The organism is Escherichia sp. E13S3, assembly GCF_004212325.1.
Classification (GTDB): domain Bacteria; phylum Pseudomonadota; class Gammaproteobacteria; order Enterobacterales; family Enterobacteriaceae; genus Escherichia.
In genome coordinates this window covers 230687-288357 of the sequence record NZ_RHJR01000007.1, presented here as the reverse complement: position 1 = coordinate 288357, position 57671 = coordinate 230687, and the positions used below count along the sequence as shown (strand labels likewise).

The 57671-nt window shown below is 50.0% G+C and carries 60 protein-coding genes (1 of these 60 cut by a window edge); 44 read left to right on the top strand and 16 right to left on the bottom strand.

What is annotated here, in order from left to right; translation table 11 throughout:
* Positions 1-30, bottom strand: partial view of a tyrosine-type recombinase/integrase gene (locus D9597_RS09335; protein ID WP_130222195.1) — the 5' end (the start) only. 1011 nt of this gene lie to the left of the window's left edge; only the first 30 of its 1041 coding nucleotides appear in the window; its start codon is at positions 28-30; its stop codon lies beyond the left edge, outside the window.
* Between the two features lies 1 nt (position 31).
* Positions 32-613, bottom strand: coding sequence for a phage repressor protein (locus D9597_RS09330; RefSeq protein WP_000102873.1), 582 nt, complete (start codon positions 611-613; stop codon positions 32-34).
* Between the two features lie 135 nt (positions 614-748).
* On the opposite strand from D9597_RS09330, the gene D9597_RS09325 reads away from it, so the two are divergent.
* From D9597_RS09325 to D9597_RS09290, 9 genes are all read left to right on the top strand, one after another.
* On the top strand, positions 749-970 hold the full coding sequence (locus D9597_RS09325) for a hypothetical protein (protein WP_001247709.1): 222 nt from the start codon (positions 749-751) through the stop codon (positions 968-970).
* A 30-nt stretch (positions 971-1000) separates the two neighbouring features.
* Positions 1001-1504, top strand: a complete 504-nt coding sequence (locus tag D9597_RS09320; RefSeq protein ID WP_130222194.1) for a phage regulatory CII family protein — start codon at positions 1001-1003, stop codon at positions 1502-1504.
* 9 nt (positions 1505-1513) lie between these two features.
* A complete protein-coding gene (locus D9597_RS23105; protein WP_000643373.1) occupies positions 1514-1687 on the top strand; it encodes a phage filamentation protein Fil family protein in 174 nt (57 codons plus the stop codon).
* An 8-nt stretch (positions 1688-1695) separates the two neighbouring features.
* Complete coding sequence (locus D9597_RS09315; RefSeq protein ID WP_040080386.1) at positions 1696-2124, top strand: hypothetical protein; 429 nt, start codon at positions 1696-1698, stop codon at positions 2122-2124.
* A complete protein-coding gene (locus tag D9597_RS09310; RefSeq protein ID WP_040080385.1) occupies positions 2124-2525 on the top strand; it encodes a hypothetical protein in 402 nt (133 codons plus the stop codon). Before D9597_RS09315 ends, D9597_RS09310 begins: the two co-directional genes overlap by 1 nt.
* 67 nt (positions 2526-2592) lie before the next feature.
* Positions 2593-2826 carry a DUF2732 family protein gene (locus D9597_RS09305; protein ID WP_040080384.1) on the top strand — a complete coding sequence of 78 codons (234 nt, stop codon included), beginning with the start codon at positions 2593-2595 and terminating at the stop codon, positions 2824-2826.
* Positions 2817-3677 carry a Dam family site-specific DNA-(adenine-N6)-methyltransferase gene (locus D9597_RS09300; RefSeq protein WP_130222193.1) on the top strand — a complete coding sequence of 287 codons (861 nt, stop codon included), beginning with the start codon at positions 2817-2819 and terminating at the stop codon, positions 3675-3677. The genes D9597_RS09305 and D9597_RS09300 overlap by 10 nt, the downstream gene beginning before the upstream one ends.
* Entirely contained in the window at positions 3674-5695 is a 2022-nt protein-coding gene (locus D9597_RS09295) for a replication endonuclease (RefSeq protein WP_130222192.1), read from the top strand. The genes D9597_RS09300 and D9597_RS09295 overlap by 4 nt, the downstream gene beginning before the upstream one ends.
* Before the next feature lie 125 nt (positions 5696-5820).
* Complete coding sequence (locus tag D9597_RS09290) at positions 5821-6027, top strand: hypothetical protein (protein WP_130214841.1); 207 nt, start codon at positions 5821-5823, stop codon at positions 6025-6027.
* Here the strand turns inward: D9597_RS09290 and D9597_RS09285 are convergent.
* Genes D9597_RS09285 through D9597_RS09275 form a run of 3 tightly spaced genes read right to left on the bottom strand, consistent with a single transcriptional unit; the run spans position 6001 to position 9154 of the window.
* Positions 6001-6324 carry an ogr/Delta-like zinc finger family protein gene (locus D9597_RS09285; RefSeq protein ID WP_130222191.1) on the bottom strand — a complete coding sequence of 108 codons (324 nt, stop codon included), beginning with the start codon at positions 6322-6324 and terminating at the stop codon, positions 6001-6003. The two genes, D9597_RS09290 and D9597_RS09285, sit on opposite strands and share 27 nt — an antisense overlap.
* Entirely contained in the window at positions 6321-7382 is a 1062-nt protein-coding gene (locus D9597_RS09280; protein WP_130222190.1) for a phage portal protein, read from the bottom strand. The genes D9597_RS09285 and D9597_RS09280 overlap by 4 nt, the downstream gene beginning before the upstream one ends.
* Entirely contained in the window at positions 7379-9154 is a 1776-nt protein-coding gene (locus D9597_RS09275; RefSeq protein ID WP_130222189.1) for a terminase family protein, read from the bottom strand. The genes D9597_RS09280 and D9597_RS09275 overlap by 4 nt, the downstream gene beginning before the upstream one ends.
* 161 nt (positions 9155-9315) lie before the next feature.
* Here D9597_RS09275 and D9597_RS09270 point away from each other — a divergent pair, with 161 nt between their 5' ends.
* From D9597_RS09270 to D9597_RS09165, 22 genes are all read left to right on the top strand, one after another.
* The gene (locus D9597_RS09270) at positions 9316-10119 is read left to right on the top strand and encodes a GPO family capsid scaffolding protein (protein ID WP_040080378.1); all 804 of its coding nucleotides are present in this window, start codon (positions 9316-9318) and stop codon (positions 10117-10119) included.
* Positions 10120-10181: 62 nt separating this feature from the next.
* Complete coding sequence (locus tag D9597_RS09265) at positions 10182-11204, top strand: phage major capsid protein, P2 family (protein ID WP_130222188.1); 1023 nt, start codon at positions 10182-10184, stop codon at positions 11202-11204.
* A 3-nt stretch (positions 11205-11207) separates the two neighbouring features.
* Positions 11208-11909 carry a phage terminase small subunit gene (gene gpM, locus D9597_RS09260; protein WP_040080376.1) on the top strand — a complete coding sequence of 234 codons (702 nt, stop codon included), beginning with the start codon at positions 11208-11210 and terminating at the stop codon, positions 11907-11909.
* Positions 11910-12005: 96 nt separating this feature from the next.
* A complete protein-coding gene (locus D9597_RS09255) occupies positions 12006-12458 on the top strand; it encodes a head completion/stabilization protein (RefSeq protein WP_205712908.1) in 453 nt (150 codons plus the stop codon).
* A complete protein-coding gene (locus tag D9597_RS09250; protein WP_130222187.1) occupies positions 12455-12961 on the top strand; it encodes a phage tail protein in 507 nt (168 codons plus the stop codon). The genes D9597_RS09255 and D9597_RS09250 overlap by 4 nt, the downstream gene beginning before the upstream one ends.
* A complete protein-coding gene (locus D9597_RS09245; protein WP_130222186.1) occupies positions 12958-13665 on the top strand; it encodes a hypothetical protein in 708 nt (235 codons plus the stop codon). The genes D9597_RS09250 and D9597_RS09245 overlap by 4 nt, the downstream gene beginning before the upstream one ends.
* Positions 13662-14789 (top strand): DUF2586 domain-containing protein, encoded by a 1128-nt coding sequence (locus tag D9597_RS09240; protein ID WP_130222185.1) that lies wholly within the window; start codon positions 13662-13664, stop codon positions 14787-14789. Before D9597_RS09245 ends, D9597_RS09240 begins: the two co-directional genes overlap by 4 nt.
* The gene (locus D9597_RS09235; protein ID WP_000166744.1) at positions 14786-15241 is read left to right on the top strand and encodes a phage protein; all 456 of its coding nucleotides are present in this window, start codon (positions 14786-14788) and stop codon (positions 15239-15241) included. Before D9597_RS09240 ends, D9597_RS09235 begins: the two co-directional genes overlap by 4 nt.
* A 9-nt stretch (positions 15242-15250) precedes the next feature.
* Positions 15251-15553, top strand: a complete 303-nt coding sequence (locus tag D9597_RS09230) for a phage holin family protein (RefSeq protein ID WP_130222184.1) — start codon at positions 15251-15253, stop codon at positions 15551-15553.
* Entirely contained in the window at positions 15540-15881 is a 342-nt protein-coding gene (locus D9597_RS09225; RefSeq protein WP_052912098.1) for a M15 family metallopeptidase, read from the top strand. The genes D9597_RS09230 and D9597_RS09225 overlap by 14 nt, the downstream gene beginning before the upstream one ends.
* Positions 15881-16219: a hypothetical protein gene (locus D9597_RS09220; protein ID WP_130222183.1), complete on the top strand. Its 339-nt coding sequence runs from the start codon at positions 15881-15883 to the stop codon at positions 16217-16219. The genes D9597_RS09225 and D9597_RS09220 overlap by 1 nt, the downstream gene beginning before the upstream one ends.
* Complete coding sequence (locus tag D9597_RS23310) at positions 16191-16379, top strand: hypothetical protein (RefSeq protein ID WP_040080371.1); 189 nt, start codon at positions 16191-16193, stop codon at positions 16377-16379. The genes D9597_RS09220 and D9597_RS23310 overlap by 29 nt, the downstream gene beginning before the upstream one ends.
* Complete coding sequence (locus tag D9597_RS09210; protein ID WP_040080370.1) at positions 16366-16623, top strand: putative phage tail assembly chaperone; 258 nt, start codon at positions 16366-16368, stop codon at positions 16621-16623. The genes D9597_RS23310 and D9597_RS09210 overlap by 14 nt, the downstream gene beginning before the upstream one ends.
* 187 nt (positions 16624-16810) lie before the next feature.
* The gene (locus D9597_RS09205) at positions 16811-18778 is read left to right on the top strand and encodes a phage tail tape measure protein (protein WP_130222182.1); all 1968 of its coding nucleotides are present in this window, start codon (positions 16811-16813) and stop codon (positions 18776-18778) included.
* Positions 18775-19104 (top strand): DUF2590 family protein, encoded by a 330-nt coding sequence (locus D9597_RS09200; RefSeq protein ID WP_130214817.1) that lies wholly within the window; start codon positions 18775-18777, stop codon positions 19102-19104. Before D9597_RS09205 ends, D9597_RS09200 begins: the two co-directional genes overlap by 4 nt.
* Positions 19101-20285, top strand: coding sequence for a baseplate J/gp47 family protein (locus tag D9597_RS09195; protein WP_130222181.1), 1185 nt, complete (start codon positions 19101-19103; stop codon positions 20283-20285). Before D9597_RS09200 ends, D9597_RS09195 begins: the two co-directional genes overlap by 4 nt.
* Positions 20278-20865 (top strand): phage tail protein, encoded by a 588-nt coding sequence (locus D9597_RS09190; protein ID WP_130222180.1) that lies wholly within the window; start codon positions 20278-20280, stop codon positions 20863-20865. The genes D9597_RS09195 and D9597_RS09190 overlap by 8 nt, the downstream gene beginning before the upstream one ends.
* A gap of 10 nt (positions 20866-20875) precedes the next feature.
* Positions 20876-22450, top strand: a complete 1575-nt coding sequence (locus D9597_RS09185) for a phage tail protein (RefSeq protein ID WP_130222179.1) — start codon at positions 20876-20878, stop codon at positions 22448-22450.
* On the top strand, positions 22450-23037 hold the full coding sequence (locus tag D9597_RS09180; protein ID WP_130222178.1) for a tail fiber assembly protein: 588 nt from the start codon (positions 22450-22452) through the stop codon (positions 23035-23037). Before D9597_RS09185 ends, D9597_RS09180 begins: the two co-directional genes overlap by 1 nt.
* Entirely contained in the window at positions 23027-23752 is a 726-nt protein-coding gene (locus D9597_RS09175; RefSeq protein ID WP_130222177.1) for a hypothetical protein, read from the top strand. The genes D9597_RS09180 and D9597_RS09175 overlap by 11 nt, the downstream gene beginning before the upstream one ends.
* Positions 23724-24269 (top strand): hypothetical protein, encoded by a 546-nt coding sequence (locus D9597_RS09170; protein ID WP_130222176.1) that lies wholly within the window; start codon positions 23724-23726, stop codon positions 24267-24269. Before D9597_RS09175 ends, D9597_RS09170 begins: the two co-directional genes overlap by 29 nt.
* A complete protein-coding gene (locus D9597_RS09165; RefSeq protein ID WP_205712907.1) occupies positions 24269-25972 on the top strand; it encodes a hypothetical protein in 1704 nt (567 codons plus the stop codon). Before D9597_RS09170 ends, D9597_RS09165 begins: the two co-directional genes overlap by 1 nt.
* Before the next feature lie 54 nt (positions 25973-26026).
* On the opposite strand, the gene D9597_RS09160 is transcribed toward D9597_RS09165, so the two are convergent.
* Positions 26027-26491 carry a serine acetyltransferase gene (locus D9597_RS09160; protein WP_240780426.1) on the bottom strand — a complete coding sequence of 155 codons (465 nt, stop codon included), beginning with the start codon at positions 26489-26491 and terminating at the stop codon, positions 26027-26029.
* Between the two features lie 937 nt (positions 26492-27428).
* Here D9597_RS09160 and D9597_RS09150 point away from each other — a divergent pair.
* The 4 genes from D9597_RS09150 (at position 27429) to D9597_RS09135 (ending at position 31290) form a co-directional block, all read left to right on the top strand.
* The gene (locus D9597_RS09150) at positions 27429-28694 is read left to right on the top strand and encodes an ATP-binding protein (protein WP_130222174.1); all 1266 of its coding nucleotides are present in this window, start codon (positions 27429-27431) and stop codon (positions 28692-28694) included.
* Positions 28694-29383: an RloB family protein gene (locus tag D9597_RS09145; RefSeq protein ID WP_130222173.1), complete on the top strand. Its 690-nt coding sequence runs from the start codon at positions 28694-28696 to the stop codon at positions 29381-29383. Before D9597_RS09150 ends, D9597_RS09145 begins: the two co-directional genes overlap by 1 nt.
* Before the next feature lie 324 nt (positions 29384-29707).
* Positions 29708-30175, top strand: coding sequence for a manganese-binding transcriptional regulator MntR (mntR, locus tag D9597_RS09140; RefSeq protein ID WP_130214798.1), 468 nt, complete (start codon positions 29708-29710; stop codon positions 30173-30175).
* A complete protein-coding gene (locus tag D9597_RS09135) occupies positions 30172-31290 on the top strand; it encodes an anion transporter (RefSeq protein WP_130222172.1) in 1119 nt (372 codons plus the stop codon). The genes mntR and D9597_RS09135 overlap by 4 nt, the downstream gene beginning before the upstream one ends.
* Positions 31291-31507: 217 nt before the next feature.
* Here the strand turns inward: D9597_RS09135 and ldtB are convergent, their stop codons facing one another.
* On the bottom strand, positions 31508-32428 hold the full coding sequence (gene ldtB, locus D9597_RS09130; protein ID WP_001056379.1) for a L,D-transpeptidase: 921 nt from the start codon (positions 32426-32428) through the stop codon (positions 31508-31510).
* Positions 32429-32646: 218 nt separating this feature from the next.
* Here ldtB and D9597_RS09125 point away from each other — a divergent pair, with 218 nt between their 5' ends.
* Positions 32647-34239 carry an ABC-F family ATPase gene (locus D9597_RS09125; RefSeq protein ID WP_130205149.1) on the top strand — a complete coding sequence of 531 codons (1593 nt, stop codon included), beginning with the start codon at positions 32647-32649 and terminating at the stop codon, positions 34237-34239.
* A 239-nt stretch (positions 34240-34478) separates the two neighbouring features.
* Here the strand turns inward: D9597_RS09125 and D9597_RS09120 are convergent, their stop codons facing one another.
* The 4 genes from D9597_RS09120 to D9597_RS09105 form a co-directional block, all read right to left on the bottom strand.
* Positions 34479-35738, bottom strand: a complete 1260-nt coding sequence (locus D9597_RS09120; protein WP_130222171.1) for a DUF1479 domain-containing protein — start codon at positions 35736-35738, stop codon at positions 34479-34481.
* A gap of 151 nt (positions 35739-35889) precedes the next feature.
* Entirely contained in the window at positions 35890-36705 is an 816-nt protein-coding gene (gene ybiV, locus D9597_RS09115; protein ID WP_130222170.1) for a sugar-phosphatase YbiV, read from the bottom strand.
* 144 nt (positions 36706-36849) lie between these two features.
* Positions 36850-39282, bottom strand: a complete 2433-nt coding sequence (locus tag D9597_RS09110; RefSeq protein ID WP_130222169.1) for a glycyl radical protein — start codon at positions 39280-39282, stop codon at positions 36850-36852.
* 5 nt (positions 39283-39287) lie between these two features.
* A complete protein-coding gene (locus tag D9597_RS09105; protein WP_130222168.1) occupies positions 39288-40187 on the bottom strand; it encodes a glycyl-radical enzyme activating protein in 900 nt (299 codons plus the stop codon).
* A 129-nt stretch (positions 40188-40316) separates the two neighbouring features.
* Here D9597_RS09105 and fsa point away from each other — a divergent pair, with 129 nt between their 5' ends.
* Entirely contained in the window at positions 40317-40979 is a 663-nt protein-coding gene (gene fsa / locus D9597_RS09100) for a fructose-6-phosphate aldolase (RefSeq protein ID WP_130222167.1), read from the top strand.
* A gap of 188 nt (positions 40980-41167) precedes the next feature.
* On the opposite strand, the gene moeB is transcribed toward fsa, so the two are convergent.
* Complete coding sequence (gene moeB, locus D9597_RS09095; RefSeq protein ID WP_130222166.1) at positions 41168-41917, bottom strand: molybdopterin-synthase adenylyltransferase MoeB; 750 nt, start codon at positions 41915-41917, stop codon at positions 41168-41170.
* Positions 41917-43152, bottom strand: coding sequence for a molybdopterin molybdotransferase MoeA (moeA, locus tag D9597_RS09090; protein ID WP_130222165.1), 1236 nt, complete (start codon positions 43150-43152; stop codon positions 41917-41919). Before moeA ends, moeB begins: the two co-directional genes overlap by 1 nt.
* A gap of 203 nt (positions 43153-43355) precedes the next feature.
* On the opposite strand from moeA, the gene iaaA reads away from it, so the two are divergent.
* The 7 genes from iaaA (at position 43356) to D9597_RS09055 (ending at position 53451) form a co-directional block, all read left to right on the top strand.
* Positions 43356-44321 (top strand): beta-aspartyl-peptidase, encoded by a 966-nt coding sequence (iaaA, locus tag D9597_RS09085; RefSeq protein ID WP_130222164.1) that lies wholly within the window; start codon positions 43356-43358, stop codon positions 44319-44321.
* Entirely contained in the window at positions 44308-46179 is a 1872-nt protein-coding gene (gsiA, locus tag D9597_RS09080; protein WP_130222163.1) for a glutathione ABC transporter ATP-binding protein GsiA, read from the top strand. Before iaaA ends, gsiA begins: the two co-directional genes overlap by 14 nt.
* A gap of 19 nt (positions 46180-46198) precedes the next feature.
* Complete coding sequence (gsiB, locus tag D9597_RS09075) at positions 46199-47737, top strand: glutathione ABC transporter substrate-binding protein GsiB (protein WP_130222162.1); 1539 nt, start codon at positions 46199-46201, stop codon at positions 47735-47737.
* 17 nt (positions 47738-47754) lie between these two features.
* On the top strand, positions 47755-48675 hold the full coding sequence (gene gsiC / locus D9597_RS09070) for a glutathione ABC transporter permease GsiC (protein WP_130222161.1): 921 nt from the start codon (positions 47755-47757) through the stop codon (positions 48673-48675).
* Between the two features lie 2 nt (positions 48676-48677).
* Positions 48678-49589 carry a glutathione ABC transporter permease GsiD gene (gsiD, locus tag D9597_RS09065; RefSeq protein WP_130205171.1) on the top strand — a complete coding sequence of 304 codons (912 nt, stop codon included), beginning with the start codon at positions 48678-48680 and terminating at the stop codon, positions 49587-49589.
* 177 nt (positions 49590-49766) lie between these two features.
* Positions 49767-52115: an EAL domain-containing protein gene (locus tag D9597_RS09060; protein WP_130222160.1), complete on the top strand. Its 2349-nt coding sequence runs from the start codon at positions 49767-49769 to the stop codon at positions 52113-52115.
* A gap of 7 nt (positions 52116-52122) precedes the next feature.
* Complete coding sequence (locus tag D9597_RS09055) at positions 52123-53451, top strand: GGDEF domain-containing protein (protein ID WP_130222159.1); 1329 nt, start codon at positions 52123-52125, stop codon at positions 53449-53451.
* A gap of 47 nt (positions 53452-53498) precedes the next feature.
* Here the strand turns inward: D9597_RS09055 and rimO are convergent, their stop codons facing one another.
* The 3 genes from rimO to D9597_RS09040 form a co-directional block, all read right to left on the bottom strand.
* Positions 53499-54824: a 30S ribosomal protein S12 methylthiotransferase RimO gene (gene rimO, locus D9597_RS09050; RefSeq protein WP_130205175.1), complete on the bottom strand. Its 1326-nt coding sequence runs from the start codon at positions 54822-54824 to the stop codon at positions 53499-53501.
* A 127-nt stretch (positions 54825-54951) separates the two neighbouring features.
* On the bottom strand, positions 54952-56187 hold the full coding sequence (locus D9597_RS09045) for an oligosaccharide MFS transporter (RefSeq protein ID WP_130215051.1): 1236 nt from the start codon (positions 56185-56187) through the stop codon (positions 54952-54954).
* Between the two features lie 253 nt (positions 56188-56440).
* Positions 56441-57523, bottom strand: a complete 1083-nt coding sequence (locus D9597_RS09040; protein ID WP_130222158.1) for a LacI family DNA-binding transcriptional regulator — start codon at positions 57521-57523, stop codon at positions 56441-56443.
* Between the last annotated feature and the right edge of the window lie 148 nt (positions 57524-57671).

Here is a 57671-nt window from a genome sequence, read left to right as displayed (position 1 = left end):
TTCGCCTGTAGGAAGTTTACGAACGCTCATTTTATTTTATCGTCAGAACAACGCGGCCTATGATTTTTATGTCGTCAATTCCGCAATCAAATGCCATACCAACACCGCTAACTCTGACTTTTCGTACCGGAATCCGTGTAAGAGTGCGGACGCTTGTTTTTCCTTCAACTTCAACCAACCAATCATCGTCATAAACTTCAGAATAAGACTGGTCAACAATGTACTGAACAAGGCCATCCAGAACACAAATCGGTTGTTGCGGTAAGGGCTTACCAGGCAGGAAGATGACTTTATCAAGCATAAGTGTGCCAGCGTCATAGAGTTGGCCATCAACAATCTTGCTGCGCGGTATTTTGAGTATGTCTAATTCATCATCATTAAATTTACGTCCCTGTCCTGTCGCCAGCCACTCCAGATTAGCGCCTGTTTCGGCTACACATTTCACGACAATGTCTGCCGGGAAAACTCCACGCTTGTAGCGTGAAGAAAGAGAACTGGCTGCCATGTCCAGATGTTCCGCGAGCTGTAACTTCTGCGTAAATCCGTAAGCCTCGATCACCCTGTCAAGAATCGGTGTGCTATCTACGTTTAGGTCGATTTTAAATGTGCTCATAGCGAATCCATAAATCTCGATTCGAGAAATTAAAATTGACACTTCTCGAAACGCGAATTAATCTGACTCCATATTTCGAATGTTGCCTTATATAACCCTGTATTGCCGTACAGGTTAACTTGTGGAGTTTGCCTCATGCGTCCGAACATTACAATCATCATCCCAGAGCCATACCTGCCTTTAGACGAGTATTGCCGCCGTACTGGTACCAACAAAGAAACCGCCAGGAACCTGATCGAATACGGGAAATTACCTATTAAGCCGAAGGGTAAGCAGAAGAAAGGCTTGGTCGAAGTCAACATGGCCGCGCTCACTATTCAGGCTTTAAGCGAATGTGACATTTCGCTTAACGCGTAATCCATCCTACGGATTCGGGAGAGGCAAACAATGTTTGATTACCAGACCTCTAAACATGCGCACTTTGATGCGGCTTGCCGAGCATTTGCAATTGAGCACAATCTTGAAGATGTGGCCGCTGCCGTTGGTATGAGGCCGCAGATCCTGCGCAACAAACTGAACCCAGCACAACCGCACCGCCTGACCTGTGATGAGCTTTTGGCTATCACGGATTACACCGAAGATGCGCGTTTGCTTGATGGGATGTTAGGTCAGATTAACTGCCTTCCATCCGTGCCGGTGAACAATGCCACAGAAGGCAACATGCAGTTGTGCGCACTGAGTGCCACAGCCAGTGTGGGCGCGATTGCTGGGGAAACCGTATCAACTGGCTATATGACTGCCGCCCGCCGTACTCAAATTCTGGATCGTGCCCGCGATGCAATCCGTAGCTTATCCGTGCTGGCTTATACCGTTGAAAGCCGTATTCACTCTGCGCCTGTTCTGGCTGCGGCGGTGGAGCTGGTCACAACCAACGCCACCGGCCTGATGTGAGGGAACACCATGAAAGCGTTTGTCACTTACCTGAAAAAAGAATCACCAGCCATGCAGTTGCCGAGTGGTTCAACGGGCTGGATAGAACTGCCAAACGGTCAGCGCTGGAACCCTGGCCACATGTACAAATTCAATGGCCAGCAGCCGCGCCGCCCGTGGTGGCGTCGTCTGATGGGACTATAGGGGGCGTTATGGCGATTAGCCAGGAGCAGCAAAAGCGCGGGCTGGAGCATTTAAAACAGATCCGCCGCAAATACTTCAACGAAAGCAGCGAGGCCGCTGAATGGTGGGACAACTTAACACCGGAGTGGCGCGGCGTGGTGCTTCATGCTGCTGCGGTTACTTCTGGTTCCGGGGCATTTAAAGCCCACTTAAGCAAATGTTGCTGGCGTGAGATTTATGAACGCCTGGGCTATCGGGACATGATTCAACTGCGCCAGGGCATTTCACGGGCGCGGTTAACGTTTGAAGGTTTCGGCAGTTTACGTGACAGCGATTTTTCAAAGCGCACCGCGAACCGCCCGATCAAAAAGGCACATCCAATTTATAGCAGTAGTGGGGTACAGATGGTGATTGCACCTCATATCGTCCATAAGTTCCAGCAACAGGGGAATCACTAATGACCATTATTTCCGTTGAGGGTAAATCGTTGGGGGCTGAACTGGCTGTGTGGGGTGTCCCGCATAACTACGCTGTAGTGTTTACAGAGAAAAGCACCAGTAAAAATGGCCGCATCGCTTTGCATCCGTTCTTCTTCAATGACACCGAGCACATGACGAATCCGCGTCACTGGCTGGCGATCAATGCCGCTTTCTGGTGCTGCGTGTATCGCGAAGCGGAAAGCAAAGAAGCCCAGATAGAAGCGCTGGCGGGGATTCGTGCGATTTTCTATACAGCCGGGGCGCTGGGAGTTGGCGAGATAAATGCACTGATCCAGGAGTGGTGGCGGACAACCTATGAACTGCACCTGATTCCGGTACCGAACTACTCAGCTGCCACAGTACACCCCACTTTTCACTAATTAACCGCCTGAATTTTTTGGCCATGTTTCAAGTGGCCGGGGATTCTTTTGCCTTAAGGAAACCAAAATGCATATGACACGTCAGGATTTACCCGCAACAAAATCAGTCACTGACCTGCTGGCAATGCTCACCAAAGCCACGCAGGAAGGTAAAGCCGCTGCTGCTGATTTGTGTTCCACCCGTCTGAATAAGCTGGCCACCCATGCAGCCAATGAAGGTTTAAGCGCAACGGAAATCGTTGAGTTGATCCGCGAAGAAGCCGCGGCGATTTGCAGCAAAGGCGGTGCGGCATGGCAATAAAAACTCCGCTTAAATGGGTGGGCAGCAAAGCCCGCCTTATGCCTAAGCTGCGTCCGCACCTTCCAGAAGGTAAACGCCTGGTTGAACCGTTCGCAGGTTCCTGCGCTGTCATGATGAATACGGATTATGACGAGTATCTGATCGCAGATGTGAATCCTGATCTGGTTAATCTTTATAAGGCGATGGCGTATCACACTGATGCGCTGCTAAATGAGCTGGAGATCCTGTTTACTGCCGGTTCGTTAGGTGATGAAGAAAGCCGTGCCATTTTCTATTACGCAGTGCGTGATGCTTTCAATCTTTCTAGTGGTAAGGTCGGTTCTGAATCTGTTGAAAATGCTGCGCGTTTCCTGTACCTGAATCGCCACTGCTTCAATGGCCTGTGCCGGTATAATCGCCGAGGCCAGTTCAACGTCCCGTTCGGTAAGTACAAAAAGCCTTATTTTCCCGCTGATGAAATCCGTGCCTTTGCTGAAAAAGCGAAACGCGCAACGTTCATTACTGCCCACTATTCAGAAACGCTCGATTTGGTTCGGGACGGGAATGACGTTGTTTACTGTGATCCGCCTTATCTGACTGAAAGCGACAATTTCACCGCTTACCATGAGCGCGGTTTTTCGCACGTGGATCAGGGGAGGCTGGCGCGTAAGTTGCGCCGTCTGGCCAGAAAAGGTGTGCCGGTTGTGGCCTCTAATGCAGATCTGGAAATGGTGCATTACCTGTACGCCGGATTTGAAGCCGTTCGCATTAATGCCCCACGTAGTGTTGGTGCCGCAGCTGCAAGCCAGAAAGTTGCCGCAGAGTTAATTCTGAAGTCGCCGCTTGATTCTATAGCGATGGCCTGCGCATGACTCCTGTCGCCAATGGCCAACATCACGCCGTCGATACCTGGCGGCGTGAAACGTTCGCACCGGGTACACCTACAGACGCCACGATCACTGAGCGCCGCCTGTGGGCGGTTAACCCGCAGGATTACGAATGGCGCTCACAGTACCTTCATGAGATACCCGACTGGTTAGCCGGGTATTTTGGCCGTCGTTACGAAAAGCTGTTTGCTGGTCGTGACGGGCGTCGCTGTGCCAATACATTCCTGCGCCAGACTATCGGCGGGAGTGTATTGCCACGTCTGCGCAAAGTGGCTGCGCGTTACTCGCTGGCCGCTGACGCTGCTGATCTTCCTTTTGGTAAGTCGCTGGAGCGCTTGCCGTCACTAGACCGTCCTGATCTTAAAAAACTGGCTGGCCAGGTATCTGGTTGGATTTCCCAGTCACTTTATGACTTCACCGAACAGTTTGACTCCGGCACTGACGACGCCAGAGAGCTGCATCGCCGCACCTTGGAATCATACCGCCATCTTTGCGCGGGTTGCCTGATGCTGAATAACCAGCCGCCGTACTGGGCTGAACATGAGGCCAATGAAGGTCAACTGGAAATGCGTAAGGCGGAATCCGGGATACTGCGCATGATGGCGCCGGAATGGTGGTACCTACGTCTTAAACGTGCGCGTGATATGCAGCGCGAACATATGGCCATCGCGGTGGGACAGGTACAAAAAGCGGCCAGCGCTTATGTATCCCGCAAAACACTGGACGAGTGGATAGACCAGAAAAAGCGGAATCTGGAGTTCTTTAAAAAGTTTGATCTGCTGAATGATGAGGGGCTGCGCATTGCACTGGACAGCATGGTGCACCGCAGCGTTGCAAATCCGGCGATCCGTCGATGTGAACTAATGGTAAGAATGCGAGGGTTTGAAGATATGTCCAATGAAGAAGGGCTGGCCGGTGAGTTTTACACCATCACCGCGCCATCACGTTTCCACGCAGTGCACAGCAAAGGTGGCTTTGTATCGCAATGGGATGGATGTACGCCGCAGGATACCCAGCGCTATTTATGCGGCGTATGGGCAAAAGCACGCGCAGCGATCTCGCGTGCGGGTATTCATGTATTTGGGTTTCGGGTTGTTGAGCCTCACCATGACGGGACACCGCACTGGCATATGTTGCTTTTTATGCGTCCGCATGACGTGGACACGGTACGCGATATTCTTTGCTATCACGCCAGAATTACCGATTCTGAAGAACTGCAATCTGAAAAGGCGCTGAAGGCGCGTTTTCATGTTGAAGTTATCGATCCCGCCAAAGGTTCGGCCACGGGCTACATCGCGAAATACATTTCAAAAAATATTGATGGTTTTGCGCTGGATGGTGAGCAGGACGAAGAAACCGGCGAAAACCTGCGTGATATGGCTAAGTCCGTTTCTGCATGGGCTTCACGCTGGCGCATTCGTCAGTTTCAGCAGATTGGTGGTGCGCCGGTAACCGTCTGGCGTGAGCTGCGTCGGTTGCGGGATCAGGTGCTGACCGATCGCAGAATGGATGCGGTTCTGGCCGCTGCTGATGTCGGGGACTGGGCTGCATATACCCAGGCGCAGGGCGGTGCACTGGTTGCCCGCCGTGATCTGGTTGTTCGTCTGGCCTATGAAATTACGGAACAGGGCAACGAGTACGCAGAGGACGTGCAGCGCGTACAGGGGGTTTATTCTCCTTTGGTTCCTGATTCGGAAGTTTGCACCCGTCTGGTTAAGTGGCAAAAGGTTGCGAAGTTGGCCGAAGCGCCAGCGGAGGCGGGGTTTTCTGGCGGCAACGCCGCCCCTTGGAGTTCTGTCAATAACTGTACGGAGGGGGGAATCCTCAGACGGTTAAAACTGGAATTATGCAGTCGGGGTTTTAACGGTTCTAATGAAGAAATAGCCATTCTCCTGCGGGGTAGTGGTTTGATGTTTGGCCAAGGGGGACTGGTTTACCGTAATGGGTGGCTTAAAGAGATTCAAAACGAGCCATTAAACGAGTTATGGCCGGGGTGGGTCTAGCAGGGTAAATATGTGAAATGCATGCATTTCTCAGTAGATGGAAGGAAATTAAATTTCACTATTCGTGCTTTACGGTGTACGGTATACTGGATACTTATCCAGTCACTATTGCTTGTGGGGGCTAAATGGATCTTTTGGAGGCGTCGGCACAGCTGGAACGCATTGAATTATTAGCTAAAATTGCCCATGATTACGAAAGTAACCAGAGAGAAAAAACAATCGCTTTGGCCTGGATTGGAGAACTTGCGGAAGAGGTTCACAAAATGGTTAAAAAGGAAGGGAAAAGCCCTCATTCTGGGGGCTTTTTAGGCAGCGGGAGTCACTTTCAGTAAATCGAATGCCACCTGGCGCTGAGTGGGAGAAAGTGCACTCAGTATTTTTTGCACCACCGCATCACCCGTTTTAGCGCTGGGGCTAAGAGTGTGGGAAAATGTCAGATTCATAACAAATGTGTGGCCACATTCAACATCTGAGCAGGCGCAGTAAATATCCGCAATTTGTCGGTGCTTCCTGTTCGTTTTACGAATAACAGCCTTTGAGCCGCATTCCGGGCATTCGATTTTCAGAACTCGCATATTCCATGCTCCAGTTGTTAAATGAAGCATGGATTTTAGCCAGTTTCGCATCATGCCGCACCTTTATCTATTGATTCTATGTAACTTAAATCAAAGTTTAGGTGCAACCTTTCCGGTATTTCGGGATCGTTGTTAACGGCCAGCATGAAACGGCGCTGGATGGGGGCAATTTCGCTTTTCTTATAAATGCGTTCAGCCTTTTCAACATCCCCCAGTCCGGCAGTGTTCTGCGGGACAATACCGGCGAGGCCGGCAGGGAAACGGTGCGCGTTCAGAATGTCCTGTGCGCTGATATTCTTGATGTTGGCAAATTCATCCTTAGCAGAAATATCACCCATTTCAATGAACTTGATGGCGTCGCCGTCTCCGCCGGGAATGTTGACAAGGATGGTGGAGAAGTTCCCGATCCCTTTGCTGTCACGCAGCTGCTGTTCAATTTCTTCCTCCATTTCGTCCGTCATGCTGGGATCGCGGGTATAAAGAATTCCGCCTGTGTGCGCACCGTTGTGGTAGTAGCGGCGTCGGAAAATGACCGCTTCACTGTTAAGTAACGCGGAATGCACACCGCCGATGTAGTCCGGCAGTCCGTAGATATGCTGTTGCGGGTCATACATTTTGATAAAGATAATATCTTCTTCTGGCCATATCTGCGGTTCCCCTTCCTGTAACACTACGTAGTCACCGGGCTTATCCAGGGCGTTATCTCTGACTTTGCGGCGGCGTATATACAGACCGGGTAAGGGGTCAAGTGCGATCACGTCTCCCCAGCCGTTACGAATTTTGGCAATCGCAATATCCCCAAAGGTTATATAGTCATACGCTGCCGCTTCCAGCTGGTCGTGAATAAGTCCGCCACCCAAGTAATCTGAAACAATCATGTTTTTGCGGGCGTGAATGATGCCGCCGTGCTGACCGTTAAGATTAATCAGCTGTGCGAGTGCCAGCCGGTCAATCGGCTGGGTGAAGTGATCGGCGGCATTGTCGTACCAGATATCACGGTAATCTGTGCCGGTAGTCAGAACCGGTTCAGGTTTGCCGAATGTGATAATGCTCATCTTTTTTGATTTGTCGCCGCGCTGGTCGCGCTTAACAAAGCGTTTCTTTTTACTCATGCAGCCTCTTTCCTTACACCCCAGCGGGATTTAGGTTTGTTTTCATAGTTAAGGGGTTCGTTATGCAGACCGTGGGTAATCGCCCAGAACGCCTCCGCGTGGCCAGTATCCTGGCTGCGGTCAGCGACAAACGTCATGGCGTTGCCGCTTTGTGTGGTGGTTCGGCGCACAGACATAAAGCTGGCAGCGATCTCTTTCAGGTTTTTATCCCACTCAATACGCTGGCTTTCCACCACGTCTACCGCTTTCAGTACCAGTTGATTTTTGGTGTTCAGGTCGTAACGAATAGGGACGGCCACGCGCATGGCAAAATGCTGAATGTTGTCAAAAACACCCTGGCCAATGCCGGTAACGTCCACACCCAGATAAGTGAAGTTGTATTTTTTAAACAATTGCTCGATCTGTTTTGCTTGGTACCGGAAGTTCATGCCTTTCCAGTAAATCACCTTCAGAACGCGGAATTTCTCCACGGCGAGTATCGGCGGCGCGATGATGACAAAACAGGACAAATCACCGCTGCGAGCCGGGTCAAAGCCACCCCATACCGACCTGTCACCAAATGGCCGCGCTGCATCAGGGTTGTGATCCTGCCAGGTGTCGATTTCAACACCGCAGGCTTCCAGATCGGAAAAGCTGAAAACGGAATCTTTGCTGTCAACGAACACGCACATATAGAGCATGTTAAAAGTGGCGTCGTTGTAGCGATTGCGAAGTTTCTCGATGTTCGCCAGGTTGAAACCGCCTGCAATGGCATCTTCCATCGTAATGACGTAGCGCCATTGCCCATCCGGGCAGAGTCGCCCGCCGTCACGCATTTCGTTAAAGGACGGAAACTTAATGGCCGCACGTTTTTTACTGCCCTGTTTCCACTCATCGCCCGTCCAGAACGGGTAAGCCTGGTGCGTTTTTGCCGATGGCGTTGAAAAATAGGTGGTGCGCCACTTGTCATGTGTGGCCATTGCGCTGGCCACTTCGTTAAGTTTTGCAAAGTTTGGCACCCAGAAATATTCGTCACAGTACAGGTGGCCACTGTAGGACTGGGCGGTGTTTTTGTTGGTGGAGAGAAAACGCAGTTCTGCGCCGTTGCTTAAGCGGATCGGGTTGCCGGTTAGCGTAATACCGAAATACTGCTCTGCAATATTCACGATGTAAGACCGGAACACTTCAGCCTGTGCTTTTGACGCTGACAGAAAGATTTGCGGATCGCCGGTCATCACCGCGTTTTCAAACGCTTCAAACGCAAAATACCAGGTCGCACCGATCTGGCGGCTTTTCAGGATGTTCCTGACAAGCTGGCCAATGTTATTGCGCAGGTGTTTCTGATATTCAAAAAGATGTTCCTCAGCCCATGCGTCAAAGTCCTCCTGCGTCAGCGACGTAATATCGTTTTTCTTGTATTTCCGTTTGCTGCGTGGTTCGTCGTCATTGTTGTCCCGCGCAGCTGCTTGCCCGGAACTCTGACCGCTGGCCATTTTCTCTTTGTGTTTATTACTCTGCGCACGCAGTTTCGTGGCATGAGCAATGAGCATGTCCATTTCTTTCAGGTCGAGATCGGTTTTGTTATCGCGGCTGGCCAGCAGCTGGTAACGGCGTTCAATTGCTTCCTCTGTGCTTTCAAAACTGAGCAAATCCGCCCAGCTGTATTTCTCCGCCCAGTAGTAAACGATCCGCGCATTCGGCAGATTTAATTCAGATGCGATTTCCTTTGGCGTATAGCGGCGCAGATAAAGTGCGCGAACAACGCCTTTTAATTCTTCAGAGTATTTAGCCATGCGGATAATTATGCCGTGGCTGTAATGAAAAAACGGTGGTGTTAATTCGTGTCTGTTCGGTAAAGCGTTATAACCGAACTGTTCAGAATAAAGCGTAATGCGGTGGCGGTTTTATTTGGCAATAATTGATTTGCAGCGTCAGGGAGTGGAACAGGGGGGATATGTCACATTTAAAAACTGACTGGCTGTGTGTTGCTACTGAAGGGGATACCGTTGATGGCAGGGTAATTAAACGGCAGTGGATCATTGATATGGGGGAAACCTATGACTATAGCCACTATGTCGCTTTAATCTGGCCAGAACATGAGGATGATTGCGGGAATTTTGGTGAAGTGCTGGAAGCCACCTGGAATGATGGTGAAGATGGACTGGCACGGTTATATGTCAGCCTTTGCCCGAATATGCGTCTGATTTTCGCAAATCATGAAGATCAGCTTTTGTTCTTCTCCATTGAGCCGGAAGAAAACTGGCGCGGTAGCGGGCGTACTTACCTGAAAGGGCTGGCGGTAACAGATACACCTGCCAGCGTTGGCACCACACGGCTGCGCTTTAGTAGTCGGCGCAATAAATTAACAAAGCAGGGATATTACAGCTGTGTAATTTCTCGCGACGGAAAAATTAAACAGGAAGCAAGAATGAAGAACTGGCAGAAACTGTTTGGTATTAAGCCAAAGTTTGAAGATGAAACGCCGCAGGATAATCCTGCTCCGGATGAAGATAAATTACAGGCGCTTGCCAATGTGGTGAACGATCTGGAAGCGCGAGTGGCGAAAATTGAAACTCAACTGAATGACGTTCAGGGTGATGTTGACACAATTGCTGAAGTGGTGGATACGCAGGAATTTGCGGCAATTCGCGATAATGCAAAAGAAATCGTAACCCGCTTTAACGAGCTGGGTAATAAAAACACCCGTACACCGGGGCGTACTATAAAAGATAAAGCCGGGAAATTTAATTTCCTGTAATTCGCCTTATTGCTAATTAGCCCAGAATATATTTTTAAATTGCTTAATTGCGAGGGAGTTTTATGCACCTTAATAATCGTGCGCGGGATTTACTGGATAAATATTCGGCGGGGATGGCGCAGCAGTTTGGTGCGCGTGATACCAGTCGATATTTTTCCCTGAATGACCCGCAGGAAAATGCGCTGCGTCTTGCGTTGCTGGAGTCCGTCGAGTTCCTGAACATGATCACCTGTCTGGATGTTGACCAGCTGAGTGGCCAGGTGATCTCTGTCGGTTCCTCTGTGCTGCATACCGGCCGCAGCGAAAATGGCCGTTTCATTCGTCAGGTAGGCGTTGACGGTAATGACTATTCCCTGGTTGAAACAGACAGCTGTGCCGCGTTGCGCTGGGATCTGCTTTCTGTCTGGGCAAACGCCGGTAAGGACGAAAACGAGTTTTACAACCTGGTACAGGCATTCACCACGCAGGCTTTTGCGCTGGATATGTTGCGCATTGGTTTTAACGGTAAAAGTTGCGCGAAAACCACTGATCCGGAAACTAACCCGAACGGCGAGGATGTGAACGTTGGCTGGCATGAGCGTATGAAAACGCTGCTGGGCGGCAATCAGATTATGACGGATGCCGTGGTGCTTGATGAGGCCGGGGATTACAAATCACTGGATGCAATGGCGTCCGATCTGATTAACGCCAAAATCCCGGCACAGTTCCGCAATGACCCGCGTCTGGTTGTTCTGGTTGGTGCCGATCTGGTCGCAGCTGAACAATACCGACTGTATCAGGCAGCAGACCGTCCGACTGAAAAAATCGCGGCGCAGATGCTGGGAAGCACCATTGCTGGCCGTCCGGCTATTATCCCGCCGTTTATGCCGGGTAAACGCATGGTGGTTACGCCGCTTTCTAACCTGCACATCTACACCCAGCGCAATACCCGTATGCGTAAGGCGGAGTTTGTTGAAGATCGTAAGCAGTTCGAAAACAAATACCTGCGCAATGAAGGTTACGCGGTGGAAGTGCCGGAGCTGTATGCGGCTATTGATGAATCCGCTGTGACAATCGGCAAAGTCTCCGAACCGGTGGAGGGTTGATAAATGGCACTTTCCCCCGCGCAGCGTCACAGCCAGCGTATTGCGATGGAACAAAAGCTGAAGCGCAGCCAGGCACTGGAAACCACGGAAAGTATGCACCTGCTGGTCAGGGCGCTGGAAACTGATGTGGAATATATTCGAAGTCTGCCTACCATCGCCGATCGCGTCGAGTACAAACGCAATGTGCTGTTGCCGCGCTGGGTTCCCACTGTGGAAGCCTATCTGGAGAGTGGCCAGGAGTATGCAAATCCGGTTTTCGCCTGGTGTGTTATCTGGCTGTTTGACGTGGGCGATCTGGATAAGGCGCTGGACTGGGCTGACATTGCTATCAGCCAGCAGCAGGCAACCCCGGATCGGTTACGCAGCAATTTTCCCACTTTCGTGGCGGATACGATGCTGGCATGGGCGCAGGAAACCGCAGGGCGCGGGGAAAGTGTGGAGCCTTATTTCACCCGCACGTTTGAGCGGGTGGCAAACACCTGGCGACTGCATGAGCAGGTGACGGCCAAATGGTTCAAGTTTGCCGGTCAGGAGTTGCTACGCAATGACGATGGCCAGAAAACGGCGGCGGGCGTGGATGATATTGAAACGCTGGAAAAAGCCGATCAGCTGCTGGCTATTGCAGAAAAACACTACTCAAAAATTGGCGTCAGAACGGCGCGGCAGACAATTGCCGCCCGTATCCGAAAACTGACTCAAGGGTAAAGACTACCGCAAGCCAGGCGGACGCGGTGGAGGGCAGAACACCTTGTGTGTAACTGCGCCGTGGAAACCGGCCAGTCCGCCTTTTTCGGGGGATTTATGTTTAGCGGAAAGCCGCTGGATTATCAGGATGAACCGCTGACCAATAACGGATTCTGGCCAGATCTGAATCTGAAGGATTTTCAAGCGCAGCGGTCACTACCGCCAGATATTGACACTGACACCATCAGCCAGGCGTTGCTTGCAGCGGTGGTGGAGGTGAATGCGGAACTGGAAAACGTGGAGTCCAGTTGGATAGCGAAAGGCCACACGCTGGCGGCAGAGGTACCAGGTGTAAAAATGGGCGGACTGAACAGCCTGTGCGCCCAGTATATGAAGGCCGTTTTTGCCAGGGCAAAAGCGGATCTGCTGGGGGAGTTCGCCACTATCGGGCGGCGCGATACTCATCCGGGACAGGAAAGTATGGAAACCCGAGCGGGGTTACTGGCTGAAGCATCGGTGGTGATCCGCCGTATGAAAGGGCTGAAACGGGCAACGGTGAAAAAAGTATGAGCCAGACGCAGATCCAAAGCCTGACCACATTTTTTAAAGATAACGTCCCGCCCCGTGCGATGCAGTCATTTGACAGCGTGCTGGATGAGATGAAGTTCATTCCTGCGGCGAAGGATTACGGGCTGGGACAATATCGCCAGGCGGTTATCCGATATGACGCGGTTCTGAGCTGGGAGCGTTTCCCGTATCGCCTTTGCCCGCCGCCGTTGCTTATGTCCTTACTGGCTGCGTGGCTGGATGATGCTGACAGGGAACTACTGGATGAAGTGGGGCTGAGTGAAGCTGAACCTGACTGGGATGTGTCGGTGGAGGATGAGGAAGTGGCCACTGTGGTGCTGACTGTTCCGATGGTAGAAGAACTGGTGATCAGGCAGGACGAAAAAGGGGCTATTCCGTGGCGGGGTGAGCGCTGGTCACTGGTTGAACCTGAAATCTGGACGGCACTGACCGCCAGTATTTACAGCGTGGATGAGGCCGGTGCGCCGGTGGGGGATAGCGAATGATTGCCGGTGGCGAGCTGAATAAAAAACAGCTGGCCGAATTGCGCAAGGCACTGGCCAGCATGGAGCTGCCGCCGAGAAAACGGCAGCGTCTGATCTGGCGTCTGGCCAAATATGGCGTGATTGCTGCGGCAAAACGGCATGTGCGCAATCAGGAATCCCCGGATGGTCAGAAGTGGCCGGGACGTAAGACAAAACGCAAAGGGAAGATGCTGCGCAACCTGCCAAAGCTGCTGCATATCCGTGAAATGCCAGAAATTCAGGCTGTGCGGATCTATTTACAGGGTGGTGGATACCGGAACGGGGAAGCGCCGGTACCAGCCGGAACGGTGGGGTACGCGCAACAAAACGGAATGCGCGTAAAGGTCAGCCGCAGTAATCAGCCACGGAAGGCAGAGGCCGGGAAAATGGCGACGCCTGCCCAGGCCAAAAAATTACGGGCGCTGGGGTACCGGGTGAAAACCGGTAAGAGATGGAAAAAGCCCACACTGGGCGAAATCACCAAAACTATGCCATACAGCCAGGCGGGGCTGCTGATTCGAAAACTCAGTAATAAAGCCGTGATAACCAGCTGGACAGTGGATCTTCCTGCTCGTGTGTTTCTGGGCATGAATGATGATGAATTTGACAAGACGCTGGCGCGTCAGCTTCAGGCCATAGGTTTTGGCTGGGACGTTAAGGCGCAGGATATTAAGGGGAAAGCATGACCTGGCCAATTGTGACCGTAAACCAGGTAAATCAGCTGATGGGCGAAACCAATGAGGTGGAACGCACACTGCTGTTTATCGGTACGGGTACCAAAAATGTGGGGAAAACGCTGGCGGTGAATGCCCAGAGTGATTTTGATTCACTGCTGGGCGAGGAAGCCAGCCCGCTGAAAAATGATGTTCTGGCTGCGCTGGCGAACGCTGGCCAGAACTGGTGGGGGTTCATTCACGTCCTGCCAGCTGACGCGGAGGCAGATGCCTGGGTGAAAGCGGTTCTGGCCGCGCAGGTGGTGTGCTCTGTGGAAGGCGTGGTGCTGTCTGACGATGTGACCGCTAAAGCGCAGGTAAATCAGGCCGTGACGTTACGATCCACCCTGATTTCAAAGTATGGCCGCTGGGTGTGGTTTATCCTGGCCGCGCAGGGAATGCAGGACGAAGAAGCCCAGGCGGATTATCTGGTACGCATGGCCACCCTTCAGGATGGCATTGCAGAAAAGGCAGTGCAGCTGGTTCCCCGCCTGTGGGGAAATGAACCGGGTGTGCTGGCTGGTCGTCTGTGTAGCTGTATGGTGACTATTGCAGATAGTCCGGCGAGGGTTAAAACCGGTGCGCTGATGAATCTGGGCAGTGACGAAATGCCGGTTGATGGTACCGGAGAAGTTCTTGAGTTGGCCACACTTCAGGCGCTGGAAGCACAGCGTTTCAGTGTGCCAATGTGGTACCCGGATTATGACGGTTTTTACTGGTCAGATGGCCGCACGTTGGACGTTGAGGGCGGCGATTATCAGTCGATTGAAACTTTGCGCGTCGCGGATAAAGCTGCCCGCCGTGTTCGTTTGCTGGCTATCAGTAAAATCGCTGATCGTTCGCTGAATAGCACGCCAGGAAGTATCGCCGCACATCAGACACTGTTCGCCAGTCCACTGCGCGAAATGTCTACTGCGGCCAGCATTAATGGGGTGTCATTTCCCGGAGAATTGAAGCCGCCGCAGGATGGTGATGTATCCATTGTCTGGAAGAACAAAAAGGCAGTTGATATTTACATTGTGGTACGTACCTGGGAAGTGCCACTGCAAATCACCATCAGCCTGTTACTGGATGCCAGTCTGGAGGCTATAGCATGACCAAACGTATTTCGGGTATGTCGTTTGACACCTATATGGACGGCGATCTGATCCATATCGAGAAAATCACGCTCGATATTACGGATAACAGCGCTGCCGCCCAGACGCGTGGCGTCCCTGATGGGTATGTGGATGGCGATGTTGCCGCTGAGGGGGAAATTGAAGTCAGTTCAAAAACACTTCAGGTGCTGACAGCCAAAGCCCGTGCAGCGGGTTCATGGCGTGGGCTTCCACCACTTGATTTTCTTTTCTATGCCAAAGCCAGTAGCGAAGAAATGAAGGTGGAGACGTTCGGCAATAAATTGCAGGTCAGCAACCTGCTGGATATTGATCCGAAAGGTGGCGGTGTGACCACGCACAAAATCAAATATTTCGTGACCAGTCCGAAATTCGTCAACATCAACGGTGTGCCGTATCTGGAAGCGGAAGCCACAGAAAACCTGATCGGATAAGGGGCAGGGATGCAGGAACATGAAAAGAGCTTTTATTCACTGCTGATCATTGGCGCACTGATTGCCATCGGCAATGTGCTGACCAGTAATGACCCAATCACGCCGCGCCTGTTTGCCGGTCGCGTGATCCTGGGCAGTCTGGTTTCAGTGGTGGCCGGGGCGGTACTAATTCAGATCCCGGATGCCAGCCCGCTGGCCATTCAGGGGCTGGGGGCGGCGCTGGGGATTGCCGGTTATCAGGCGGTGGAAGTGTGGCTGCGCAGACGTGCAGCGGGAAAGCAGAACGGGAGCAAGACAAATGACCCTGAGTGAAAAACAGCAATTATTCACAGTCATGGTGGCCAGTCTGATCCACTGGGCAGAAGAACATGGCTACAGACTGACGTTCGGTGAGGCTTACCGTACACCAGAACAGGCCGCGCTGAATGCGAAGAAAGGCAGCGGCATTTCTAACAGCCTGCACACCCAGCGGCTGGCGGTGGATTTCAATCTGTTCGTGAACGGTCAGTACAAAACCCGTACAGAAGATTATCTGCCACTGGGGGAATACTGGGAATCACTGGGTGGTTCCTGGGGCGGACGCTTCAAATCCAGACCTGATGGTAATCATTTCAGTCTGGAACATAACGGGGTGCGCTGATGAGCAGCGGGCAGTGGTTGGTTGTGGTGGCGCTGGCGTTTGTCTGGGGCTGGCTAACCGCTGACTGGCGGCGTGATAGCTTAGAGCTGGCAATCAATACATCGGCGCAGGTGGCCGGTAATGAATCGCGAAAAGCAATGCAGGGTATTGCCAGTGATTCGGCCAGAGCGCTGGAAGATAAACTGGAGGCGTTAAAAAATGTGGCACCGCGAGAGATACGCACGGAAATACTTAAGCCCGTTTTTACTAATCATTGCCTGTCTGATGAGTTTGTCAGCATGTACAACAGCGCCGCAGTCGGTACCGAACGTGCGTTATCAGGAAAACCTGAAAACTAAATGCGCCACGCAGCTGCCGCGCCTGAATGGTGCCACGGGTAAAGACGCAGCAGAATTACTGACGATTTATCTTGAAATTTATGGCCAGTGTGCTGCGCGTCATAATCAGTTAGTGGACGAAATTAATTTAAGAGAGAGTATTAGAGATGGAACAAATTAAACTGTGTGTTTGTGGTGTTGATATTGTTTTTGAGCCAAATCAGACCGCCTACAACAAATTTATTAATGAAATGGCGATGGATAATAAAATTGCCCCAGCACATAACTATCTGACGCGAATTGTGGCAACGGAAAGTAAAGAAGCATTGGCAGAAGTATTAAAACGTCCGGGTGCTGCACTTCAACTGGTTGGCAAAGTAAATGATATTTATGCGCCTGAACTGGAAATTGAAGTAAAAAACTGACAAATCGAGTCCATGAAATTGAAATAAATGGACTCGAACAATATTTAATTCTACGCCGTCATTATTTACCGCATGGTCAGGATTCCGTTGATGATATCGCCGCCGCTATCTGGCTGGACAATCGTCACTGGGAATATACGGAAATAGCCGTGGCCAATGGTGTGGCAAAAGCATTTAAAGGCAATGAATGAAACAATTAGATTTTACATTAAGCCTGATTGATAAATTATCCCGCCCGTTAAAACAGGTGCAAGGTAACGTCACCGGCTTTGCGGAAAAATCAAAAGCAGCCTTTATGCAGATCGGTGGTGGCGTTCTGGCGCTGGCAGGTATCGGGATGGAGATCAAAAGTGCTTTATCACCAGCAATTGAAATGTATGACGCGCTGAATGATGCCGCCGCAAAAGGTATTGATGATTCAGCACTTAAGACAGTTCAGCGTGATGCACTGCGCTTCAGCACAACCTATGGTGCCAGTGCGGTGGAGTTTGTTAAATCCACGGAAAATATTAACGCTTCCATTGCCGGACTGACGGGTAATGAACTGCCGAAGGTGACGAAAGTCGCCAATACCCTGGCTTTTGCGCTCAAGTCCACAGCGGCGGACACGGCGGAATTTATGGGGCAGATGTTCGGTAACTTTTCCGCCGATGCCACCAGACTGAGCAAGGTTGAATTTGCCGAGCAGCTGGCAGGCAAGATGGTTTATATGCGCAAAACCTTTGGCACAGAAATGGCCACTATCAAGGATTTGATGGAAGGTGCGCGCGGCGTCGGGACTAACTACGGCGTGGGACTGGATGAACAACTGGCCGTGCTGGGGCAACTTCAGCGGACGCTGGGAACAGAAGCCAGCAGCGCCTATGAAGGGTTTATGACCGGCGCGGTTGATGGCGCTAAAAAGCTGGGGCTGTCCTTTACTGACTCCACCGGCAAAATGTTGTCCATGCCTGAAATGCTGATCAAGTTGCAAGGCAAATATGGCAAAAGCCTTGAAGGGAATCTGAAAGCCCAGGCGGAACTGGATGCAGCCTTTGGTGACAGTTCGGCAGTGGTTAAACATCTTTACGGCAATGTCGCGTTACTTCAGCGGAACATCACCGAACTGGGCGGTACGGACGGACTGAAGCGTACCCAGGAAATGGCACAAAAAATGGTTAAGCCGTGGGATCGCTTTGTACAAATCCTGAAAGCCATTCAGACCGTGACCGGACTGACGCTGATCCCGGTGCTGTATCCGGTTCTGAATCGCCTGGCTGATATGGGGCAGACCTTTGCACGCTGGATGCAGTTATTTCCTAACATTGCCCGTGTGATTGGTTATGCGTCGGTGGCACTACTGAGCTTTGCCGCCGTGGGTGCGGTTGCCAATATCGTGATGGGGGTATCCAGATTCATCATGATGGGATTACGTGGGATCTGGGGGGCGTTAACGGCGGTTACGAAAATCTACACGGCGACTGTCTGGCTGGCGCAAATGGCGGTAATCGCCTGGAATACCACGCTGAAGTTTTTACGCGGCGCGTTACTGGCAGTACGCATGGCCGCAATGATGACCGGAATTGGTATCAATCTGATGAGCTGGCCAATCCTGCTTGTGATTGGTGCCATTGCGCTGCTTGTTGCTGGTTGTTATCTGCTGGTTAAGCACTGGAACACGATAAAAGCATCGGTGATGAATACCGAAGCCTTTCAGGTATGTGCTGCCGTAGTGAAATGGCTAGCGGGGATCTTTGTTTTAGCCTGGCAATATGTCAGTGATGGATGGAACAGCTTCATTTCTATGCTGACAGGATTTTCACCATCTGAGGCATTAAAGGGAATGGCCACCGGTATTATGTCGCTGTTTGATATTGTCTGGAACTCAATCAAAGAGGGATTTCTTAAGTCGTGGAACTGGATTGTTCAGAAACTGAATGAAATTCCCGGCGTGGATATTTCTCTGGCCAGTGAAACCTTACAGCCACTAACTGGTAATACGCTGTCTACGGGGGGCGATTTAAAAGGTGTGGATAATGGTGGTATCAGTAAAACAATCAGCAGCAACACAACATCTGTAATCGATAACAGCCGGAAAATTGGTGAAGTGCATTTCCATATCAAAGAAGCATTTTCTCCACTCCAGCTTATGGAATGGCAGGAGCTTGGTGCATGAGTAATGTTCTTTATATTGATTTGCTGATTCAGGGCGGTGATTTTGTTCTGAATACCGGTAATGAACCTGAATTATGTAATAACCGAAAAAGCATCGGACAGGACATTATTCATTCCATTATTGAAAGTGGTTTGGCTACGGAATTAATAGCCGAACGTAGCCCGACAATGAGAGCGGATATTTTTACCCGTATGGAATTACTGATTGAATATGATGAACGCATTGTGCCGGGTACGGTGGAAATCAGTGAAGAAAGTCAGAAGCGGCTGTGGGTAACCGCGAGTACATACGATTTTGGTGGGATCTCTGCGCAGGTGGATTTATGACGGAAAAACCGCAGGTTGATTTTGAAGATGTGGTGAAGGACAGCGGTATGCCGGTAACGGAAGCCGAAGTGCGGGAACGCTTCAATGCGATTGCAGCGGATGAGGGAATTATCACCAATACATCCCGAATGTCACCGTTCTGGCGATTAATCACCGCCATTGTGACCGCCCCGGTGATGTGGCTTAAAGATGTTCTGGTGTTAACCGTGCTGGCCAATATGTTTGTGGCCACAGCCAGCGGGAGCATGTTGCGTTTGCTGGCCTGGGCGGTGAACGTCACGGCAAAACCGGCGAGCGCTGCACAGGGGGTGATTCGGTTCTTCAAAGAAGATGCAAAGGCCGTTGTGACGGTCAAAGCCGGGACGGTTATCCAGACAGAACGGATTAACGGGCGAGTTTATGAGCTGGCCACCACTGAAGATGTGGTGATCGCTTCCAGTGCAGCCAGCGCATTACTGCCGGTGCAAGCCACTGGTACCGGGGGCGCTTATAACCTTGCGCCTGGATACTACCGCATTCTGCCGGTGGCGGTTAGTGGTATCAGCCATGTGGCCAGTGAGGAAAACTGGCTGACCGTGCCGGGAGCTGACGAGGAGAGCGATGATGAACTGCGCGAGCGTTGTCGCAATCAGTTCAATCTGGTGGGGAATTACCACACTGATGCGGTTTATCGCTCAATGATCGCCAGCGTTGCTGGGTTGAGTATCGATAGGATTTTCTTTGAGCATGAAGCACCGAGGGGACCTGGAACAGCAAACGCATTTCTATTGCTGGATAGTGGGGTGACATCGGCACCGTTCTTGGATGCAGTGAATGACTATATCAACACCCAGGGGCATCACGGGCATGGTGATGATATGCAGTGTTATCCCATGCCGGAAACGTTTCACGATCTGGCCGTTACGGTTTATGTCGAGAATCTGAATAATTTCAGTGATGAGGAAAGAAAAAGCCTGAAGGATGACGTTGAAAACATTATCCGCTGCGCTTTTCGTGAAAATGCTGATTTTGACGTCAGAAAGACGTGGCCATATTCACGGTTTTCATTTTCACAACTGGGGCGGGAAATTCATAAAACCTTTGCACAGACGGAATCACTGACATTTTCGCTCGGAGACATTACCAGTGAACTGGGCGTGCCGCGTCTGAAATCACTGACGGTGAATATTGATAATGAATGAGTTTATGGAAAAGCTGGCCGGGATGGTCTTGCCTTCCTGGATGAATAAAGGCGAACCGGGGAAATTGCTGAAAACGGCGCAGCGTTTTTGGGCTGAGGTTTACAACTGGGTTACCTGGCCAATAAATCAGTTTGATCCGCTGACGTGTACACCGGCATTACTGAACCTGCTGGCTTATGACCGGGATATTACCCGCTTTGATGGTGAACCGTTGAGCCTGTTTCGCAAACGCGTGGCTTTTGCCTTCGTGAATGCGCGGGATGCTGGTTCAGTACAGGGGTTTATCAATATCTTTGACCGGTTGGGCATCGGTTATGTGGAACTGTTAGAACGGCAACCGAATATCGACTGGGATGTGATTCTGGTTCGGGTTACAGACAGCCAAATTGCAGACAACACGCAGCTGCTGATCCAGATAATCCGCCAGTACGGGCGAACATGCCGCCGTTATCAGTTTGAGGTGATCACGTCTGAAAACCTGGTAATCCGGGCTGGGTGGGATCATGGGGAATATGTGGTTTACCCGGCGACGTTAGCAGGGACGGAAGCCCGCAGCGCAACATTCAGCGCGAGTTTGTAAGGAGATTTTTATGTCACAGACAGCCATCACACTGGCGTTTGAAAACTGGAAAGCACAGCAGGGCGCAACAGGTGAACCGGTACTACTGGACGAATTTGTTTTTGCCAGTGTGCCGGATTTAAACGCGGATATCCCTGTTGATCGCAATGAAGGGTTGCCCACGACAGCACAGATTGTTCACCGGCAAGCTGTTACCCGTACCGGTGTGGTGGATGAAAACAGGGTGGTCTATTCCGTAGTGCTGGGCGCAGATGTGGGGGATTTCAGTTTTAACTGGATTGGTCTGCTCAATAAGGCCAGCGGTACGCTGGCAATGATTGTTCATGCACCAGCACAGCAGAAACTGAAAACAAAAGAAGGGCAACAGGGGAACGTGCTGACCCGCTCGTTTCTGATGGAGTACAACGGTGCACAAACAGAAACTGGGATTAATACGCCTGCTGAAACCTGGCAGATTGATTTTACTGCACGTTTGGCCGGAATTGATGAGCGCCAGCGTCTGGAAAATACAGATATTTATGGCGCGGCGGCGTTTTTTGGTAACGGGTATCTGGTAGCCAAAACCGGCAATCAGTTTTATGTCACGAAAGGCACGGGGTATGTGGCTGGACTGCGTGTGTCACTGGATGCGAATCAGGATATTACAGTGACGACAAAGTCGGTAAAAGTCTGGCTGGATGTGTGCTGGACAGGGATTCTGAGCAGTGTCTGGAGTGTACAGAGTAAAGTCACGGTTGTAGAAAATCTGACTGATTATGTTCAGAACGGTATTCAGCATTTTGTATTTGCGGTGGCCAGCATTGATGTGGATGGCAACATCACGGATTTAAGGCCAAAAGGCAGTCTGAGCGATCAACAGGCCAGCAGCGATTTTTTGCGTAAGGATGCAAACCTTGCCGATATCAATGACAAGGCGGAAGCCAGAAAAAATCTTGGGCTGGGTGAGCTGGCGGTCTTAAGCATTAGCGATGTTGTGCCGGTTGGAGTACCACTTCCTTGGCCTACTGATATTCCACCAGCGGGTCACGCAATCATGCAGGGGCAGGTGTTTGATCCAGTGGCTTACCAGCGACTGGCTATTGCATACCCATCAGGTGTTCTTCCTGATATGCGCCGCCAGACGATCAAAGGAAAACCTGATGGCCGTGCAGTTTTGTCCTATGAAGATGATGGCAATAAATCCCATGCCCACACCGCTAGTGCATTCAGTACCGATCTGGGGACGAAGTCAACATCATCCTTTGACTACGGCACTAGAGCTGTGAGCACATTTGATTACGGAACCAAAACAACCGATACAACTGGTGCACATACTCATACATATGTTAAGGGGCAGGCCACTCAAAACGGAGATATCAATAGAGGTCAGGGCGGCGATAACGTAACAACTGGTAATACGGATTTGGCTGGCAACCATGCTCATATTGTTGGGATTGGCGCACATAACCATTCTGTAGGAATTGGAGCTCACTCTCATACCGTAGCAATAGGCGCACACAGTCACACCATTACCGTCGCCGCGTCGGGCAATGAAGAAACGACCGTTAAAAACATCGTATTTAACTACATAGTGAGACTCGCATAATGACTTTTAAAATGAGTGAAACGGATCAAACAGTTACCGTTTATAACCTGCGTTCTGACACGAATGAATTTATTGGTTTGGGTGACGCTTTTATACCTGCGCATACCGGACTACCAGCCAACTGCACCACAATAAAACCACCGGTAATAAAAGAGGGGTTTGTGGCAATTTATGATTCAGAGAAGCAAAAATGGGTTTCTCGTGAGGATCATCGTGGTGAGGTGTTGTTTGATACAGAAAACGGCAATGAGCTGGTGATCACCGAGCCAGGCGCTTACCCGGAAGGGACAACCACGTTAGCACCGGCTAATGCCTGGCAAAAATGGAATGGTAAGGCGTGGGTGGATGATGCGGATGCCATGCGAATTGCATTAGTCAGCGAGGCAGGCACCGAAAAGAAAAGACTACTTAAACAGGCCAATGACGCTATTGCCACATTGCAGGATGCCGTTGATTTAGACATGGCGACCGAAGAAGAAGCACTGCTGCTTACCGCCTGGAAAAAATACCGCGTTTTACTGAACCGTATTCAACCGGAAAATGCGCCGCAAATTGTATGGCCGGAGATACCTGGAAATGTGGCGTGAAGCACATCTGGCCTTCACGGATTCTGTTGCTGCGCTGAACTGTTCGATCATCCCTGCGCATCCGTGGATTTATGGGCTGGGACAGCAGACAGCGAACGGGGCATATCTCAGCCCGGTAAATGCCGTTCGCTATCTTGCTGAACGCCTGGCCGGAACAGGGGGGAATGCGGATGTGGTGATTATGATGGTCACCGGACAGACGCAGGAAAACTTTATGACCAGCCTGAATAACCTGGTCGGGATTTTCCCCGCTCCGGCATTCACGCAGGTCAAACGGCTGGCACAATCCGCCGCAGCGCTGGCTATTGAAAAGATGCAAATTCCGGCGAAAGCCGCCGAAGCGTTACCTGCGTCCATTCCACTGTCTGTACCAACCAGCAGGGCAGCTTTATCTGCTGCTGCAATCAGTCAGGCACAAAAGGTGGCGGGTGCCGGGTTTGATATCGAAGGGCTGAAAAAACAGCTGGGCGAGTTCACGCAGTTGCGTGACCAGCTTATCAGTGATGTGGCCAGCGGCCTGAATGATTTACAGGGAAAAAGTGCCAGAGCGTGGGTTTTTACTGCCAGCGGAGACACCGGCACCACGTTACTGGAACTGATGAAGGACATTCCGCAGCAGCCTGCCGTTTACACCGCTGCCATGATGCTGGTTGGTGATAATCTTGATGGAATAAAGGGAATGATTCATGACTTCGATCCCGACACTGGCGCTTAATGGCGAGGCCATCCAGCTGAAAAACATGCGGGTGACTGTTTCACAGCAATTTCAGGATAAAGATCAGTCCGGCCAGACCAGCGCCACAACAAAATCAGAGCAGGGAGCAAAGGGAAAGGAACTGCGGATCAGCGGTGAAATACCTTTTAAACAGCCTGGAATACTAAAGCGTATTTTTGAGCTGGCCAGTACTACCGATGCCAGTGGTAATCGCCAGAAATACCGCGTGGTGCATGAAGTTGCCCGTGCTGTTAATTTTCGTGAAGCAACGTTCAGCGGAACGGTGGATGCCCCCCAGCAGGATGGGAAAATGTCCTGGCTGGTGACATTCACACTGGCGGAACATATCAGCGTGCAGGAAAAGCAAGAGGCTAGGGCAACAGGTAAGACGACCGCAAAAAAACAGACTGCCGTTAGTGCGGGACAGTCCGGTGGCCAGTCTGCCGGAGAAGATGAAGAAAAACTGACGTGGTTTGAACGCAAGGTACTGAAGCCCGTCAATGATGCTTTGGGTTAATGATGAAACCAGTAAAACGCCTATACCTTTCAATGGATGAAGTTCACCTGGTGGATGCCAGCTTGGTACTGGAGCTGAACAGCTGCGGCCGGGGCTTCATCACTGCAGAGACAACAACAGATTACACCGGAAAACTGGTGCGGCTGGATGTGGGCTATACCGATCTGCTTTTGCGCTGGTTTACGGGGTACGTGGAGCGATCGCAGCCCGCTGAAAACGGTTTTCAGCGTCTGTTCATTCGTGAGTTGGCAGGTGTGTTTGAAAGGATGTGGCCATGTTCGTTTCAACACCCGACTTTGCATGAGATTGCGGTCTGGTTGGAAGAAAACAGCGGGATCACGGTCAGTGTGCCTGACGCACAGTACAGCGATACCCCTATCCCACATTTTACCCATAACGGTACTGGTTATCAGTTGCTGAACAATCTGGGAAGAGCGTTCAGTATCCAGGATTACATCTGGTACCAGTTGCCTGATGGTTCGCTTTACGTCGGTGGCGCAGAAAAGTCATTGTTTGCTGGTCGCCCCGTAGAAATCCCGTCAGAGTTCAGCCAGGGAGCTGCTTGCGGTAACTCTGTGACATTACCTGTGATCCAGACAATGCGGCCAGGGGTAGAAATGAACGGTGAGCGCGTGACTAAAGTTCACCTGACGAATGACACGATGGCGATCACATGGACGCCGAGAAACCGCGCAACGGGTAAACCTTTGCAGAAAACGCCGGTGCAACGGCAGATTGAAAGCCATTACCCGGAAATGGCATCCGGGCTTCATTTGCCAAAGACGGCCAGAGTCGTGGCGCACTCAGAGCCGGTAAAAAGTGGTAACTTTGCCGATCCCTTCCGGCCACGTTATGCCGTGGACGTGCAGCTGCTTGACGCAGACGGAAACCCGGACAATCAGACGCCTGTTTACTCAGCGGTGCCGCTGCCGGTACCAATGGCCGGAAATGATTCAGGCATGTTTCAGTTTCCGCCAGAAGGGACACTGGTTGAGGTCGCGTTCACGGGAGGCAGACCGGATAAACCCTTTATCAGGCAGACGCTACCGGATGGTACCAGCCTGCCGGACGTTAAACCCGGTGAGCAATTACAGCAGCAGCGGGAAGAAGTATCCCAGAGGGTGACTCAGGCTGGAGACTGGGTAAGGCAGACCGATCAGACCATTAGCGAAACATCGATGGCTCGAACCGTAAAAGCCGATACGGAACAGCGCGAACTGGTCAGCCGTGAAACCACGGTGAAAGCCACGGATAAAACTACGGTACTGGGAACCGCCACATTGCTGGCCGGAGCCATCCAGCAGGTCAGCGCCGGTGATTATAGTCAGGCGGTGAAAGGTAACAGGCTGTCCAGTATTGAAGGAAACGAAGAAACGGACATAACAGGACAGCAGTCCACTAAAGTGGGGGGGGCTGTAGTCGTGGAGGTTGGCGAAAGCCTGACAGAGAAGATTGCCGCATTGCGTAAATCAGTGGCCGCTGGAGGTCAGCAGGTCATGGGGGCAACTGTCCATATTGGCAGTGAGAGTATCAACGCCCTAACCATGATGTTGGACACCATTGATTTACTGGAAGAGCTGGCGCAGCAATGCGCGAGCCATTCGCACCCCTCCGTTGGGACGCCAACCAATGCCGCCGCGTTCACCCAGACAGGGACGAAAGCCGGGCAGACCCGGGAAAAATATCAGGGGATTATTGCCTAATGCTGACACTCACATGATAAGTTGAAACGTTCGGGACTTACTAATAGCAGTATTTCACTTGTTGTGTAGTTCAGAATAGTTAGAGGTGGAGTGCGTATCAAGCGGTAGTAGTTGTACGGCTCTGCGGGTTATAAAGACACTATTGGCAGGAATGTTTCGGTTAACGAATGACATAGCACCAATTGTCACGTTATCACCAATGGTCAGATCATCACCGATGATGCATGAATTTGCGCCAATCTCGACATTGTCTCCGATCCTGATGGCTTTGATTCCTTCAACTGTTTTTAATCCAATCGTTGTGTTTTGTCGGATACGAACATTTTTTCCAATCACAGCCTGGGGACAAATGACTATTCCAACGAAGTGATAAATTTTGAATTTTTCCCCGATCTGTGCCCCCAATCCAATATCAGTATTGTATTTTGAAACAAGTCTCCGGTGGATTCTTCGTGCCCACTTAATACTTGATTTTCCTCCCTGACAGTAAAGGCAATTCGCTATCCTCCACCAACACATGAATCTGTGTCCGGGTTGTCTCCAGCAACGTAGTATGATTCTCCTCCAGGAGAATTTTTTACTACTGTGCAGTATGTCCGCGCACAACAACTTCTTCATATCCTCATAATGCGACTTTTTGTTGTTACTCATAAATTATTCTCCCTAATAATCCTGAGGATTATCGTACATGAGAATGATCTGATTTTCTGCTAACAACATTAAGTTATGTGGTCGGAACTGATAATTGGTTACTTAATCCAAAATAATTAGTTGAATTGCTAACAAAACATCTTTCTTATCTTGCCATAGACGTCGTCAGACGGTTTATTAACCCTTTAATAACAAACCTAACTTGGTCACTAAGTATAAAAGATCAGAATTGTAGCGTTGTGTCGGTATGGTGATATGGCGACAAAATAAATCCTTCGCTGACAAAAACGGCACTACACCGCACCCGCCTGCGATTTCTGGATCTGGAAATTTTTCCAGTTTTATTTTTCTACAAACCAGAGCGCCAGACCGCGCCATTACTGGCGGCTTTGCGGAGAACAGAAACTGAAAAGATTGAAAAGAATTTCAGTGTTTTTCAGTTTTATGGATCGTTCTAGAAACTGGGTGAAGATATAACTACAAGATATATAAGGATAAAATTTATTTATTTGATGTTGGCTGAATAGTTTAGATTAAATCATAGAATTCTAATTTTACAGATGATACTAGAGTTGGTCTGGGACAAGGGGGAATAGAGAACAAGGAGGAAACTGAACATTAATGTATACAATAAATTGATGGCATTTCATTCAACTATTTTGGAAAGGATGTGAAAAATCAGGAGGCAAAATCATCATAAAGCATAATTTAACAAGTAAAATTGACGGATTTTGCCATAATCAGGAGATTAATCCTTGTTTGTTGCGGTTTTTGGAGTATCTTCAGGGTATTCTATGGAGGTCTTATGCTTATTGAATTTTCAATAAAAAATTATAAATCAGTTGCAGAAACACAAACATTCTCAATGGTTGCTTCTAAAATCAATGAGTTACGAGATAATATCATCAAATTGGATGAGCCAAACAAGATTGAATTGTTAAAATCTGCTGCGATTTACGGTGCCAATGCGGCAGGCAAATCGAACTTTATGGATGGTGTGGATACCATGGCCGCTATCATTGTTCAATCTGCAACCCGCTACAAAGCTGGCGATTCTTTGCCAGTAGAGCCATTCAAACTTGATGATGTTTTCATAAATGAACCTACTGAGTTTGATATTAGTTTTATTGCAAATGGAACAAGATATCAGTATGGATTTACAGCAACACAAAAAATGATTCATGAGGAGTGGCTTTTTGCTTTTCCTAAAGGCAGACAGCAAAGATGGTTTGTTCGTGCCTGGAATGCGGATGCCGAAGAATATGACTGGGATATGGGGGCATCATTAAATGGTGAGAAACAAACGTGGCAAAAGTCTACAAGGCCAAATGCTTTGTTTTTATCCACGGCAGTTCAGCTTAATAGTCATCAACTAAGACCTATATATGACTGGTTTAATTGTCGTTTGCGGTTTACAAATGTGGCTGGCTGGAACAATGATTTCAGTGCGGAACTGTGCTTTGAGAATAAGAAAGAGGATGTTCTGAAGTTTTTGAAAGCCGCTGATGTGGGTATTGATGATATTCTTGTAACCAAAGAAAAATTCAATCCCAATGATATTCCTGATGGAATGCCTGAATCGCTTAAAGAAATGATGATTAAGAATTTAAAAGATGAAGAACGCTATAATATTAAAACGCTTCATAAAAATACATCAGGTCGATTAGTACCATTTGATTTTGATTCTGAGTCTGATGGTACACGCAAGCTTTTCAGCTTTGCTGGACCTTGGATTGATAGTCTTAATGAGGGCAATGTGCTAATGATAGATGAGTTACATGACAACCTTCATCCTAAGCTAGTAGGTTTCTTAGTAGGGTTGTTTAATAATCCAGAAACAAATCCTAAAAACGCACAGCTTGTTTTTTCCACTCATGAAACATCTATTCTAAATCAAAGTGTTTTTAGAAGAGACCAAATTTGGTTCTGTGAGAAAGATGCTATTAAATCGACTAAGTTGTATCCTCTTACTGATTTTAGCCCAAGAAAAGGTAGGGATAATTTAGAAACTTCATATTTAGAAGGAAGGTATGGGGCTTTGCCTTTCATCAGAAAAGTGGAGTTCTTGTAATGGCAAGAGATGATTTTAAAAATAGGCGTAAGCCTAAAAGCTTATCTTCATTCAGGAGAAAGGGGCAGACTCGCTCACCTTATTTGAAGGTTTTAATTATTTGTGAAGGTAGTAAAACAGAACCCAATTATTTTGAAGAGATTAGGGAGTATTATAGTTTAAACTCTGCGAATGTTGAAATTAGTGGTGAATGTGGTTCCAACCCGATGAGTGTCGTGAATTTTGCGAAAGAAGTGTATAAAAAACATCGCGACACTAATGCTCCATTTGATAGAGTTTTTTGCGTAATTGACAGGGATGCGCACCCTGATTATCAGACTGCGAAGGAAACTGTAAGGCAGTTAACCCCATATGGTGTTTATGAAATAATTGACTCAGTGCCTTGCTTTGAATTTTGGCTGCTCTTGCATCATGAATATACTGCAGCATCTTTTGAAAGATTAAGCGGGAATAGTGCAGGGAACCAGGTTCTCACTCGACTAAAAAGCCACATGCCAGATTATGGTAAGGGTTCGAAGAAAATATTCACTCAATTGCTTGAGAAATTACCAGATGCAATGAAACATGCAAATCGATTAGAGAAGGCAATATTAGCAAGTGGAGTTGAAAATCCTGCAACAAAAGTTCATAAGCTTGTGGATTTTTTACAAAAACTTAATCAACCAGAGATGTTGAAAAAAACTGCTTAGCTTAATCAGTTGTAGGAAATTGGTTTTTAGTGAAGGTATCTGAAAAGCCACATATGTGGCTTTTTTATCAATTGATTAATGCTGCCCGGATAGGATAGCGCATAAATTAACCAGTATTCGTTTTTGCTACGTGAGACATTTTTGCGACACTTAGACTATTTTGTTATTGAAAACTACCTATATACGCTGCTTTTGATGAATTCAGAAAGCTATATTATATAGCTATTGCTAAAACGTTAAATTTTTGTGCCTTAGCAACTCTGGTTTACAATGTGTGCACGAAATGAGAACGCTATCCATGCGTCACCATAATGAGGAAGCACAATGAGTCGTCGCGCAGGTACGCCAACAGCAAAAAAAGTGACGCAGTTAGTGAACGTGGAAGAGCACGTTGAAGGATTCCGCCAGGTCAGAGAGGCACATCGCCGTGAGCTTATCGACGATTACGTTGAGCTGATTTCTGACCTGATGATGGAGGTGGGAGAAGCGCGCCAGGTTGATATGGCCGCCCGTCTGGGAGTCTCTCAACCTACGGTGGCTAAAATGCTTAAGCGCCTGGCAACAATGGGATTGATTGAAATGATCCCCTGGCGTGGCGTGTTTTTAACGGCGGAAGGAGAGAAGCTGGCACAGGAAAGCCGCGAGCGGCATCAGATAGTTGAAAACTTCTTGCTGGTATTGGGCGTTAGCCCGGAAATAGCCCGTCGCGACGCAGAAGGCATGGAGCACCATGTCAGTGAAGAGACGCTGGACGCCTTTCGTTTGTTTACCCAGAAACACGGTGCCAAATGAGTCTGCCTTTTTTACGCACGCTGCAAGGCGATCGCTTTTTTCAGTTATTAATTCTCGTTGGCATCGGATTAAGTTTTTTCGTTCCTTTCACACCTAAGTCCTGGCCTGGCGCTATTGACTGGCACACCATCATCACCTTAAGTGGCCTGATGCTGCTGACCAAAGGCGTCGAGTTAAGCGGTTATTTTGATGTGCTTGGGCGCAAAATGGTGCGCCGTTTTGCTACTGAGCGTCGACTGGCGATGTTTATGGTGCTGGCAGCGGCGCTGCTTTCTACATTTCTGACCAACGACGTCGCGCTGTTTATTGTTGTTCCGCTGACCATCACGCTAAAAAGACTGTGTGAGATCCCGGTTAATCGGCTGATTATTTTCGAGGCGTTGGCGGTGAATGCCGGATCGTTGCTGACGCCGATTGGCAATCCGCAAAATATCCTAATCTGGGGACGCTCTGATCTTTCGTTTGTCGGTTTTATTGCCCAAATGGCCCCGCTGGCTGGTGCGATGATGCTGACACTACTGCTGCTGTGTTGGTGTTGTTTCCCTGGAAAGGCGCTGCAATACCATACTGGTTCGCAGATGCCGGAGTGGAAGCCTCGGCTGGTGTGGAGTTGTCTGGGGCTGTATATCGTCTTTCTTACGACGCTTGAGCTAAAACAAGAGCTGTGGGGGCTGGTGATTGTGGCGGCGGGCTTTGCGCTGCTGGCGCGTCGCGTGGTGCTGAGCGTGGACTGGACGTTGCTGCTGGTGTTTATGGCGATGTTTATCGACGTCCATTTACTGACCCAACTTCCGGTATTACAGGGCGTGTTGAGCAACGTGAGTCATTTATCTGAACCTGGATTATGGCTGACGGCGATTGGTTTATCGCAGGTAATCAGTAACGTGCCGAGCACGATTTTGCTGCTCAATTATGTGCCACCGTCTTTACTACTGGCATGGGCGGTAAACGTAGGTGGCTTTGGTTTATTACCCGGATCGCTGGCAAATTTGATTGCGCTACGGATGGCGAACGATCGCCGTATCTGGTGGCGTTTCCATCTCTATTCAATACCGATGCTGTTGTGGGCGGCGCTGGTGGGATATGTTTTGTTGGTTATGATCCCGGCGGGGTAAGGTCGGGCAAATTAAAAAGGCGGATTATTAGTGTCCGCCTCTGATTGTTGGTAATACGCGCTTTGTTCATGCCGGATGCGGCCTACAAAAACTTGCGGATTCAATATATTGCAGGTTCTGCGTAGGCCTGATAAGCGTAGCGCATCAGGCAATTATGTATTGCCATCAGCAGCCTCAGGCGGATTATCACTCCGCCTTCTGCTTTAAGTTTTGAAGGTTAATTCAGACGAACCGGCATCCCGGAACGGTTTTGAATAGCCTGGTCCAGAACCGCCTGATCAACGTCTGGCTGACCAGTCACTGTCTGCACGCTCTTCGTCAGAGTAATCGGTACAATTTCCTGACCTTCAAACTGGGCTTCGGTGGTAGACAGCGGGTTATGGACTTCAATATAACGGCTGCCGTCTGGCTCGGTAGTCGCTTTTACCGGCTCATCAATAAACTGCACGCGAGTACCGACTGGCACTTTCTCGAACAGGAATTTAATGTCTTCGTTACGCAGACGCACACAGCCGTGGCTTACGCGCAGACCGATACCGAAGTTAGCGTTGGTGCCGTGGATAGCGTACAGGCGACCGATGTACAGTGCATACAGCCCCATCGGGTTATCCGGGCCAGCCGGAACGACAGCCGGAAGCGGTTCGCCTGCTGCGCGGTACTCGGCGTGCATTTTGGCGGTCGGTGTCCAGGTCGGGCCTGCTTTCTTACGCTCTACTTTGGTGGTCCAGTTGATAGGTGTGTCTTTACCTAACTGACCAATCCCGATCGGCAACACGATAACGGTGTTGGTCCCTTTCGGATAGTAGTACAAACGCATCTCTGCGCTGTTAATCACGATACCTTCATGTACGGTATCTGGCAGGATCAACTGCTGTGGAATGTTCAGTACGGTGCCGCCTTTCGGCAGGAAGGTATCCACACCAGGGTTAGCTTCCATCATGTTGGAAAGACCCATCTGGTACTCGGCAGCAAAATACTCCAGCGGCTGAGTGTTACCTTCAGGGATAGTGATCACCTGATTCTGACCAACCAGGCGACTCCCGTCGGTTGGCAGAGGATAAGTTACCGCAGAGGCGGTACTGCAAAAGCCGACAACAGCGAAGGCCGCTGCGAATAATGTTTTCAATTTCATATTCATGTTAAGCGAGATTTAGTGCCTGGCAGGCCATTAGGTTGAGAATATTAGAGTATTGGAAGCGCATTATATGTTCATTCCAGCTAACAGTGAAATCAGATGTGTACTAAATCACATTTTTTGCCTTTGGGAAGAGTGTAGACCTTAAGCGGGGGACGGGATCTTCTTTCAGACTTATGGCATAATACGCGGTTTGTCATATCTCTTTTCAGGATACGCCTGTGTTAGTTTCCAGTAACGTCACCATGCAGTTCGGCAGTAAGCCGTTGTTTGAAAACATTTCCGTCAAATTTGGCGGCGGCAACCGTTACGGCCTGATTGGCGCGAACGGTAGTGGTAAATCCACCTTTATGAAAATCCTCGGCGGCGACCTTGAGCCGACGCTGGGCAACGTTTCCCTCGATCCGAATGAGCGCATTGGTAAGCTGCGCCAGGATCAATTTGCCTTTGAAGAGTACACCGTGCTGGATACGGTGATCATGGGGCATAAAGAGTTGTGGGAAGTGAAGCAAGAGCGCGACCGCATCTATGCTTTGCCGGAAATGAGCGAAGAAGATGGCTACAAAGTGGCCGATCTGGAAGTGAAATACGGCGAAATGGACGGTTACTCTGCAGAATCGCGTGCGGGGGAATTGTTGCTTGGCGTCGGTATTCCACTGGAACAACACTACGGCCCGATGAGTGAAGTTGCTCCTGGCTGGAAACTGCGTGTGCTGCTGGCGCAGGCGCTGTTTGCTGACCCGGACATTCTCCTGCTCGACGAACCGACCAACAACCTGGACATCGACACCATTCGCTGGCTGGAGCAGGTGCTGAACGAGCGTGACAGCACTATGATCATCATTTCGCACGACCGTCACTTCCTCAACATGGTTTGTACTCACATGGCGGATCTGGACTACGGCGAACTGCGCGTTTATCCGGGCAACTACGATGAGTACATGACGGCCGCGACCCAGGCGCGTGAACGTCTGCTGGCTGATAACGCCAAGAAGAAAGCGCAGATTGCTGAGCTGCAATCCTTCGTTAGCCGCTTTAGCGCCAACGCCTCGAAATCTCGCCAGGCGACTTCGCGCGCGCGTCAGATTGATAAAATCAAACTGGAAGAGGTGAAAGCCTCCAGCCGTCAGAACCCATTCATCCGTTTTGAACAGGATAAGAAACTGTTCCGTAACGCGCTGGAAGTGGAAGGTCTGACTAAAGGTTTTGATAACGGTCCGCTGTTTAAAAATCTCAACCTGCTGCTGGAAGTCGGTGAAAAACTTGCGGTACTCGGCACCAACGGCGTCGGTAAATCGACCCTGTTGAAAACGTTGGTGGGCGATCTGCAACCGGACAGCGGCACCGTAAAATGGTCTGAGAACGCGCGCATTGGTTACTATGCCCAGGACCACGAATATGAGTTCGAAAATGATCTGACCGTGTTCGAATGGATGAGTCAGTGGAAGCAAGAAGGCGATGATGAGCAGGCGGTACGCAGCATTCTTGGTCGTTTACTGTTCAGCCAGGACGACATCAAAAAGCCTGCGAAAGTGCTTTCCGGTGGGGAAAAAGGGCGGATGCTGTTTGGTAAGTTAATGATGCAGAAACCGAACATTCTGATCATGGACGAACCGACCAACCACCTGGATATGGAATCCATCGAGTCACTGAACATGGCGCTGGAACTGTATCAGGGTACGCTGATCTTTGTTTCTCACGACCGTGAGTTTGTAAGCTCCCTGGCAACCCGCATTCTGGAAATCACCCCGGAACGCGTGATCGACTTTAGCGGTAATTACGAAGATTATCTGCGTAGCAGAGGGATCGAGTAAGTTATTGCCCGTCACCCCGATACAGTCGGGGTGACGGCGGCTGAGGACAAACGCAAGATTGCCTGATGCGCTACGCTTATCAGGCCTACGCAGTCCCTGCAATGTATTGAATCTGCAAGCCGTTTTAGGTCGGATAAGGCGGTAACGCCGCATCCGGCATGAACAAAGCGCACTTTGTCAGCAATCTGAGCAACATCGAACCTACTTCCTTAACCTCACTTCCAATAATCCATCAACTCTTACACGTCCATGCCCAGTGCGCGCTTACCGTGAATGTTCAGATCATCCAGTGTAAAGCGGCTTTCCCAGTTTGCTTCATAATCTTCCCGCGGGAAGTCGCCCGGTGATGCGCCTTTTTCCAGCGCCATTTTGACTTTGTGTGCATAAGCCCGATTTTTCTCGCACATTGGCGCAGCAGGTATATACATCACGTTGCCCCAACCCTGTTGATTGTCTACTGGCGCGACGGAGTGAATCACATCGCAGTGCCACCAGACGGAATCCCCTGCTGTTATCGCGGGAATGGATGTCAGCGCTTTAATCAATAGTGGATGCCATTTCTCTGAAATGGGAAGAACTTTGCCAGGTGCAACCCCGCACAGTTCATCGTCCGGTACGTCATCCAGCAGCGGGCGCAATAAAACATACGCCATCGCTTCCGGGATAGGCACCACATGCAACAATCCCTGACCCGATATCATATCAGAGAGCGCAGTCCAGCCTTGAAACGTGCGGAACACTGAACATTTGGTCGTGTTATCCACCGTGTACTCTTCGACATCGGTCCGGTGTGCAGCATCCCAGGGATCGTAATCATCGAAATTACCATTGAACACATTGGCAAAAACGCGCTGATAAGCGGGTAATAACCACCGTTCCAGCGCACCAGAATCGGTATGTGCGCCCAGGCCTTTAGATGTAGTACCTGGAGGACGACGACGGATCCTGTCCGGGTAAATCACACTGATATCAGGATCAAACCACTGTTTGCCGTTGCTTTCAGCCTTCCACAGGCGGTTCAGGAAAGATTGCACAGCAGCCATATTTTCGCTCTGCCGTGCCTGCATTTGTGCTTGTGACCAGTAAATGGGATAGATTTCGGGACGAGAAGCCTCCAGTGAGCCGAAAAAACTGTCGCCAGGGCCTTTATAAACATCATCAAAATGATTGATATCGAGATAATCGAGCATGGCACGATCCCACGCCAGCGCCTGCTCGCGAGGGAAATGACCTTTTATTACTGCACAGCCGCGACGTTTAATTTCATTGCGAGTGGTATCGCTTACTGTACCTGCGGCAATATCGCTATAAGAAACTTCTGGCCAAACCGGCAACCCTTGCGCTTTTAGGGCATCGATTTCAGCAACACGCGTTTCGATTTTTGCAGAGAGTGTATCGAAAACCTGTTGTATATCACCGAGCTGTTCCCGCAGCGCAGCTTTCATTTCTCGGATAGCCGTTTTCGCATCTGTGGGTAGCGTCTCACAGGAAAAAGTCATATCAACCTCTCATCTTTCGTTCGAAAGTAAAATGATTACGATTGATACTTTAAGTTAAAAATAAGTTAACGCAAGATAAAGATCTTGAGTCACTGCACAAAGCGAGCAAAAAGGCGAGAGGCCGAAGTGGTCACTCCGGCCAGGGGGAAGATCAACTATTGAAAGGAGCGATGTTATCCAGCACCGCCTGAATTACATTCAGCGCGCCTTCATGATTATTGTCATCCGTAGCGTAATGAGCGATTTGTTTAATACTTTCAGCAGCATTGCCCATTGCAAAAGAGTAATGCGCCATTTTTAACATTTCGGCGTCGTTACCGCTGTCACCAATGGCCACTACATTTTGCGGCGACAAATCCCAGCGTTTTATCAACCGTGAAATACCGTTCGCTTTATGCAGGCCAGGTATAATCAGGTCAATAAACCCAAAACCACTGGTCACCGGTTTCATAATGCCGTCGAGTGCAATGTGCAGTTTGTCTATCACCAGTGGGATCTGTTCATCCGGCAGGTTCAGAGAAAATTTGAACAGTACGTCGTCAATGTCCGGGTAATCCTTTACAGGTTTCAGGCGATGGTAGTGTTTTGCCATCAATGCAACGAATGATTCCGGGGCATTTTCACTGATGTATGCACTTTGCAGACCACAGGCAACAAAATTCAGTTGTTTATCTTTCAATAACTCGCCAATAACAATCCGCGATTCATGTCGGGTCAGTTCGCCGTGAAAAAGCTGCTTGCCGTGTTCGTAAACCAGAGCGCCGTTTTCTGCAACAAAAGAGATTTCATCTTTTAGCTCAGGGAAGAAGGAAATGAGCTGGTAATACTGGTTACCGCTGGCGACAACGAACTCAATATCGCGCTTTTTCAGTTCCTGATACTGCGCCATAAAACGCTCATGATTGTACGTTTTGGCGTCGTTTAGAAAAGTACCGTCCATGTCTGTGACGATAACTTTTACGCTCATAGAAGTGCTCCTGGCAATGAATGCAAACCGCCACAGTGTAATAACAATGTGACGCAGGGCACAAATTTATTTCGAATGTAATTGAGCGAGAAATTGATACTGTGAATGATATGGCCCGGCGACGGTGGCCGCCGGGCGGAAGAGTTACAGCATATGTTCGGTACGGGCGATGATATCGTCCTGTGCGTCTGGAGAGAGCGCGGTGAAGAAGGCGGAATAACCTGCTACGCGCACCACCAGATCGCGGTATTGATCTGGATGTTTTTTCGCTTCCAGCAATGTTTCGCGGGAAACGATGTTGTACTGAATATGCCAGCCTTTATGCACTTCGAAGAAGGTGCGCAGCAGGATCATCAGTTTCTGCTTGTCAGACTCGTTCTCCAGCGTCGCCGGGTTCAGTTTCTGGTTGAGCAACACACCGCCGAGAATCGCTGCGGTAGGCAGTTTACCCACCGAGCCAATGACCGCCGTTGGGCCGAGATGGTCGGTACCGGAGGCCGGGCTTGCGCCTTCTGCCAGCGGGGTATGCGCTTTACGTCCGTCCGGCGTTGCCATAGTTTGCGCGCCGAATGGTACGTTGGCGGAAATAGATGATGTACCTGCGTAATAATTGCCGCCAACCGGACCACGACCGTAGCGCGGGTTATGGTACTGCTTCAGTTCGTCGATATAGGTCTGATAAGCGCGAGCCAGCAGCGTATCGATGGTATCATCGTCGTTGCCGTACTTCGGCGCGCCGTTAATCAGACGCTGACGCAGCTGCTCGTGAGTCAGACCGTCGAAGTCTTCCGCCAGTGCGGCAGCCAATTGTTGCTGACCAATCGCGCCCTGTTCAAATACCAGTTTCTTCACTGCCGCCAGGCTGTTGCCGAGGTTAGCAATACCGACCTGTAAGCCAGATACCCAGTCATATTTCGCGCCGCCTTGCTTGATACTTTTCGCTCGCTCAATACAGTCATCCACCAGCGCCGAGCAGAGAATATCGTGCACGTTCTCTTCCAGCATGGTGTCGACCACATATTCGATTTCGATTGATTTGCGGGTGTAGTAACGGATTTGCGTATCCCATGCGTCCATGACTTCATCGAAGTTGTTGAAGTTACCCGCTGACAACGCTTTTTCTTGTGGCAGGAACACTTTGCCGCTGGTGGCATCACGACCGCCTTCCAGCGCCGCCAGCATTACGCGGGCGAAGTTGATAAAGCTCATGCCGGTGCAGCGATAGCCCCATTTACCGCCGACGGCGGTTTCGATACAACCAATCGCTGCGTAGTCGTAAGCGTCCTGCGGTTCAATACCGAGTTTAATAAATTCCGGGATGACGATTTCGTCGTTGTTGAACGCGGGCATCCCGAAGCCGCAGCGGATCACCTGCACACAGGCATCGAGGAAATCGTTGCTCATTCCCGCATGGTAACGCACGCTGAGGTTAGGCTGAGTCGAACGCAGGCGACCGCAGGATTCGAGGATCGCGTAAGAGAGTGGATTCACCGCGTCTATCGGCTGACCATCAACCAGATTTTGCCCGCCAATGGTGACGTTCTGATACAGCGGACTTCCCGCAGAGGCTTTTGAGTGCGAGCCGGAGCGGATCTTGTTCACTTCCAGCAGTTTCAGCCAGCAGCTATGCAGCATCTCGATAGCGTGTTCGCGATCCAGCGTCTGGTTGAGTTCAACGTCGCGGCGATAGTACGGATAGAGATACTGATCCATACGACCAAACGACACCGAGTGACCGTTAGATTCGATCTGCAAAATCAACTGGATGAAGTAACACAGTTGCAGCGCCTGCCAGAAAGTCTGCGGTGGCTGGTGGGCGATGATGTCGCAGTTTTCTGCCATCGCCAGCAGTTCATCGCGACGGCTTTCGCGGGATTCGGTGGCAGCCATTTCACGCGCAAGGGCAGCGAAACGTTCAATGTGTTCACTGACTGCCACCAGCACGATATCAATCGCTTTCAGGAACTGCTCGCCGTGCAAATCTTCCAGTACTGTCAGGTTGATACGCGAGCGGCGCTCTGCCACTTTCTCGCGCAGACCATCAAGCCCTTTTTCCAACAGCAGCGGGAAATTGACCGCCAGGTGCGCATCGCCGGAGGTCATATTGCCTTCCGCTTTGATGATGCCGGTTGCCAGCAGACCTTTTTGCTCATCGGTAAACATGCCATAGCAGCGATCCTGTACGGTCTGACCGCGCCACCACGGGCACACTTCATGCAGAACACGTTTGTTCTCTTCGCTCACCGCAAAACCAGCACCCGGACGATCCGCCAGATCATCAATCTCTTTTTCGATCCAGGAGACGGTATATTCCGGGAAGATCGGCGCGGCACGGACTTCACTGGCCTGGTTGCCGATGATTAACTCATCGTGTTTGATCCAGATGGTGCGATTAGCCAGGTGGTGCGCCAGCGCCAGCGCGCGACGTACCGGGATCGGCTTATCGAGATGTTGTTGATACATCTCAGTATAGTGCTGTGCGCGCTCGGTACAGACCGGCGGTTTCACAATATGTACCAGCGCATTTTTGTGCGCTTTAATGCGGTCGCTGAGCGTGTCCAGTTTCAGTGTTGTCATGATTGTTATCCTCGTAAGGTCGCGGTTAACCCTTTCTGGCAGGCATACTGCTGGGCAAAGTCGAGCAGTTCTGGCGCATCAAGCGGTTTTTCCGGGGCGTCATAGGGCAGATTAAGTAAGTGATATTTGTTGATGCCCAGCGTGTGGTAGGGCAAGAAATGGATTTCGTTAACGTGCAGTTCACTGGCGGCAAAATCAGTAATGGCTTTCACACTGGCTTCATCGGCATTAAAGCCCTGAATCAGCGGCACGCGAATGATGATTTTTTTGCCCGCCGCCGCGAGTTTTTTCAGATTATCCAGTACTCTCGCGGCATTACCGTCGGTCCACTGTTTAAACGGCACGTCGGCAACGTGTTTTAAATCGGCAAGAAACAGATCGATATACGGCAAAGAAGGGGCGATGTATTTCCACGGCACATGCAGACAGGTTTCTACCGCAGTATGAATACCGGCTTCGTGGCTGGCTTGCAGTAGTGCCATTGCCATTTCCGGCTGCATAAACGGCTCACCACCGGAAAGCGTTAAGCCGCCGCCGCTGCGATCGTAAAACGGTTTATCGCGCAGAACGGTCGCCATGATCTCCTCAACGCTTTTCACTTCACCACACACGGTTAACGCCTGTGTCGGGCAGCAGTCGGTCAGCGCCGTCAGATGTTCAGGCGTTAACTTTTCCCTGTGAATGAGTAAACCATTCAGCGCGCGCTCAATCACTTCCGGCGCGGTTTTTGAGCATAGTTCGCAGCCTTCCAGGCACAGACGCGCGTCATATAGCAGGTCCTGCGTGCGGGCGCGGCTTTCCGGGTTCTGACACCAGCGGCAGCCCAGCGAGCACCCCTTAAGGAAAACTACCGTGCGGATACCGGGACCGTCGTGGGTCGAATAGCGCTGAATGTTGAAAATCATAGATGCCCCTCTTTTTCGTTCAAACATTAAAATACTTTCGAATGAAAGTTAAATTGATGTGCATCAACTGTTCAGAGAGTTTTTTCGTGATAGTCTGATTTCATACAAAAATAGATTTAGAGGATGACTATGGAACTGTATCTGGATACTTCAGACGTCACCGCAGTGAAGACGCTGGCTCGTGTTTTTCCGTTGGCGGGTGTGACCACTAATCCAAGTATTGTGGCGGCAGGTAAGAAGCCTCTGGAAGTTTTACTTCCTGAGTTACATGAGGCGATGGGCGGACAGGGGCGTTTGTTTGCCCAGGTCATGTCTACTACTGCTGAAGGTATGGTGAACGATGCCCGTAAACTGCGTTCTATTATTGCGGATATCGTGGTTAAAGTACCTGTGACTGCCGAGGGGTTGGCAGCGATTAAGCTATTAAAAGCGGAAGGGATTCCGACGCTGGGTACGGCGGTTTATGGCGCGGCGCAAGGGCTGCTGTCGGCGCTGGCGGGGGCAGAGTATGTTGCGCCTTACGTCAACCGAATTGATGCTCAGGGCGGAAGTGGTATTCAGACGGTGACCGACTTACACCAGTTACTGAAAATGCATGCGCCACAGGCGAAAGTGCTGGCAGCGAGTTTCAAAACCCCGCGTCAGGCGCTGGACTGCTTACTGGCAGGATGCGAATCAATCACACTGCCGCTGGATGTCGCGCAACAGATGATTAGCTATCCGGCAGTTGATGCCGCCGTGGCGAAGTTTGAGCAGGACTGGCAGGGGGCGTTTGGCAGAACGTCGATTTAACAGGGCGCTTGTCATCCTCATAAATTGCTGTTGACGTGGCGGAGTGCACTGATTCCTGCCGCGTCTTATCAGACCTGGAAATCTGCGCCCGAACCGTAGGCCAGATAAGGCGTTCACGCCGCATCTGGCGTCTGGATCAAATGCCTGATGCGCCGCTTGCCGGGTCTTATCAGGCCTGGAGCTGGCAATTACTGCCCGCACACCTCACATCCCGGATTACGCATCAGTTTCATTTCGCGAAACTGACAGGTCATCGCATCGTACATTACGATTTTACCGCTGGCAGGTTTGCCATAACCTGCCAGCAGTTTTATCGCTTCCATTGCCTGCAACGAACCAATCACCCCAATCAACGGTGCCATTACGCCCGCTTCCACGCAGGTTAACGCGTTCTCGCCAAACAAACGGCTAAGGCAGCGATAGCACGGCTCACCGTCCTGATAAGTAAAGACCGTGATTTGTCCTTCCATACGAATTGCCGCGCCGGAAACCAGCGGCACCTTCGCGGCAAAACAGCCCGAGTTCAGTTGATTACGTACCGCAACGTTATCCGTACAGTCGAGCACCAGATCGTGTTTTGCAATCATCGCAGCAAGTTCAGCGTCATCAAGCAACGCGTTTACCGGCGTAATCGCGATATGTGGATTGATCCGCGCCAGTGCGTCACGGGCTGATTCTACCTTCGGTTGCCCGACCGTGGCATCACTGTGCAGCGTCTGGCGCTGCAAATTTGAGAGCGAAACCGTGTCGAAGTCGAGCAGCGTCAGGTTACCGACGCCGGCGCTTGCCAGATACTGCGAGGCTGCGCAGCCGAGGCCGCCCAGGCCAACTACCAGCACGCGGGAATCTTTCAATGCTTCCTGACCGTCAAAATCAAAACCACGCAGGATGATTTGCCGATTGTAGCGCAGCATCTCCTGATCGCTGAGTTCCGCCATTACAGGCCTCCGAACAACGCATTAAATGGCTCGACTTCCACCCATTCGCCCGCTTCAACATTGCCGCGATCGCGCTCCAGCACGATAAAGCAGTTGCCGAGGCTAAAGGAGCTAAATATATGTGAACCCTGATGCCCGGTGGTCGTAACTTCCAGCTCGCCGTCGGCGTTGCGTTGCAGCACGCCGCGCTGGAAATCAAGACGTCCAGGGGATTTCTTCAGACGCGATGCCGTGCGTACGCGCTGGCGCGCGGGCAGGCCACTGGCGGTATTGCCGCTTAATTTGGCCAGCAAAGGTTGTACCAATTGATAGAAGGTCAGCGTCGCAGAAACCGGATTGCCCGGCAGGCCGCAGAACCAGCTATTGCTGAGTTTACCGAACGCGAACGGTTTACCTGGTTTAATCGCCAGCTTCCAGAAAGCAATTTCGCCCAGTTCTTCGAGAATGGTTTTGGTGTAATCCGCCTCACCAACCGAAACACCCCCGGAACTGATCACCACATCCGCCTGGCTGTCGGCTTCAATAAATGCGGCGCGCAGGGCATGTGGATCGTCGCGAATAATCCCTAGGTTGATTACTTCACAACCCAGCTGTTCTAACATCAAATGCACCGCGAGGCGGTTGGTATCGTAAATTTGCCCGTCGCCCAGAGGCTGACCGGGTAACTGTAACTCATCACCCGTGGAAAATAGCGCCACTCGCACTTTACGAATCACCGGAACGTCGGCAATCCCTAGCGAAGCAATCACTGGCAGTTCAGCGGTAGTCAGGCGAGTCCCCGCCGGGAAAACAACCGCGCCCGCAGAGATATCTTCACCGCGACGGCGAATATTTTGCCCGCTACGCACTTCAGCAGTAAAACGCACGCCATTATCCGTTTGTTCAGTCTGTTCCTGCATCACCACCGCTTCGCAGCCTTCCGGTACTGGTGCGCCAGTCATAATGCGGATGCAGGTGCCAGCGGGCCACTCGCCATGGTAAGGCTGACCGGCAAACGACTTCCCGGCAACGGGTAGCGGTTGTCCGGAGGTGATATCGGCCAAACGTACCGCGTAACCGTCCATTGCGGAGTTATCAAACCCTGGGACATCCAGCGGCGAAACCACATCGCTCGCCAGAATACGGCCAAAACACTGTACCAGTGGCAGCGTTTCCTGGGCGGTCAGTGGGGTAACGCGAGAAAGCATCTCATTAAGCGCGGTGTCGAGCGACATCAATCCGGTGGTAAATTCCATGAAAACACTCCTGCGGAGGCAAAATCGAATTTGTCTATTATGTCAGAAAAACATCACAGACTGTATGCCACCTCGGTCGTAGAGCAGACGCTCGCCTTTACATGCCATATACATCTTTCTATATTCAAAAATTGAATGAGTAATTCATAAAAATTCTGATATTTATAGCAAAAGTGGCGAGCCACCCTTAATGGACGAAGACTATGGGCAAAGCAGTCATTGCAATCCACGGCGGCGCAGGCGCAATTAGCCGCGCACAGATGAGTCTGCAACAGGAATTACGCTACATTGAGGCGCTGTCTGCCATTGTTGAAACCGGACAGCAAATGCTCGAAGCGGGCGAAAGCGCGCTGGATGTGGTGACAGAAGCGGTGCGCTTGCTGGAAGAGTGTCCGCTCTTTAACGCCGGAATTGGCGCCGTCTTTACGCGTGATGAAACGCATGAACTGGACGCCTGCGTGATGGATGGCAACACACTGAAAGCGGGGGCGGTGGCGGGCATTAGTCATCTGCGTAATCCGGTTCTTGCCGCCCGGCTGGTGATGGAGCAAAGCCCGCATGTGATGATGATTGGCGAAGGGGCAGAAAATTTTGCGTTTGCTCATGGCATGGAGCGCGTCTCGCCGGAGATTTTCTCCACGCCTTTGCGTTATGAACAACTACTGGCAGCGCGCGAGGAAGGGGAAACGCTCCTCGACCATAGCGGCGCTCCGCTGGATGAAAAACAAAAAATGGGCACCGTGGGGGCCGTGGCGTTGGATTTACACGGCAATCTGGCGGCAGCCACGTCCACGGGCGGAATGACCAATAAATTACCCGGACGAGTGGGCGATAGTCCCTTAGTGGGTGCCGGATGCTACGCCAATAACGCCAGTGTGGCGGTTTCTTGTACCGGTACGGGCGAAGTCTTCATCCGCGCGCTGGCGGCGTATGACATCGGCGCGTTAATGGATTATGGCGGTCTAAGCCTCGCGGAAGCCTGCGAGCGGGTGGTGATGGAAAAACTCCCTGCGCTTGGCGGCAGCGGTGGCTTAATCGCTATCGACCACGAAGGTAACGTCGCACTACCGTTTAACACCGAAGGAATGTATCGCGCCTGGGGCTACGCAGGCGATACACCAACCACTGGTATCTACCGCGAAAAAGGGGACACCGTTGCCACACAGTGATGAACTTGATGCCGGTGATGTCCTGGCGGTCGATAATCTCAACATTGCCTTTATGCAGGACCAGCAGAAAGTGGCTGCGGTGCGCAATCTTTCTTTTCGGCTGCGACGCGGTGAGACGCTGGCCATTGTCGGGGAATCCGGCTCCGGTAAATCTGTCACAGCACTGGCATTGATGCGTCTATTGGAACAAGCAGGCGGTTTAGTGCAGTGCGATCAAATGCTGTTGCGGCGACGCAGTCGTGAAGTGATTGAGCTTAACGAGCAGAGTGCCAGGCAAATACAGCATGTGCGCGGCGCAGATATCGCGATGATTTTTCAGGAGCCGATGACGTCGCTGAATCCGGTATTTACTGTGGGTGAGCAGATTGCCGAGTCTATCCGTTTGCATCAAAACGCCAGTCGTGAACAGGCGATGGTAGAGGCGAAGCGGATGCTGGATCAGGTTCGCATCCCGGAAGCCCAAACCATTCTTTCGCGTTATCCGCATCAACTCTCCGGCGGGATGCGCCAGCGAGTGATGATTGCAATGGCGCTGTCATGTCGTCCGGCGGTGCTGATTGCGGATGAACCGACCACCGCACTGGATGTCACCATTCAGGCGCAGATCCTGCAATTAATCAAAGTATTGCAAAAAGAGATGTCGATGGGCGTCATCTTTATCACTCACGACATGGGCGTGGTGGCAGAGATTGCCGATCGGGTGCTGGTGATGTATCAGGGCGAAGCGGTCGAAACGGGCAGCGTTGAAGAGATTTTTCATGCGCCACAGCATCCTTATACCCGCGCGCTGTTGGCTGCCGTGCCGCAGTTGGGGGCGATGAAAGGGCAAGATTATCCTCGCCGTTTCCCGCTGATATCGCTTGAAGATCCGGCTAAACAGGAACGACCTGTCGAGCAGAAAACGGTGGTTGATGGCGACCCTGTTTTACAGGTGCGTAATCTGGTGACCCGTTTCCCTTTACGTAGTGGCTTACTGAATCGCGTTACGCGAGAAGTGCATGCGGTTGAGAAGGTCAGTTTTGATCTCTGGCCGGGCGAAACGTTGTCGCTGGTGGGAGAGTCCGGGAGTGGCAAATCAACCACCGGTAGGGCGTTGCTGCGCCTGGTTGAATCCCAGGGCGGCGAAATCATCTTCAAAGGGCAGCGAATCGATACCCTTTCACCAGGCAAACTTCAGGCATTGCGTCGCGACATCCAGTTTATTTTTCAGGATCCTTACGCCTCGCTGGATCCACGACAGACCATTGGTGATTCGATTGTTGAACCGCTGCGCGTACACGGTTTATTGCAAGGTAAAGAAGCTGCTGCACGCGTTGCGTGGTTGCTGGAACGCGTTGGCCTGTTACCTGAACATGCGTGGCGTTACCCGCATGAGTTTTCCGGCGGTCAGCGTCAGCGCATCTGCATTGCTCGCGCGTTGGCACTGAATCCAAAAGTGATCATTGCCGATGAAGCCGTCTCGGCGCTGGATGTTTCGATCCGTGGGCAAATCATCAACTTGTTGCTCGATCTCCAGCGTGATTTTGGCATCGCCTTTCTGTTTATCTCCCACGATATGGCCGTGGTTGAGCGGATCAGTCATCGAGTGGCGGTGATGTATCTCGGGCAAATCGTTGAAATTGGTCCACGGCGCGCGGTCTTTGAAAATCCGCAGCACCCTTATACACGTAAATTACTGGCGGCAGTTCCGGTCGCTGAACCGTCCCGACTACGACCGCAGCGCGTGCTGCTGTCGGACGATCTTCCCAGCAATATTCATCTGCGTGGCGAAGAGGTTGCCGCCGTCTCGTTGCAATGTGTCGGGCCGGGGCATTACGTCGCACAACCACAATCAGAATACGCATTCATGCGTAGATAACATTCAGGCGGAGAATAAAATGGCAAGAGCTGTACACCGTAGTGGGTTAGTGGCGATGGGCATTGCCGCAGCGTTGATGGCACCTTGTGCATTCGCTGCCAAAGAGGTGGTTGTGGCAGTGGGATCGAACTTCACTACGCTCGATCCGTATGACGCGAATGACACGTTATCTCAGGCCGTAGCGAAATCTTTTTATCAGGGGCTGTTCGGTCTGGATAAAGAGATGAAACTGAAAAACGTGCTGGCGGAGAGTTATACCGTTTCCGATGACGGCCTCACTTACACCGTGAAATTGCGCGAAGGGATTAAGTTCCAGGACGGCACCGACTTTAACGCCGCAGCCGTCAAAGCGAATCTGGACCGAGCCAGCGATCCGGCAAATCATTTAAAACGCTATAACCTGTACAAAAATATTGCCAAAACTGAAGCGGTCGATCCGACAACGGTAAAGATTACCCTCAAACAGCCGTTCTCCGCGTTTATTAACATCCTCGCTCACCCGGCGACCGCGATGATTTCACCGGCAGCGCTGGAAAAATATGGCAAGGAGATTGGTTTTCATCCGGTCGGAACTGGACCGTATGAACTGGATACCTGGAACCAGACCGATTTTGTGAAGGTTAAAAAATTCGCGGGTTACTGGCAGCCAGGCTTGCCCAAACTGGACAGCATCACCTGGCGTCCGGTGGCGGACAACAATACCCGCGCGGCAATGCTGCAAACCGGTGAAGCGCAGTTTGCTTTCCCCATCCCTTATGAACAAGCTGCACTACTGGACAAGAACAAAAATATCGAGCTGATGGCCAGCCCGTCGATTATGCAGCGTTATATCAGTATGAACGTGACGCAGAAACCATTCGATAACCCAAAAGTGCGTGAGGCGCTGAATTACGCCATCAACCGTCAGGCACTGGTGAAAGTGGCCTTCGCGGGATATGCAGTTCCTGCCACTGGTGTGGTGCCACCGAGTATTGCCTACGCGCAAAGTTATAAACCGTGGCCTTACGATCCGGCTAAAGCGCGCGAACTATTAAAAGAGGCGGGATATCCCAACGGTTTCAGTACCACATTGTGGTCATCACATAATCATAGTACCGCGCAGAAAGTGCTGCAATTTACTCAGCAACAGCTAGCGCAGGTGGGGATTAAAGCCCAGGTGACGGCGATGGATGCCGGGCAGCGGGCGGCTGAAGTTGAAGGTAAAGGGCAAAAAGAGAGCGGCGTGCGAATGTTCTATACTGGCTGGTCGGCCTCGACCGGTGAAGCTGACTGGGCGCTATCGCCGCTGTTCGCCTCGCAGAACTGGCCACCGACGCTGTTTAATACTGCGTTTTACAGCAATAAGCAGGTGGATGACGAGCTTGCCCAGGCGCTGAAAACCAACGATCCGGCGGAAAAGGCGCGCTTGTATAAGGCGGCGCAGGATACCATCTGGCAAGAGTCGCCGTGGATCCCGCTGGTGGTAGAAAAACTGGTGTCGGCACACAGCAAAAAACTGAGCGGTTTTTGGATTATGCCAGACACTGGCTTTAGCTTTGAAGATGCGGATTTGCAATAAGCAACGCAGGGAGAGGAATGCTTAATTACGTTATCAAACGCTTGCTGGGGCTGATTCCGACGCTGTTTATTGTCTCAGTGCTGGTGTTTTTGTTTGTCCATATGCTACCCGGCGACCCGGCGCGATTGATTGCCGGTCCAGAAGCCGATGCGCAGGTCATCGAACTGGTGCGTCAGCAACTGGGGCTGGATCAGCCGCTGTATCACCAGTTCTGGCACTATATCAGCAATGCCGTGCAGGGGGATTTTGGTCTGTCGATGGTGTCGCGTCGTCCGGTTGCCGAGGAGATCGCCAGCCGTTTCATGCCTACGCTGTGGTTGACCATAACCAGTATGACATGGGCGGTGCTGTTCGGCATGGCGGCGGGTATTATCGCCGCCGTCTGGCGTAACCGTTGGCCGGATCGATTAAGTATGACCATCGCGGTATCAGGGATTTCATTTCCGGCATTTGCGCTCGGAATACTGCTGATTCAGGTTTTCTCTGTTGAACTTGGCTGGTTGCCTACCGTAGGTGCAGACAGTTGGCAGCACTACATATTACCTTCTCTGACGCTCGGCGCGGCGGTGGCGGCAGTGATGGCGCGTTTTACCCGCGCCTCGTTTGTTGACGTTTTAAATGAAGATTATATGCGTACCGCGAGGGCGAAAGGGGTAAGCGAAACCTGGGTTGTCCTCAAGCATGGTTTACGCAACGCCATGATCCCGGTGGTCACCATGATGGGATTGCAGTTTGGCTTTTTGCTCGGTGGCTCTATCGTGGTGGAGAAAGTATTTAACTGGCCCGGACTTGGGCGTTTACTGGTCGATTCGGTAGAAATGCGTGATTACTCGGTGATTCAGGCAGAAATTCTGCTCTTCTCGCTGGAGTTTATTCTTATCAACTTAGTGGTGGATGTGCTTTACGCCGCCATTAACCCGGCTATCAGGTACAAGTAAGGATGCGACTATTTAACTGGCGACGCCAGGCGGTGTTAAACGCTATGCCACTGGTAAAACCTGACCAGGTACGTACACCGTGGCATGAATTCTGGCGGCGTTTTCGCCGTCAGCATATGGCGATGGCCGCCGCACTGTTCGTCATTTTGCTGATTGTGGTGGCAATTTTTGCCCGTTGGATCGCCCCCTATGATGCCGAAAATTTTTTCGATTATGACAACCTAAATAACGGCCCTTCTTTGCAACACTGGTTTGGTGTCGACTCGCTGGGGCGTGATATTTTCAGCCGTGTCCTGGTCGGCGCGCAAATCTCGCTGGCGGCGGGTGTGTTTGCTGTCTTTATTGGCGCGGCGATCGGTACGCTATTGGGTTTACTGGCGGGATATTACGAAGGCTGGTGGGACCGATTGATTATGCGTATTTGCGATGTGCTGTTTGCTTTCCCTGGCATATTACTGGCGATTGCTGTCGTTGCGGTGTTAGGAAGCGGTATTGCCAACGTAATTATCGCAGTCGCCATCTTTTCCATTCCGGCTTTTGCCCGTCTGGTGCGTGGCAACACGCTGGTGTTGAAACAGCAAACTTTTATTGAATCGGCGCGCAGTATTGGTGCCAGCGACATGACCATCTTGTTGCGCCATATCTTGCCCGGGACTGTCTCTTCCATTGTCGTCTTTTTCACAATGCGTATTGGCACTTCGATCATCTCGGCTGCCAGCCTTTCATTTCTTGGCCTGGGGGCGCAGCCGCCGACACCAGAATGGGGGGCTATGCTCAATGAAGCGCGAGCGGATATGGTCATCGCGCCGCATGTGGCGGTTTTCCCGGCACTCGCTATCTTCCTTACCGTGCTGGCTTTCAACTTGCTGGGCGATGGCTTACGCGACGCGCTGGACCCGAAAATTAAAGCATAGCCACGGCAGAATATTGCTTAAAAATGTAATGGCGTCATAGGAAATTATTGCTATACGCAAATGTTGTAACTTTCTGCCGATTTTGTAGAATCAGGTAATTGGGTAAATATGCTGCTGTAAAAGTCTATTTATGCAGCGAAGTAGCGTACTGATAGTTATTTTGTTACGTGTATTAACATGCTTAGTTTATACGAAAAAATAAAGATAAGACTGATTATTTTATTTTTGTTGGCTACGCTGTCATTTATTGGTCTTTTTTTCATCATTAACTATCAGTTGGTATCGGAAAGGGCGGTAAAACGTGCCGATAGCCGCTTTGAACTTATTCAAAAAAATGTAGGTTATTTTTTTAAAGATATTGAGCGTGCTGCCTTAACGTTAAAGGATTCGCTGTATTTATTGAAAAACAGTGAGGAGATTAAACGTGCCGTCATTCTGAAAATGGAAATGATGCCATTTCTGGATACGGTAGGATTGGTGCTGGATGATGATAAATATTATCTCTTTACCCGTCGGGCGAATGATAAAATCATTGTTTACCATCAGGAAAAAGTAAATGGGCCACTTGTCGATGAGGCAGGACGCGTCATCTTTGCCGACTTTAACCCGTCCCAGCGGCCCTGGTCGGTGGCATCAGACGACTCGGGTAGTAGCTGGAATCCGGCCTACAACTGCTTTGATCGGCCAGGGAAAAAGTGTATCTCTTTTACTCTACGAATTAATGGCAAAGACCGTGACTTACTGGCGGTTAATAAGATTCATGTCGACTTAAACTGGCGCTATCTGAATGAATATCTTGATCAAATTAGTTCGAATGATGAAGTGCTGTTTTTGAAACAAGGCCATGAGATCATCGCCAAAAACCAACTCGCCCGTGAAAAACTGATTATTTATAATAGCGAAGGAAACTATAACATTATTGATTCTTTCGACACGGAATATATCGCAAGAACATCAGAAGTTCCAAATAACGCGTTGTTCGAAATATATTTTTATTATCCCACAGGTAATTTATTTAACGCATCGGATAAACTCTTTTATCTACCATTTGCATTTATTATTATCGTATTGCTGTTGGTTTACTTAATGACCACGCGTGTGTTTCGTCGACAATTTTCCGAAATGACAGAACTGGTCAATACGCTGGAGTTTTTGCCCGATTCTTCTGAACAAATGCAGGCATTGAAAATCCGTGAAGGCGATGCGAAAGAGATTATCAGCATCAAAAATTCCATAGCGGAAATGAAAGATGCCGAAGTTGAACGTTCGAATAAACTGCTCTCGCTAATCTCCTACGATCAGGAGAGTGGATTTATCAAAAACATGGCGATTATTGAATCTAATAATAGCCAGTATCTGGCTGTCGGGATCATCAAACTGTGCGGGCTGGAAGCTGTCGAAGCTGTGTTTGGCGTCGAGGAACGCAATAAAATCGTCAGGAAACTGTGTCAGCGAATTGCCGAGAAATATGCGCAATGCTGCGATATAGTGACATTCAATGCCGATCTCTATTTATTATTATGCCGGGAAAATGTACAGACCTTTACCCGCAAAATAGCGATGGTAAATGATTTCGACAGCAGCTTTGGTTATCGCAATCTGCGCATACACAAATCTGCCATTTGTGAACCGTTGAAGGGTGAAAACGCCTGGAGTTATGCCGAAAAGCTGAAACTGGCGATTTCCAGTGTCCGTGACCATATGTTCTCTGAGTTTATTTTCTGTGATGACGCGAAACTCAACGAAATTGAAGAGAATATCTGGATTGCGCGTAATATTCGCCATGCAATGGAAATAGGCGAACTGTTTTTAGTCTATCAACCGATTGTTGATATGAAAACCAGAGACATTGTCGGCGCAGAAGCATTATGCCGCTGGATCTCTGCGGAACGAGGAATAATCTCACCGCTGAAGTTTGTTACGATTGCTGAAGATATTGGGTTTATCAATGAGCTTGGCTATCAAATTATTAAAACCGCAATGCGGGAATTCAGGCATTTTAGTCAGCGTGCGGCCCTGAAGGACGGTTTCTTACTGCATATTAATGTTTCGCCCTGGCAGCTAAACGAACCACACTTTCATGAGCATTTTACAACTATCATGAAAGAGCATGATCTGCAGGCAAATAGCATCTGTATTGAGATCACTGAAACAGTGATCGAACGAATTAATGAACATTTTTATCTCAATATTGCACAACTGCGTAAACAAGGGGTAGGGATATCGATTGATGACTTTGGCACAGGGCTGTCAAACCTGAAACGTTTTTATGAAATTAACCCTGACAGCATAAAAGTAGATTCACAATTTACCGGCGATATTTTCGGCACCGCGGGAAAAATTGTACGCATTATCTTCGACCTGGCACGCTATAACCAGATTCCGGTGATTGCAGAAGGCGTTGAGAGCGAAGAGGTTGCGCGTGAATTAATGAAATTAGGCTGTGTTCAGGCCCAAGGGTATCTGTACCAGAAGCCTATGCCATTCTCTGCCTGGGATAAAAGTGGAAAGTTAGTAAAAGAGTAGTTTAGGTATGTCCAGAATCAATAAATTCGTACTTACAGTCAGTCTGCTGATTTTTATTATGATTTCGGCAGTTGCCTGCGGGATCTACACTCAAATGGTGAAAGAACGGGTGTATGGCCTGAAACAGTCCGTTATTGATACTGCTTTTGCGGTGGCAAATATTGCTGAATATCGGCGTAGTGTGGCAATTGATCTCATCAATACGCTAAATCCTACGGAAGAACAATTGCTGGTTGGCTTACGCACAGCCTATGCCGATTCGATTTCTCCTTCTTATTTGTATGATGTTGGGCCTTATCTGATTTCCAGTGATGAATGTATTCAGGTAAAGGAGTACGAGAATAACTATTGTACAAATATCATGCAGGTGGTTAAGTATTTGCATGTTAAGAATACGGGGTTTATCTCTTTTGACGGTAAAACTTTCGTCTATTATCTCTACCCGGTTAGCCATAATCGCAGTCTGATATTTTTGCTTGGGCTGGAGCGCTTTTCTTTACTGTCAAAATCACTGGCAATGGACAGCGATAACCTGATGTTCTCACTTTTTAAGAATGGCAAACCGGTTACTGGTGATGAATATAACGCCAAAAACGCCATCTTCACTGTTTCGGAAGCGATGGAGCACTTCTCCTATTTACCGACAGGATTGTATGTGTTTGCCTATAAAAAAGACGTTTATTTTCAGGTATGTACGTTGATCATCTTCTTTGCCGCATTGGTGGCAGCTATATCAGGGGCCAGCTGCCTCTATCTGGTACGCAGAGTGATCAATCGGGGCATTGTTGAAAAAAAAGCCATTATTAATAACCATTTTGACCGCGTGCTGGACGGTGGGCTTTTCTTCTCGGCGGCGGATGTCAAAAAACTCTACAGCATGTATAACTCAGCGTTTCTTGACGACCTGACCAAAGCGATGGGCAGAAAATCCTTTGACGAAGACTTAAAAGCCTTGCCGGAAAAAGGCGGATATTTGTGCCTGTTTGACGTCGATAAATTCAAGAACATTAACGACACCTTCGGCCATTTGTTGGGCGATGAAGTGTTGATTAAGGTTGTGAAAATCCTTAAATCACAAATTCCGGTGGATAAAGGCAAAGTCTATCGTTTTGGCGGCGACGAATTTGCGGTGATTTATACAGGTGGAACGCTGGAAGAGTTGCTATCGATATTAAAAGAAATCGTTCATTTCCAGGTGGGGAGCATTAATTTAAGCACCAGCATCGGCGTAGCACATTCAAATGAATGTACCACCGTTGAACGGCTGAAAATGTTGGCAGATGAGCGACTGTATAAGAGCAAGAAAAACGGCAGGGCGCAGATTAGCTGGCAATAATGTTTATTAGCAGGCCGGGAAAATAAATTTGCCCGGCCTGGCATTAATTAAACCCGACTACCCCACAAATCGTACTCATCGGCATGCTCGACTTTCACACGCAGGATGTCGCCCGGCTTAACCTTGGTTTCACCGTTGAGATAGACCGCGCCGTCGATTTCCGGTGCATCAGCCATACTGCGGCCAATCGCGCCTTCTTCATCCACTTCGTCGATGATCACCAGAATTTCACGGCCAACTTTCTCCTGCAGGCGCTCGGCGGAAATCTGTTGTTGCAGCTGCATGAAGCGATTCCAGCGTTCTTCTTTCACTTCTTCCGGGACCTGGTCCGGCAGAGCATTGGCATCTGCGCCTTCAACCGGGCTGTATTTAAAGCAGCCAACGCGATCCAGACGTGCTTCTTTCAGGAAGTCGAGCAGCATCTGGAAATCTTCTTCCGTCTCGCCAGGGAAGCCGACAATAAAGGTTGAACGCAGGGTCAGTTCTGGGCAGATTTCACGCCATTTTTTGATACGTGCCAGTTGACGATCCACCGAACCCGGGCGCTTCATCAGTTTGAGAATACGTGGGCTGGCATGCTGCAGCGGAATATCCAGATATGGCAGGATTTTGCCTTCAGCCATCAGCGGGATAACGTCGTCCACGTGCGGATAAGGGTAAACGTAGTGCAGACGTGTCCAGATCCCCAGTTTCGATAACTGTTCGCACAGGCTGACCATGCTGGTTTTTACCGGCTCGCCGTTGTGGAAGCCAGTACGGTGTTTAACATCTACGCCATAGGCGGAAGTATCCTGGGAAATCACCAGAATCTCTTTAACACCCGCATCAACCAGACGTTTCGCTTCGCTTAATACTTCGCCAATCGGGCGGCTCACCAGATCGCCGCGCATTGAAGGAATAATGCAGAAGGTGCAGCGGTGGTTACAACCTTCGGAAATCTTCAGATAGGCATAATGACGTGGGGTCAACTTAACACCCTGTTCCGGCACCAGGCTCAGGAACGGATTGTGTTTCGGTTTTGGCACGTAATGATGAACGTGCTCCAGAACCTGCTCGTAGCTATGAGGCCCGGTGATTTCCAGCACTTTCGGGTGGACTTCGCGGATCTGATCTTCTTTTGCCCCCAGACAACCAGTCACAATCACCTTGCCGTTTTCATTCAACGCTTCGCCAATGGCTTCCAGAGATTCTTGCACCGCGCTGTCAATAAAGCCGCAGGTGTTAACGATCACCATATCCGCGTCGTCATAGCTCGGTACAACGTCATAACCTTCAGTACGCAGTTCGGTCAGAATGCGCTCTGAATCGACAAGGTTTTTCGGGCAGCCAAGGGAAACAAAGCCGATTTTCGGCTGGGGAGTTACTTTGCTCATAGCTTAAAAAATATTCAGTTACAGGAAAGGTCAGGGCAGGGATTCTACAGAGTTCTGGATAAAATTTGTATCGTAATCTGGTCAACAGGTGAGGAAAACGCCCCAAATATCGGGGCGCAAATGATTGTCATGCTACTGGGTTTTCAGTTAGCGCCTCCGCAGGCTGGCTGCTGGATTTGTCCCGCAGCGTAAAGACCGAAATAATCGTGAAGCAACCGGCAATCGCCCCCAGGATGAGATAGGTTTCAGCAAAGCCAATGGTGTCATATAGATAGCCGGCAATGGGTGAATAGATTGCCGTGGCGATGGATGCCACAAAAAGCACCAGCAGGTATACCGTCGAAGAGAGTTTATGATCAAAGTTAGCCGCGATAAATTTAAACACAGACACCAGGATCAGTGGTTTTTCGATGGCGTGCATCATTTTAACGGCCGCAATCCACACAGGTCCCAGTTGGATAGCTGAACCGGCAATGCGTAGCGACATAATGGTTCCGGCAATCACTAATGCCCATTTGGCGCCAGTGCGGTTAACAAACCACGGCATCAGACAGAGAAATAAGGTTTCTCCACAGACCTGGACAGAAGCCAGAATTCCGTACCAGCGATTGCCTTCTTCTGGCGTCGGAAATTGCAGCGAAAAATATTGTGCGAATTGTTGATCGTAGGTGTCATAAATTTGCGTTACGAACAGAGTGAACATCAATAAAAACCAGAACTGACTATTTTTCGCCAGTTCAAGCGCATGGATAGCTTTCAGCGAATTGGTTTTTTCAATTTCCGCCTCGGTCAGTTCAATTTTGGTAAACATAAAACAGATTGCGGCGATCACAATGGCACAGCTTGCCAGCCAGAAAGAGAGATTAGGGCTGGTATCAATGTATTTACCCACAATCCACGCGGCGGCAGCCCATCCCAGAGAGCCCCACATTCTTACGCGACCATATTCAAAATGATAACGGCGCGAAACTTTATCTATCCAGGAATCCAGAACGCCACAGCCAGAATTAAAAATGATCCCCAGGTAAACACCACCCAAAACAGCGCCCAGCCAGAAGTTATGAACCAGAAGCGGGGCATACACATAAATAAAGAATGGGCCTACGGGAAGTAATAATGCGACGAGGATCCAGATGAGTTGTTTCTTAAGACCAAATTTATCGGAGATAAAACCGAAGAACGGCTGCATTAATAACGCAATGAAAGCATTAACGGAATAAAGCAATCCTGTGCGAGTGGCGGTAATTTCCAGATGCTGTGTCGTCCATATGACAAAAAATGCCATCGTTGCCGACCAGGCGAAGAGGTACAGAAAATCGAAAATACTGAGCAAAATATAATTACGTTTACCGGGCAATAACATAGCCATATCCTCAATCACTGGCGTTGGGTCATTTACCGTTGGCACAGGCATTAGCTGTGCTTACTGGTTATTGTTTTGGTATGCATCTCCGGAAATGTCATACGTTAACAATTTCATTTTTACTCTGACCCTGACCGCGATGATTAGGCAATGTGTTAAATGAATGTTTGAGATTTACATCACAATTATTGCTGATAATAAAAAAGATTTAGCGAAACAGATCACTAAATCTTTTTATGAGAACGTATTACTTTTATGCCTTTCTTGTTAGCTCATCTGCCAGTGTGCGAAGGTGTTCAGCAATATTCATCAGATCAGTCTGTGGTGAGTGCAGGGGACCAGCAGAGTTACGCACGACCAGGCGACTGGGAAGGATGGTAGAAGAGCGGAGCATCGCGTGTTCATCGTCCGGCTGTAAAATTTGTTGAACGGCAATTTTCCCTTGTAAATCAAAGTCGATTGCGACGGTCGTTAGCGAAGGTTCAAAAAACGCACTCTCATAGGTGTCGTCATAGCCTATGACAGAAATATCTTGCGGGATTTTACGTTTTTGTTGATGTAAGGCGCTTAATGCCCCCAATGCCATCTGATCATTGGCGATCAGAAGAGCGGTCGCCTGTGGTGTTTCACGTAGCATCTGTAACGTCGCCAGATAGCCGCTTTGAGCGTCCCAATGACCGTAATGAATGGCCAGCGGCGTCAGTTGGAGTGAAGCGAGGGTATCGCGCCAGGTATTGAGTCGTAGCCGCGCGGGTACTGAATTTTCAGGGCCAGAGATCAAGCAAAATTGACGATGCCCCAAATCGTAAAGATGTTTCACGCTGGCGCGTGCACCTTCTGCGGGATTAAAGGTGACGTTAAATACCGGGCTATAAGGGTCCACGTCGAGAAACAGACACAATACATCGCTGTTTTCAGTAACCAGTGTTTCAGCCAATGCCGTTTCCAGTGGTGCGTTGATAATAATCTTTGTTACCCGTTGTGCTTTTAATTCATTAATTGCAGCCTGAATACCTTTAATATCAACATCGTCAATCATGGATATCAGTACCTGATATCCCTGTTCTCCGGCATATTTTTTCACTGCTGCCGCAATTTGCGAGGGGGCATGCAGGGCAAGTGAAGTTGTAACCAGCCCGACTGTTTTGCTCTCTTTCCCTACCAACTGTTGAGCTACGCGATTTGGAACGTACTTAAGTTCGGCAATGGCTTGTTCAATTTTTTGACGTGTTTTAGCAGACACGTTCGCTGAATTGTTAAGCACCCTCGACACTGTCTGATAAGAAACATTGGCATGACGAGCAACATCGGCAAGGGTTGCAGCTTTGGTTTTCATATTCGCCCCGGCTAAAAGATTTGTCACAGTATACCGCAGTGAATGTCATACGTATCACGCTCACCTGTCTCAGTGCCGGTAAGCTGAACCGACGAACCTGTTTGAAGGGAAAAACGCGTACTTGATCACATTCCTACCGGACATTCCT

Bases quoted from the DNA above. Each gene is read 5' to 3' on its own strand.
- D9597_RS09330 (WP_000102873.1), bottom strand. From the start codon at position 613: ATGAGCACATTTAAAATCGACCTAAACGTAGATAGCACACCGATTCTT.
- D9597_RS09325 (WP_001247709.1), top strand. From the start codon at position 749: ATGCGTCCGAACATTACAATCATCATCCCAGAGCCATACCTGCCTTTA.
- D9597_RS09320 (WP_130222194.1), top strand. From the start codon at position 1,001: ATGTTTGATTACCAGACCTCTAAACATGCGCACTTTGATGCGGCTTGC.
- D9597_RS23105 (WP_000643373.1), top strand. From the start codon at position 1,514: ATGAAAGCGTTTGTCACTTACCTGAAAAAAGAATCACCAGCCATGCAG.
- D9597_RS09315 (WP_040080386.1), top strand. From the start codon at position 1,696: ATGGCGATTAGCCAGGAGCAGCAAAAGCGCGGGCTGGAGCATTTAAAA.
- D9597_RS09310 (WP_040080385.1), top strand. From the start codon at position 2,124: ATGACCATTATTTCCGTTGAGGGTAAATCGTTGGGGGCTGAACTGGCT.
- D9597_RS09305 (WP_040080384.1), top strand. From the start codon at position 2,593: ATGCATATGACACGTCAGGATTTACCCGCAACAAAATCAGTCACTGAC.
- D9597_RS09300 (WP_130222193.1), top strand. From the start codon at position 2,817: ATGGCAATAAAAACTCCGCTTAAATGGGTGGGCAGCAAAGCCCGCCTT.
- D9597_RS09295 (WP_130222192.1), top strand. From the start codon at position 3,674: ATGACTCCTGTCGCCAATGGCCAACATCACGCCGTCGATACCTGGCGG.
- D9597_RS09290 (WP_130214841.1), top strand. From the start codon at position 5,821: ATGGATCTTTTGGAGGCGTCGGCACAGCTGGAACGCATTGAATTATTA.
- D9597_RS09285 (WP_130222191.1), bottom strand. From the start codon at position 6,324: ATGATGCGAAACTGGCTAAAATCCATGCTTCATTTAACAACTGGAGCA.
- D9597_RS09280 (WP_130222190.1), bottom strand. From the start codon at position 7,382: ATGAGTAAAAAGAAACGCTTTGTTAAGCGCGACCAGCGCGGCGACAAA.
- D9597_RS09275 (WP_130222189.1), bottom strand. From the start codon at position 9,154: ATGGCTAAATACTCTGAAGAATTAAAAGGCGTTGTTCGCGCACTTTAT.
- D9597_RS09270 (WP_040080378.1), top strand. From the start codon at position 9,316: ATGTCACATTTAAAAACTGACTGGCTGTGTGTTGCTACTGAAGGGGAT.
- D9597_RS09265 (WP_130222188.1), top strand. From the start codon at position 10,182: ATGCACCTTAATAATCGTGCGCGGGATTTACTGGATAAATATTCGGCG.
- gpM (WP_040080376.1), top strand. From the start codon at position 11,208: ATGGCACTTTCCCCCGCGCAGCGTCACAGCCAGCGTATTGCGATGGAA.
- D9597_RS09255 (WP_205712908.1), top strand. From the start codon at position 12,006: ATGTTTAGCGGAAAGCCGCTGGATTATCAGGATGAACCGCTGACCAAT.
- D9597_RS09250 (WP_130222187.1), top strand. From the start codon at position 12,455: ATGAGCCAGACGCAGATCCAAAGCCTGACCACATTTTTTAAAGATAAC.
- D9597_RS09245 (WP_130222186.1), top strand. From the start codon at position 12,958: ATGATTGCCGGTGGCGAGCTGAATAAAAAACAGCTGGCCGAATTGCGC.
- D9597_RS09240 (WP_130222185.1), top strand. From the start codon at position 13,662: ATGACCTGGCCAATTGTGACCGTAAACCAGGTAAATCAGCTGATGGGC.
- D9597_RS09235 (WP_000166744.1), top strand. From the start codon at position 14,786: ATGACCAAACGTATTTCGGGTATGTCGTTTGACACCTATATGGACGGC.
- D9597_RS09230 (WP_130222184.1), top strand. From the start codon at position 15,251: ATGCAGGAACATGAAAAGAGCTTTTATTCACTGCTGATCATTGGCGCA.
- D9597_RS09225 (WP_052912098.1), top strand. From the start codon at position 15,540: ATGACCCTGAGTGAAAAACAGCAATTATTCACAGTCATGGTGGCCAGT.
- D9597_RS09220 (WP_130222183.1), top strand. From the start codon at position 15,881: ATGAGCAGCGGGCAGTGGTTGGTTGTGGTGGCGCTGGCGTTTGTCTGG.
- D9597_RS09210 (WP_040080370.1), top strand. From the start codon at position 16,366: ATGGAACAAATTAAACTGTGTGTTTGTGGTGTTGATATTGTTTTTGAG.
- D9597_RS09205 (WP_130222182.1), top strand. From the start codon at position 16,811: ATGAAACAATTAGATTTTACATTAAGCCTGATTGATAAATTATCCCGC.
- D9597_RS09200 (WP_130214817.1), top strand. From the start codon at position 18,775: ATGAGTAATGTTCTTTATATTGATTTGCTGATTCAGGGCGGTGATTTT.
- D9597_RS09195 (WP_130222181.1), top strand. From the start codon at position 19,101: ATGACGGAAAAACCGCAGGTTGATTTTGAAGATGTGGTGAAGGACAGC.
- D9597_RS09190 (WP_130222180.1), top strand. From the start codon at position 20,278: ATGAATGAGTTTATGGAAAAGCTGGCCGGGATGGTCTTGCCTTCCTGG.
- D9597_RS09185 (WP_130222179.1), top strand. From the start codon at position 20,876: ATGTCACAGACAGCCATCACACTGGCGTTTGAAAACTGGAAAGCACAG.
- D9597_RS09180 (WP_130222178.1), top strand. From the start codon at position 22,450: ATGACTTTTAAAATGAGTGAAACGGATCAAACAGTTACCGTTTATAAC.
- D9597_RS09175 (WP_130222177.1), top strand. From the start codon at position 23,027: ATGTGGCGTGAAGCACATCTGGCCTTCACGGATTCTGTTGCTGCGCTG.
- D9597_RS09170 (WP_130222176.1), top strand. From the start codon at position 23,724: ATGACTTCGATCCCGACACTGGCGCTTAATGGCGAGGCCATCCAGCTG.
- D9597_RS09165 (WP_205712907.1), top strand. From the start codon at position 24,269: ATGATGAAACCAGTAAAACGCCTATACCTTTCAATGGATGAAGTTCAC.
- D9597_RS09160 (WP_240780426.1), bottom strand. From the start codon at position 26,491: ATGTGTTGGTGGAGGATAGCGAATTGCCTTTACTGTCAGGGAGGAAAA.
- D9597_RS09150 (WP_130222174.1), top strand. From the start codon at position 27,429: ATGCTTATTGAATTTTCAATAAAAAATTATAAATCAGTTGCAGAAACA.
- D9597_RS09145 (WP_130222173.1), top strand. From the start codon at position 28,694: ATGGCAAGAGATGATTTTAAAAATAGGCGTAAGCCTAAAAGCTTATCT.
- mntR (WP_130214798.1), top strand. From the start codon at position 29,708: ATGAGTCGTCGCGCAGGTACGCCAACAGCAAAAAAAGTGACGCAGTTA.
- D9597_RS09135 (WP_130222172.1), top strand. From the start codon at position 30,172: ATGAGTCTGCCTTTTTTACGCACGCTGCAAGGCGATCGCTTTTTTCAG.
- ldtB (WP_001056379.1), bottom strand. From the start codon at position 32,428: ATGAATATGAAATTGAAAACATTATTCGCAGCGGCCTTCGCTGTTGTC.
- D9597_RS09120 (WP_130222171.1), bottom strand. From the start codon at position 35,738: ATGACTTTTTCCTGTGAGACGCTACCCACAGATGCGAAAACGGCTATC.
- ybiV (WP_130222170.1), bottom strand. From the start codon at position 36,705: ATGAGCGTAAAAGTTATCGTCACAGACATGGACGGTACTTTTCTAAAC.
- D9597_RS09110 (WP_130222169.1), bottom strand. From the start codon at position 39,282: ATGACAACACTGAAACTGGACACGCTCAGCGACCGCATTAAAGCGCAC.
- D9597_RS09105 (WP_130222168.1), bottom strand. From the start codon at position 40,187: ATGATTTTCAACATTCAGCGCTATTCGACCCACGACGGTCCCGGTATC.
- fsa (WP_130222167.1), top strand. From the start codon at position 40,317: ATGGAACTGTATCTGGATACTTCAGACGTCACCGCAGTGAAGACGCTG.
- moeB (WP_130222166.1), bottom strand. From the start codon at position 41,917: ATGGCGGAACTCAGCGATCAGGAGATGCTGCGCTACAATCGGCAAATC.
- moeA (WP_130222165.1), bottom strand. From the start codon at position 43,152: ATGGAATTTACCACCGGATTGATGTCGCTCGACACCGCGCTTAATGAG.
- iaaA (WP_130222164.1), top strand. From the start codon at position 43,356: ATGGGCAAAGCAGTCATTGCAATCCACGGCGGCGCAGGCGCAATTAGC.
- gsiB (WP_130222162.1), top strand. From the start codon at position 46,199: ATGGCAAGAGCTGTACACCGTAGTGGGTTAGTGGCGATGGGCATTGCC.
- gsiC (WP_130222161.1), top strand. From the start codon at position 47,755: ATGCTTAATTACGTTATCAAACGCTTGCTGGGGCTGATTCCGACGCTG.
- gsiD (WP_130205171.1), top strand. From the start codon at position 48,678: ATGCGACTATTTAACTGGCGACGCCAGGCGGTGTTAAACGCTATGCCA.
- D9597_RS09060 (WP_130222160.1), top strand. From the start codon at position 49,767: ATGCTTAGTTTATACGAAAAAATAAAGATAAGACTGATTATTTTATTT.
- D9597_RS09055 (WP_130222159.1), top strand. From the start codon at position 52,123: ATGTCCAGAATCAATAAATTCGTACTTACAGTCAGTCTGCTGATTTTT.
- rimO (WP_130205175.1), bottom strand. From the start codon at position 54,824: ATGAGCAAAGTAACTCCCCAGCCGAAAATCGGCTTTGTTTCCCTTGGC.
- D9597_RS09045 (WP_130215051.1), bottom strand. From the start codon at position 56,187: ATGTTATTGCCCGGTAAACGTAATTATATTTTGCTCAGTATTTTCGAT.
- D9597_RS09040 (WP_130222158.1), bottom strand. From the start codon at position 57,523: ATGAAAACCAAAGCTGCAACCCTTGCCGATGTTGCTCGTCATGCCAAT.